Genomic DNA, 50957 nt, shown 5'->3' with positions numbered 1-50957 from the left:
TGCTGTTCCCGTTGCCATCATCAAAAGTCCAATTAATAACATGAGTTCCCTGAGTTGTATAACTTAAAGGATCAGTGGTTGTGCCTGTGATTGTTCCCGAACAATTATCACTTGTTGTTGGAGGAACTGCTGTTGCTGTGCATTCACCTGTTATATCAGATAGTGTTGGTTTTACAGGAAATTCATTATCTACTACAATAACAGTGATTGTATGATCCTCTATATTTCCAGAAAAATCCTCTGCTTGCCAAACAACTTTAGTTTCCCCAACTGGGAATTCCATTGTCACAGGTGCATTATTGGTAATTGATTTAACATGACAGTTATCTGCAACATCAGGCGTGCCCCAATTAACAGTACTGGAAACATTTCGTCCAGGATCGGTATAAGCCGTTATTTTATCCTCAGGAAGTGTCGGAAAAATAATGGTTGGTACAACATTATCAACCTTTGCTATAACATGAATATTGTCACTGGCTAAACAGCCAAACTCGTTTGTTACCTTTACATCAAAGTTTGCTCCTACCTGCTCTATTAATGTATGAGTAATCTTTTGACTTATTTGCCCTATTGCTTTCCCTCCCCAAGCATATGTCGCTCCTGAATTTCCAGCATCCAATTCGAAAGTTGTCCCCAAGCACATGGGTGAACTTTTATCTGAAATCTCAATAGTTGCAACTGGATTAGAATGCTCTTCTACATGTATTTCATCAGAACCACTACAGCCATTTTGATCGGTAACCGTTAATGTATAATCACCTGTTTTATCGGTTATTAAAACTGTTTGTCCGAATGCCGGAGCAGGAATTGTTACACCTGTTACAGAAGTGCTCCACTCATAATAAGGATTTGTTCCCCAAGCAGCATCAGGCACAAGTGTGAGATTTACAGAAGCTCCTCCCTCGCAAATATTCTTATCTTTTCCAAGATCGATTGCTAATTCATTGGTGATTTTTATGGTATCACTAGCAACACATCCTCTTACCGAAGTAACTTTCACACTAAAAGCACCTAAAGTATTCACTGATATTGTTTGGCTGGTTTCTCCTGTATTCCACAAATAAGTAGCTCCTGAATTTTCAGCATCTAAAGTGATTGTATTTCCTTTGCAATTAGCCTGGTTTTTGCCTAAGTCAATTACAGGTGCAAACGGAGCTTGCCCATTGTCGCTGATACTCCAACCATACTTATCATCTAAGATTTTTCTTCCAGAATTATCACAATACCAACTATTTCCCGCAAAAAAATATACATTATTCTTAACGGGCAGTTTGGCCCAGGCATTTAAGATGGAAGTGTAAGTGGCACGCGGAAGGGATATATTCTTTAAAAATAATCCCATAGTGGTAACATTTATAATATTCCATTTGTCAAGCCCCCTTCCCTTAAAAGAAGTTGCATCCCAAAACATTGCACCCATATTCTGAACATTGCTTACATCCCAACTACCCAAATCCACATCAAATTTATCTGCCTTAACAAACATTCCAGACATATCTTCTACACGGCTAACATCCCATTTGTCAATCCCCTTTCCTGTGAAAGAGGAAGCTCCTCCAAATAAACCGTACATATATACAACATTGCTTACATCCCATGCCCCAAGATCAGCATCCAAGCTAATAGCATTAGTGAAAATCATTTCCATACTTGTAACCTTACTAAGATTAGGAGGTGCAATGCCATCTTTTATCGTAAGATTGGAACAACCATAAAAGGCGCAATACATGGAACGCCACTCTATGTTTCCCCATTGCTCTATGATCTTTATTTTGTCCTTGTCGTTTCCATACCAAAAACATATTGCGGGGAATGTTCCTGAAATTTTTACGGTGTAAACTCCGGGGGCGGCATAGGTGTGCTCTGCATCTCCTGTTTGGTTAGTGCTGTTTGTTCCATCGCCCCAGTCAACCGTATAATTATAAGTGTAAGACTGCTTATCTGTCGGAATGGTAATATCTAAATCTCCCGCACTAACTTCCCATGTAGTTATGAATTCGTTTTGCAGGGAGTATGAATAGGTGGGGAATTCCAGAACATCTTTGCGTGTTCCTACTTCTAAGTCCCAGTCGCCATTTGCCCCGGTAATATCATCGGAAGCGGCAAGTGTAATGTTTAGTGATTTTTCGAGGTATGCTACTGCATTTTGGCCTTTTACACCTTTGCCAAATTCGCAGGCATAGATATTTAGGTGTGTGATTCCTTTTAGAAGTTTGCTTTTTTTTAACCATGTGGCTATTTGAGGTGCAGTAAACCATTCTCCATCAATCAGCAATTCACCTGCCCTGCCATGGCTAAACAGTTGAAATGATTCCAGAGTACTTGGTAGATTACTGAAACATTCTTTTGATTTCAGGTCCTTATCAATATATATGTTTGCGTTACTTTCAAAACAGGTAAGTGGGCTTATACTTACAAACATTATAAACAATAATAAAATCCTATTATTCATATTCGAAGAGAATTATGCAATCCTTACGTTCTTAACGTATAAAAAAATGCACTCAAACAAAAAACACAGATGGGAACTCAATGATTTCAATTTAATATTTAAAAAAATGCCCACAGAGATATTGATCAGATACATCATTCGAGAAATCTTTTCTAGAAGAAGATATAACTTTTACTGTTTCTCTTGTATCGGGAAGTTTTTGTTTTACTGAAATTTCGATCAGCAGCTCTTCTTTCTCTCAATCTACTCTCCCTCTTCATTTTATTTGGAATGTCGAAATTGATTCCTAATGTGATCTCATGAGTTCCATCACTGCTATCAGAAATTAAATTGTCTGTGTAATAATCGTATGAATACCCAATGTAATATTGATTGTAATTTACCCCTACCATTCCCACAATTTGATCGTTTGTCCTATACGATGCTGCAATCCAAAAATGATTGATAAACAACTTTGCTGACAGATCGTAATAAATATCAGAATCCATGGTTTTACGAACAATAACCGAAGGTTCGAGATCAACCAAATCTTTTAAATGAAAGGTATAACCGGCTGTAGCGTAAAAATGACGCTTCATAATATCATCACCAATTTTGTTATCGCCCATTTTAACAGAAGCTTCAAATAAATGTGCTGCTGATGCTCCAATAAAATAATCATCATTATATAAGTAAACACCAAAGTTTGCATCCGGTACATATGAGACTTCATCCGGCCCTGCTTTGGGATCATTAACCGGAATGTACCTTTTATCAAACTTAAACTGATAAAAAACGCCCCCAAGCCCAAATGAAAGCTTTGTTCCTGTTTGTCCCAATTTACTTTTGGATAATTGTAGGTGATAAGCATACGAAAACTCAATACCCGTTCTTGCTACTTCCCCCGCTTTATCATTAAAAAAATAGGCTCCCAAACCAACGCCCATTTGTTTATTTCGTCGTGATAATGGATTTCCTTTTACGTTACAAGTGGTACATTTATTACTCATATTTTTATTAAAACTCAATGCCTGTGTTTCAGGAGCCCCTTCTACTCCCGACCATTGCTGACGTAAACTTAAGCGCAGAGGTGAATACATCCGACTTCCGGCCATGGCCGGATTGAGTAAAAATCCGTTCTCCACGTATTGACTATAAAGTGGCAATTGTTGAGCTTTTCCTTGAGTGAATGCAAATAGTAACACTCCTAGAATTATCGTTATTCTCATTAGAATCTAAAGGTCAGGTTTAATAATATTACTTAACGGAGAATTGTAACAGTTCCCAGTATTGGTTTTTCATCATCAAGTTCTACAGCATAATAGTATGAACCTATTGGTAAATTAGTATTTCCATCAGCACCTGTCCATGGGGTACCGCGATACTGATTCCCAGTTCCACTAAATTTATAAACAGCTTTACCCCATCGATCGTAAATTACAATCTTAAGGTTCTGCACGAACTCAATTCTTTCAATATCCCAGAAATCATTATAACTATCATTGTTTGGCGTAAATGCTTTTGGTATTTTTATTCTGTTTTCATATAAATATTCCAGCACAATTGTTGAATCTAACTGACAATTATTTTTATCAATTACACTTACAATATAAGTACCTCTTCCTAAATCCTCAATACTTGTTCCATAATATGGTTTCAAATCCTGATCAGACCAATTAATGGTATAATCAAGAACCCCTCCTGTAACATCAATCCGAATGGAACCATCATTGGCATCAATTGTGGTTGGACGACTGGCTTCGGCTTCCAAATTCAAAGCCTCTGGCTGAACGAGCTCCACACTGGCTACATCTGAACAGCCATGATCATCAACAACCTTAACATCGTAAGTCCCAATAATTAAATCTGAAGCAATATCCGTTTCCTGTCCATCCGACCAATCTATTTTATAATCTGGTGTTCCTCCTGATATCTCTACTGTAGCACTTCCCGAATTTGTTCCATAACACAATACATCCTGATAATCATTAATTTCAGCGATCAATGTATCCGGCTGGTTCAATAACTTAGATCCCGAAGTTTCACATCCATTATTATCAACAACCACATAAGAATAATCCCCGGATTCAATATCGAAAATATCCTTAGTGATACTACCATAATTATCCCAGTTAATCAAATAGGGTTCGGTACCCTCCGAAATATCCAATTTAATCCAGCCATCTTCCAAACCATAACATGTTGGTTCTAAAAAACCTGAAACTGTAACAAAAACCTGCTTAGGCTCCACAATACTAATTGGTGTTATTTCTGATTTACATCCCTTGCTATCTGTTATCTGAACCGAATATGTTCCTTCCGAAAGTCCTTGCTGATCTTCATTTGTCCCGCTAACACCCGGTCCTCCCCACAAGTAGGTATAACCCGGAGTTCCTCCTTTAGGATGCAGGTTAATGTAACCGTCAGTCCTTCCAAAACAGGAAATATCTTTCTTCCAGAATTCAGCAACAAGCTTGTCTGGTTCATTAACCACAACCTGCAAACTCTGACTTTCATAGCCGGGATCACCTGCTGAATCGTATACTGTAACAGTATAAGTACCAGCTTTTAAACCGGAAACATCTTTATCTGTACTTCTAAAATAGTTATCTCCTGTCCATGAATAAGTTAAATTTGCAGGATCACTTTCGCCTAAAACATCCACGGTTACAGCACCATCATTTCCTCCCGGACAGGTAACATCTGTATTTGAAGTTACAAACAGCAGTAGTTTTTCAGGTTCGTGAACCTTTTTAGAATCTTCAATTCTACACTCATTTGCATCTAATACAACAACTTCATAAACGCCCATTTCCAACCCATTTACTGAAATATTTCCAGTGACATTTGCCGATTCCGCGTATGAATATCCGTTCGGTCCTGAAATTAAGAAAATATAAGGAGGGGTTCCTCCGGTAACGGCTGCCGAAATCTCTCCATCACGTAGGCCTACGGCAGAAATATCAAGCGGAGTTACGGTCAATGCAAGTGAAGTTGGTTCTGTGATTGCCTGACTCCCGGAAACAGAACATCCATATTCCGAAGTTATAGTATAATCATATGTTCCAGGTTCCAAGTCTAAAATATGTTTGGCAGATGATAAAAATCCTGCTCCATTAGTCCATGCTATTGTGTAATTTGCTGATCCAAAATTAACATCCAATTCAATCTCACCATCTGCAGCATTGTTACAACTTACATTTTTAACATTTGCTACACTTGCTAGTAAAGGATCCGGAGCAACTAATTCATATGTATTAGTTGCCGATTGACCAGCCGATGTTGCTGTAATATTATAAATACCTGTTGCCAATCCTGAGATTGTTTCTCCTGTTCCAGTGTATCCGGCAGGACCAGACCAAGCATAAGTAAATGTTCCATCACCTCCTGTGGCGTGAGCTCTCAATTCCCCAACCGGACTTCCTGCACATCCAACAGCTTGTCTTTCCTCTATATAAGTAAAAACCATTCCTGGTTCCTCAATTATTATCGATTTTTTCACTGTTGAACATCCCGAAGCGTCTGTTGCAGTAACGGTATAAACACCTCCTGCCAGATTCTCAATCAAGAAACTGTTGTCATCGTAATTATCAGGACTAACGGATGAATATCCTCCTGGTCCTGTAACGGTAAAACTATAAGGAATTGTACCTTCCAAAGTTTCAATAGAAAGAATACCATTTCTGGTTCCTGCAACTTTAATGTGTTGTTCTACAACTAAACCTAACTGGATGCTCAAACCTAAATTTAAGTCGACTCCGTTCTCCGAAGAGCAGTTATTCTTATCAGTAATCAGTAAACTATAATCACCGGCAACTACATTTTCAATATTTTGAGAATATGACCGATAATCGCTAGGTCCTGACCAACTGTACCTGTAGCCACTATTACCACCATAAGGTGTGATTCTAACAATACCATCATTGGTATTCTTGCAAGTTGGCAATACAATATCTTCAATATAGAATCCTATTTTCCCCGGCTCAGCAACAGTAACATTTTGTTCAAACACACATGAGTTTGCATCAACAATTCGAAGTGCATAATCTTTTGGAGCCAGCTTGGAAAAAATACCTGTTGCACTTTCAACTCCATCTAAATAATATTGATAGTTTGGAGTCCCCTGAGCTGCTTCAACAAAAATCTCACCTGAACTTTCTCCATTACAATTTGCAGCTTCAATTGTTAATTCGTTCGTAACTAATTCCTTTGGTTCAATCAATTCCTGACTCAAAACCGAAGGGCAATTAACTGCATCAGTAACGGTTAATTCATAAGTTCCTCCTGCCAAGCCTGAAATATTAGCTGTTGTTGCCGTGTATCCGGCCGGTCCCGTCCAAGCGTAAGTATAATCGGTAACACCACCTGTAACAATCGGATTAAACAATCCGTTATTATCGTTATAACAAAGCAAGTCTGTTCCATTCAGATCCATTACAATCTCAGGATTTGAATTTAAAGTAATATCCTGCTCTGGAGTCAAACACAAGTTTGCATCTGAAACATGAACTTTATAGTCTCCGGAATACAATCCTGTAATATTTTCACCTGTTTGAACAATGCTGTCCAGGAAATAGGATAAATTCCCGGTTCCTCCTGAGGCAGTAACCAAAATCTCTCCTTCAGGAATTGTAAAACAAGTCAAATCCCTTGTTGCAATACTATCGATTAACAATTCGTAAGCATCAAATATATTTACGATAGTATCAAATTCGCAATTCTTTCCATCGGCTACGGTAATATTGTACTTACCTGGGGTTAAGTTTAATGCTGTACTTTCCCAGGTTGTTTTGTTGGTTGAGGTTGACGCTGAAAAATCAGTTCCTGCCTCATCTTTCCAGAAAAATTTATATTCCGGGTACTGAATATTTGCAACTTTAGCAACAACTCGCCCATTTCCCTGCCCAAAACATTTTACATTATTGGCTGTAATCTCCAAAGAAACATTTGACTTAGTTCCTAGCTGAACCTCAATAACCGATTCGATTTTACACAAAGAACCATCTTTCGCTACAGTATTATAACCATAAATCACTTCAACTTTGTAAAATCCTGAAACAGTAACTTCAATTACAGCATTGGTTTCTCCTGGAAGATCTGTATAAGTTCCAACAGTTCCATCTGTGCTATAGTACCATTGGAATGTTGTATTGCTGTTAATAGGAAAACCCTTTACATGATCCAGAATAGCAACATCACTACACCACTCTTCACGAGGTTGATCGAAACTATCTTCAAAAGACGGTGGATCCTCATCTCCTCCGGGAGCACTCGGCACTAAAACGAAACCTGTAGTGTTATCATTATCAAAATGATAATTCACAGGATGATCGCCACCGGAACCTGATGATCCGGCAATATCTGTTAAAGCAGCATTGTAAATTTTACCGAACAATCCTGATGGTTTGTATATAAAAGCCTTAACTCCAGGAGTACTTGCTTTTAGGAAAGCATAAGAACAACGTACACCTTCCATTTTCAAATCATAAATAACGGTAATCGTTTTTCCTGATTCAATGGTATTGTTTTCGTATCCAAGCGTGAATTCCAAATTGGTAAAAGTATTATCACCATAAATCTGTCCTTGCTCGAAGAAAGTCACAGAACCAAAAGATCCTCGTCCTGCGCCTTTTATTCTTATAATCCCATTATTCATAAAATCAATAAAACCAAACGTCACTTCAGTATTGGTTTCACAATAAATTCCACCTCCATTGGCAAATGTAATTTTTGTATTTGCAGCAATAAAATTCAATCCTCCTGTAGTATTCATCTTCATGTTCCAGCCTGTTGGCTGATCGGAAATAACAGTCACGATAGAACCGCTCATATCAAACCTGCGTATTGCATCAGGATTCCCTAAAGACAAAGAGCTAAATCTACCAACAGTAAAATCATTACCTTTTGTTGTAACAGAACCACTCTCCAAATACAAATCACCGGAAGTGATCAGACTAGAATTCCAAACCCATGACTGTGCATCACCATCGAAGATCACATCGCCATCCATCGATTTATTCGCAAAATCGACTATTTTATCTCCTGCCAATCCATCTCCAATAAACTCGAAAACACCACGCATACTCATCGACATGTTTTCGGTTAAATCCATGAATCCACCAATTTGAAGATTTGCATCAACGATGAAGTTTGCATCAGGATCCACATCATCATACCAAGTCATGCTGTGACATTTTCCAGGTGCATTTAGCTCAACCAGTTTGCTTCCTAAAAATGAATTCGCAGTAAAAAAAACATCATCGTTTAAGGTAGGCACACAACCTTCTTCGCTGCCATCCTGAGCACGACTCCAGTTTTCATGATTGTCCCAACTATCGTCTGTTCCTTTTCCAACCCAGTATAAAGCGATTGGAGCAATTGCTCCATCAGTAATCCAACCTGTAACATTTCCTAAATCGAATGAATTTGTGGCAGTATAAGTTGCCCCTTTTGAACCATCGCCATTAATATCTTTCAGTTCAAGAAAATTACCTGTTACATTATTTGCCGCAAGTATTGTAGTTTGTTTAGTATCTTTATCAGAATGCAACGAGATTGGTGCAAAACAACTTCCTTCAGCAAGAAGGTAATCCATTTCATACGTTTTGCCATTCTGAAACTTGAATTCAAATCCCCGCCCCAATTCAACCGTTCCAAATTTGTCATTACCACTAACTTTGCCATTATTTTTAAATTGAAGATATTCAACATAAGGCACAAAACCAGGAACACTGTATGCTGAAAATTCACCCTCATCCTCAAAAACTATTTTATTAAAGTTAATATTATGAGACGCAGAACCTATAATTGATACTTTTGCATTATTTGTAAAGGTTATTGTACTATTATCCGACAATAACTCAAATCCAAGATCAGCATAGGCATCAGCAAGGTTAAAATAAACAGAACTACCAATTACATCTTCTCTTCCAGTAATTTTAACCTGTGAATTTCTTATGTCTAATCCTCTTGAATTAACACTATCAGTCGGATCAATAGAGGTGATACTTTTACATTCCAAATCGAAACCATCGGTTACTAATTTACCGTAGCGGATGAAACAATCACCTTCCATGATCATATCATCGAGTAATTTCCACTCTCCACCATTCCCATCAAACTCAACAATATTTGGAAACACATATCCAAATGTATTAATCTCCTGAAGTTCAGTTGCTCTAAAGTAAAAATTAACCACTGCAGATAGATTAATATCTACAGCCGAATTAAAAATAAGAGAACCATAAATATAAACGCCTGAAATATCAGTTGTGCCCATTTCAAAATTTGGTCTCGCGGCTTCAGATCCAGTCCAATCCATTGTTCTGCAACGAATATCACTGGCTCCAGTATATACTGTTTGTTCTGTATCAGTAAATGAGCCGTCATCAAAAAACACATTATCTTTTGCTGTTGGCACACAACCTCCCGATTTAATACCAGAAACCGTTGACCAATGATTTGGATCATCCCAATTTCCTGTTCCGCCAACCCAATACAAATTGGTTCCTGCAGGTTCATTTTCAAATTTCCAACCATCGGCACCACCCAAGTTTATTGAAGCATTTGCAACAAATGTATCTGCAGGCTTAGCATTTACATTTAAAATATTAACCGAATTTACTGTTATATTAGTTATACTAGTCTTCGCTTTAAAAATTGCAGGATCGGCACGCGAGCCTGTTATATCAATAGTTCCTTCGCAGGCTCCGTTAGCAATTACATTACCAAGCACAAAGGTCTGACTACTTTCAAACACATAGGTTTTCCCAACAGCCAATTGAATACTTTCGGCAACAAAACTTATTTCAGAAACATTCTTTTTTCTAAAATAAGTATTTCCATTCAACACAATATTATTAAATGAAATATCGTCTGAGTAAGTATCTATGTAGGCATTTCCATCAGTATCATCGAAAGCAACATTATAGAATACTACCGGCACAGCTCCTTTTGAAACAATTAAATCGCCTCCTGTGGTAAAAATTATCTCTGAAGTACCAGCATCAAAAGCAAATCCATCAGGTGAAATTTCAAATCGTTCCAATTTAAATATCGATGATCCTAATGTTAATGATCTCGTAGTAACAAAATTAGAAATAAAACGACCCGCCTCCATGTTATGGTTATTGGAAATCAAATCTCCATTTTGCAACAAAATTGTACCTGAAGTTTTTATCACACTATTCAAAGTCCAGCTTCCTGCAAGCCAAGAATCATCATCTTGTTTTGTTCCTTCAAAAACGAGATCGCTAAGTAATTCTACTGCACCCGCATTAATATTGGAAGGATTCTCTGATTTAAAATAAAAATCGCCTGAATATGAATAATTGGCATTTACCATACCCGAAAAATCCAGACTTCCAAAAATACATATTGGCTGATCTCCTGTGAAACTCATTAAATTGGCATTCGTCCAGATCATATCCAGACACTCTGCTGAACTCCCTTTTTTAGATATATTTACTTCATAACTGTTTAAGACTTTCGCATCTTCGAAAATAACCACATCTTTTCGGTTTGGCAAACATCCTCCCAGCCAGTTACCAGCCTTAAACCAATCATTATCAATATTTCCAGTCCAATAAATAGTACCTCCGGTTAAATCGTTGGGAAAAACCCATCCATCATATCCAGAAATACCTATCGATTCATTTGCTGTTAATGAACCAATTCCTCCAATAACATTTACATCCTCAATTCTTAGTCGAAAAAGATCAGATGACGACACATCACAATCAAAATAGGCAACACCATTTTCTCCTTTAAACGAAATGTATTCGGAACACGTACCATGAGCAATTAATCCATCCGCTTTTGTAATTTTCTGTCTACTGCCTACATTTAAAAAATAAGATTTACCCTTGGTGAAAATTAGCTGATCAAACTGATGATCACCTAATAATTTAGCATTCCCTTTAAACTCAAGAGACTCAAAAGTCGGCTGAGCAGAACCTTCATTCGTTAAAAACACCTGTCCATCAGGGTAATTGAACGTTACTTTTCCGTAAGAAATAAAATCAGAAGAATTATTATATAGTTCCGCACCATCCGACAACAATCGAATTTCAGAATTATTACTTAATAGAGAAAAATTACTGCCAGAAACATTCCATGCTTTGGAAACACCATCAACTACATCAATATCTGAATTTATCATATCCAACACTCTATTATAGGTGCTGTTTGAAATAAATTGCCCAACCGTTAATTTGTTTCCGTTAAGATGCAAGCTTCCTTTATACAACTCAAAATTATTCGTAACAGTAATGTTTGTTGTAAAAGTCCAATCACCATCACCAATAAAAGATACTGGGCCAACAAAATTATTATTGATTGTAATTGTATTGGTATCATCTCCATTAAACTGTGTTTCACCGGTAACATTCCATGTACAATTCCCTACTGCAAGAGATCCAAAAACCTCTATATTTTCAGCTCCCTGCAAAGTGGAATTATCATTAATTGAAAGGCCTTTACATTCTGCAGGAACATTAATAGTAACTACAAAGGTAGCTGGTATTATTACATTATTATTTCTGGATGGCACACAACCCGAATTCCAGTTGCCTGGTGTTCCCCACATTCCATCGCCTGCCCCACCTGTCCATGTATAATCTGCAGAAGATGGCGCAACAAAAGTCCAATTCGAATTATTACCTCCTAAGTTATAGGAATTATTTGCCAAAAAAGGAACCGCATTTCCACTTGCGTTGATATTTTTAACCTTTAAATAATTAAGGTTAACTAATTCAGCCGAAATATTTCCACCAAGAACATCTCCTATTATTGAAATATAGGCATAACATTCTCCCAGAGCCTCAAACTTAGTTTTTATATTTTGAGTACCATCGTAAATGGAATAACTGTGACCTGCAGTAAAAATCAAATTCTGAAAATCATTTTCACCTTTTATACTTCCATTCAACTCAAAATTTACATCATTAAATGAGGTAAGAATAACATTACTTTCTATAGCTCCATTATCTCCTTTGAATAAAACATCAAAAAAATCGACCCGTTTGGTACCGATTGTTTCAATAGTTGAATTTGTTGAGCTAACAATTATCTTTGAATCTCCCGGATACAGATTTAAATTATCTGTTTGAACAGAAAGAACCGATTCTCCGCTTTTTTGAAGATTAATTATTGAAGAATTTAAATAGAGCTCCCTGGATACCGGATTCTCAGAAACAAGACTTCCACAGGTTAATTCTGCTTCAATACTTAAGGTTCCTTGATTAAAATAAACCGTATTATCAAGCAGATTCATTTCACTGGTAATTCTCCAACCTCCATTGTTGTCAAAATAGAAATCCCCGTTGAATGAATTTCCTCCAAAATCAATAACATTACCAAGAGTATTTGCTCTAAAATAGAGAGGACGATCAAGATCTATGATCATCTGAGTATTAAATTTTACTCCTCCGTAAATTACCAAATAATGCGCAATATTATTATCGGTTTTCAGAACAGGCATGTTTTGTACATTGCCCCAATACATATTTAAACAACGTGCAACACTAGTGATTACAACTTCTGCTCCCGGATCAGGAAAAGAAAATTCATCAAAATACACATTATCATCTTTATCCGGCAACAGGGCACCTGGGTTTATCTTTCCACCTGGCTGATCGCTCCAATGCTGTATATCATTGAAATTACCCGAACCGCCAATCCAGTAGAAATCACTTGCTTCTGCGGATAAATATGCTAATTGTAAAAATAATATTAGTAGTAGACTTGCTCCATTTCTTTTCATAATAATCGGTTTTCCTATAAATCGACATGCTAATTGACCTAGGCAGAAACATATATTCCTTCGCGTTAAAGAATCTTTTGCTTTGACGAAAGAAAAATAAATAAGTTTCAAATTTGGTGAAAAATTTCAACATATTATTTATTACCCCAGAATATTTCTTTCAGTCAAAGTCTTATTTTAACACATTATATGCGTGAGAGTTTCGTTTAAATAATTTTAAACACTAATAAGCATAACTATATCAGTTAATTACAAAAAAATATCCCATTTTGAAAAAATCAAGATGGGACACCTATTCTAAATATGGCTATTTTCACATAAAATCGATACGTTCGATATCTTCCCATTTAAAATTTAGGTATTCATCTTCTTTTACAAAAATAATTACACCTGCATTTTTATTGGAAACATCTGTTTGATCACCAAGATACAACTTCATCCCATTTTTTAGTTCAACAAGACAATAGTTGTATGCCATTGGTTTAATACTTCCAATATTTCTGAAAGGGATAGCAAATTCCAATTTATCATTTAAACCATTTAAAATCTCCGAATCCATTGCCTCATCTAGATCGTAAACAATTACTCCTTTATACGATTTACCTTCCTTTGTAACTAATGTACCGAACAACCTTTGAGATACCCTAAATTCAGATAAACAATCTGTATTTTTGGAAAGAGGAAGAATCTCCAAAGAAAGAAAGTGACTCCATGGAAAATCTACTCTTCCAACATTTGGAATACTAACAATAATTCCTCTATTGTATTTATTAACATCATTCTCACCAGTCAATTCAAACTGTCGTTCGGAATGCAAAGTAATAAGACTTCCATTTTCTGTTTTTTCAATTTTTTTAATTTTATCAAAAGAGATGGACACGTCTCCATCACGACTTCTTCCATCCAATTTATCTCCTAAAAGACGCTCATCATGATCCCATTGAATAAAACCAGTAAACTCTCCTTTAGTTGTTGTAATCTTTCCATAAATTGGTTCTCCAAAAGTCTCCACATAATCAGTAGGTGTTGTTTCAAAATTGACTATATCAATACGATCCCAATCAATCTTCAACAAACCTAATTCCTGATCAATGATCCAAACTTTGGTTCCCACATCATTTGAACCGCCACTTAAGTTAATATACTTTCCATCTTTAAGTTCTAAACTTACCGATTCGCTTCCCGTTACAGATATTGATTTTATATCGCCAAACCGGCATTGAAATTTTCGATCGTAAACACTGGTTAAATTTCTCCTCTCATCATTAATTGTGACTTCGAAACGATCCCATGTTCTTTTTCTACTGTATCTTTCTTGATTATTTTTGATTTTGGATTCCGGAAGGTATTTCAGGTAAGGATTTTCTTCTTTTTCGGCATTAAACACATCAGTCAAAAATACTTCTTCATCATCCCAACGAATAGCACCTTTATACACATCGCCATCAATAGTAGTAATACTGCCATACAAATAACATGGATAGGTTTGACCAAAAACAGAGAATGAGCCAAAAAACAGTTGAGTTAAAAGAAAAAAGAATAAGAGATTTTTTGCTAAACGATCCATATTTCCTGATTTAAATTTATTGTTCTTTCCGCTCGTATGACGAATAGATACAACAAAAGTTACACAAGAAATAAATATATCTTCAGCTATTTTTTACGAAACAACACCTGAATGTTCTTTGATGACTCTGAAGGAGTAAAAATCTGTATCAATTCCCAATCTGAATCATAGTCGGCGATAAGCTTTTTTAAATTATAAATCTTGAGTAATTTCTCTGTTATATCATCTGATTTATCTGCCATTTCTTTGGATATATCCCACGAAAATGATTCCAATCTAAAAAACACAGATATTTTCTTATTCGCAAGTTTAACTTCCACTTCTGCAACTTCATTATCATCGCCAAGTGGTATCGGCACACATATTTCTCTCATGAGTAAAAAATTTAGAAGGTTTCTACCTTATTGAATTTATTCATATTTAATTGCCTTAATTGGGTCGGAACTTGCCGCCCGATAAGATTGCCATGCAACAGTAAACAATCCAATCACTAAAGAAACAATTAGGGTGACAACAAATATCCAAATGCCAATTGAAATGCGATAAGGAAAATCGTTCAACCAAGAACTTAAAGCCCAATAAGAGATTGGAACAGCTATGATATTGGCGATTAAAATTAACCTGATGAATTCGCGAGTCAGCAAATACACCAACTTACCTACCGATGCACCCAATACTTTCCGAATGCCCAGTTCTTTGGTTCGTTGTTCAGCCATAAAAGAGGACAATCCAAAAAGTCCCATGGATGCAATTAAAATACTTATTAAAGAAAAAATTGAAAAAATCCATGCCAGTCTTTCTTCCGGCTCATAATTTTCTTTCATTCTATCATCTAAAAAGGAATAACCAAACGACATATTGGGACAGAACTCATTCCATACTTTTTCAATATATTGTAGGGTCTCTTTTCTATTCTCAGAATTAATTTTCACGTGCAAATTCCTTCGGTAATCAGGATTTTCCGAAACAATAAGGTTCATCGGTTCAATTAAATCTTTAAGAGGCTGATAATTAAAATCCCGAATTACACCAATCACCTCTCCCAATTGAACGTCTCCTCCTTCTTCAACACCATCAATATCCACTCCTACCTGAAGCTTTTTCTCTAAGGCATTTTCGCCCCAGTTAAATTTAATTGCAGCCGACTCATTAACGATAAATGCATTAACGGTGTCCGACGGAATCTCCCGATTAAAATTTCTTCCTTTCAGAATATCCATTTCCATTAAATCGATATAATCGAAATCAATAACATTGAAATTTAATGCATACTGCTGCATCCCTTCATCACTCTCGTACAAATGCACCGTTTTCGATCCTCCAAAACCAATTAATGAACTCGAAGTTGCAACAGCCTTTATATTAGGGTTTTTCTTCAGCTCCATTTTCAACGCATCTATTCTAGTCCGCAATACTGAATCGCGAATAACCGAGACTACAATATCTTTTTTATTAAATCCCACATCCATACTATTCATATACAGGAACTGAGATGCAACAATGATAGTTCCGCTAATCATCATGGCTGAAACTGTGAACTGCGAGATCACAAGCAATTTTCGCAAAAACCCATTTGCCCCACCTCTGCCATTTCTTCCTTTTAGAATAAAAACCGGCTGAATTGAAGACAAATAAAAAGCAGGATAACTACCCGAGAAAAGACCTAAGAGGACGGCAAGAATTACATTAAACAGGATCACCTCCGGAGTATCCAAAACACTCAATGTAAGATCCTTATTTACCAACTGATTAAACAGAGGCAACAATAACTCAACGCATATTAAGGCTATAATAAGAGCAAACACTGTTAAAGATATACTCTCCATCATAAACTGACGAATGATATTCTCTTTTTGCGCACCAACAACTTTACGAATACCAACCTCCTTTGCTCGTTTAGAGGATCGTGCCGTCGCCATGTTCATGTAATTAATACTTGCTATGGACAAAATAAAGATGGCAATCGCTGTTAGAATATAAATGTATTTTATATTTCCGGTTGGAGCATCCCATTGCAATTGTGATCTTAAATGAATATCTCCAAGATGCTGAATTATTAATTTGTAGGAAACTCCCAGTTGATTTCCAAGCTCCTTCATGTATTTCTCATAGTAAGCCGGAAACTTTTCGAGAATAGCATCAGCTTCTGAATTTTCTTTTAAGAGTAGAAACGTGTAATTATTAAATGACCAAAATGAAATTGGTTGCTGACTGTTAAATTGCTCCGCTCCCCTTATGCTTTCCAATGTTTTCATGGAATAGAAAGCATTATATTTAAAGTGGCTGTTGGAAGGGAGATCTTTCATGACTCCACGAACTGTATAGGCTACATTTTCACCAACAAGCAATATCTTTCCTATTGGATCCTCGTCGTTAAAATACTTATCGGCCAGAGTTTCATTCAGCACTATTGAATAAGGTTGCGTAAGCGCTTTTTCGGGATCTCCTTTTAGCAAGGGAAAGCTAAAAATGGTAAACACAGAAGAATCAACAAAAGCGATATGCTCTTCATAAAACTCTTTATCATCATATTTAAACTGCTGTCTTCCTGAGCCTTGAAAACGCACAAATTGCTCCACCTCGGGAAATTCCTCAACAAAAGTTGGCCCGAATGGCAAAGGCGATGTCGCAACACGGTCTCTCTTTCCACTCAATGTAAAATCCGATCCCAAACGAATGATTCGTTCATGATTCACATTGTACTTATCGTATGATAATTCATCCTGAACAAACAGTAAAATCAAAATTGTACAAATTAACCCCACCGATAAACCAACAACATTGATTGTTGTATAGAATTTGTTTCTGGAAAAATTTCGAAAAAGTGTAATGAAGAAATTCTTAAACATACTTGCCTGATTAATATGTAGCTCAATTTTTCAGAATTTGAACCTAAGAATTGATTAATAACGATAATATTTTCTTTCTAAAGCTTTTGTCTCATATTCTCAGTTACAATATGTCCGTCAAACAACTGAATAATACGATGACTTCGATCTGCATCTGATGGCGAGTGAGTTACCATGATTATTGTAGTTCCTTCCTCATTAAGCTGAGTTAAAAGATTCATTACCTCTTCTCCGTTAGCAGAATCCAGATTACCCGTTGGCTCATCCGCTAAAATCAATTTGGGATTTGAAATAACTGCTCGCGCAATAGCAACCCTTTGTTGCTGTCCACCAGATAATTGCTGAGGAAAATGCTTAGCTCTATGAGCAATATTCATTCTTTCCAAAGCCTCATTCACTCTTCTTTTTCTCTCTGCTCCAGACACTTTCATATACAAAAGAGGCAATTCAACATTTTCAAAAACAGTCAATTCATCAATCAAATTAAAACTTTGAAAAACAAAACCAATGTTTTCTTTTCTCAAATTTGTTCTTTGCCTTTCAGTGTAGTTCTCTACCTGATAACCGTTAAAATGCAACTCTCCTTCACTTGGATTGTCAAGCAAACCAATAATATTCAATAAAGTTGACTTACCGCATCCCGACGGCCCCATTATTGCAACAAATTCGCCTTTATTAATTTCCAGATTGACATTATTTAATGCCGTAGTTTCCACCTCATCGGTTCTGAAAACTTTAATTAAATTTTTAGTATTAATCATAGCCATATCTATTTAAACAATCACTTATTCATACTTTAACACTCGTACAGGAGTTTTCAAAGCTAATTTCCATATTTGCTGATAAACTGTTATGAAGGTTATCAACAGAGACACAAACCCTGACAAGATAAAAATTCCAATTCCAATATCTATTCGATACGCAAATCCTTTTAACCACCACTCCATCACAAAAAATGAAAGTACCCAAGCAATGACATTGGAAAGCATTACCCATTTAAAAAATTCTTTCAACAACAACTGAAATACAGTATCCATATTAGCTCCAAACACCTTCCTTAGTGCCATCTCACGAGATTTCCGTTCTGTTACAAAGGAAACCAAACCAAACAAACCCAAACATGAAATAATAAAAGCTATTATTGTAAATGAAATAAATATTTTACTCATTCTTGATTCAGCCGTATAAAAATATTTAAAGTCCTCTTCCAAAAATCGATAAGTAAACGGAATATCCGGAACTGCTGAATCCCAAACCGTTCTTATTTTATTTAGAATTGGATCCACATCTTCTCCAATTCGAATACCTATATATTTAAAAGCATCCGGATTTCGCATCATAATTAAAGGTTCCACTCCAACCTGAAGACTATTAAAATTAAAATCCTTAACAATACCTATCACCTCGCCCGAATAGCCCCAAATCCGTAAAGGTTCACCAATGGTATGAACCATATTCATCTTTTCTGCAGCCGATTCATTAATAATAAATTTCAAGCTATCCCCGCCATGCAATTTGGAAAATCCCCTTCCTTGAATCACATCCATTTCAAAAGTCTCAATGAAATCATAATCCACAAAAGACAATTGAAACAAGATATCATCAGAATCTTTTATTTTTCCGGGCCAATCTACATCCCATGTTGAATTTGTAAAATTCACCGGCATCTGGTTTGCTGCAGTTACCCAATAAACTCCCTGGATTTTAATCAACTCATTTTTTAACTTCGGATAAATAGAATTAAAATCATCCACCATCTCAATGTAAATCAAATCGTTCTTATTGTAACCAACATCCGATTCCCTTAAAAATTTCAGTTGCTGATAAATAATCCCTGAACAAATAAACAGGGCTATCGACATGCTAAATTGAATAACCACCAACACCTTCCTGAGTAGAGCGGAATCTTTTCTTGAAACACCTTTAATTACATGAATTGGCAGAAAAGAAGACAGAAACAATGCCGGATAACTTCCTGACACAATTCCAGTAAGCAATACAATACCCGAAACACTAAATAAAAATTTTATATTATTTATCCCCAATGATAAGTCCCTTTCCGTTAAATCGCTAAAAACAGGCAGTAGTAATTCAACCAAAACAACAGCAATTCCTAAGGATATTAATGTGAAAAATATCGATTCGCCAAGAAACAAACCGATTAATCCTTTTCGCTGAGCTCCAACTACTTTTCTAATAGCAACTTCTTTTGCTCTTCTTTCCGATCTGGCTGTTGCCAAATTCATATAATTAAAACAAGCAATTAAAAGTATTAAAACAGCTACCAGAAGGAATACTCTCACATACCAAATTGAACCAACTTTATTCGTGTTAATCGCATACAAATGATACTTAACAAAAGCCTGAAGAGCAAGATCAACATTTGAATTCTTAATGCGATCTTTAATATATGCTTGTAACTGAACCTCCAAATTATCAGAATCAACCCCTTCCTCTACTTTAATAAATGTGTGAAAAGTATTTGCCTCCCAATCGTTTAAATCATAAGCCCACAACTTCCCAAAAAATTGAAAAGGAAGAATAAAGTCGAAAGTTATTGATGAATTAGCCGGCGGATTTTGAATCACAGCTGAAACGATATAATCAAATCTGGAATTTATCCCAATGTGTCTTCCAATTGGATCCAATTCACCGAACAATTTCTGAGCGAGCTTCTCTGTAAGTACAATTGAATTTTCCTCCTTAAAGGGATTCTCTTTTTCACCTTCTACGATAGGAAAAGTAAAAATCTGAAAGAAATCTGCGTCAACAATTTTCCCGCCATCTTCAACAAAACTTTTCCCGTCCACAGAAAGAATCAATTGTCCCCAGGTGGTAACCATTCTGGTAGAATACTTTATTTCAGGAAAAGTTTTTTTTATTGATTCTGCTAACGGTCCAGGCGTTGAATATACCGAAAAGACATCCCCATCTGCATAGTTTTGATTCTCATATACACTGTAAACCTGATCAATATCCTCATGAAACTTATCAAATCCCGTTTCATATTCTACCCATATTAAAATGAGTAATGTACATGTCACACCGGTTGCTAATCCTATAATATTCATCAAAGAATAGGCTTTTTGCCGATATAAACTTCGTAAAACGGTATTCAATAGAATTTTTAACATCCACTTACTTTAAAACCAATTTATCAACATCCCCGTAAGATTCATAGCTATTTGTTACAACCCTCTCTCCCGGTTTCAAGCCCTCAAGAACCTCATAATACATCGGATTCTGATTTCCCAATTTAATTGCTCGTTTCGTGGCAAAAGCACCACTGGGATCCACAACGAATATCCATTGTCCACCTGTACTTTGAAAGAAACCTCCTCTTTGAATCAAAACAGCCTCCCGAGGTTCTCCCAATTCTATTTTTGTTCTAAATGTTTGCCCGGTTCTTATTCCAGGAGGAAGCTCACCAACAAATTTCATATCAATTTCGAACTGACCACCACGTACTTCCGGATATACCTTATAAACCACTAAATTATAATCAACGCCACTAAAACTAAATTTAGCCTTTAATCCTTTATTTAACCGTGCAATGTAGAGTTCGTCAACCATCGCGTTTATTTTATAATTATCCAATACATTCACCTGTCCTAAACGCTGCCCTCTTGACTTCGACTCTCCCAATTCAACATTTAAAGATCCCAACTGACCATCAACAGGTGCTTTTACATTTAAATTCTGAAGTTTTGCACGAACCATTTCCAGATTGTTTTCCATGTTTTTCAAATTGGCATCCAATCGTTGAATTTGAATGGTACGTGCGAGAGAATCGGTTTTTTGTCTCTCCAAAAGCAACTCTCTGGTTTTTTTATAGTAATTGTAATTATCATTTGACTCGTCGAATTCTTCCCGGGAAATTAAATCCTTCTCAAAGAAAATTTTATTTCTCTGATAAGCTCTTTTACTCTTTGCCAAACTTAAATCTATATCCAACAAACTTCTTCTTACATTCAAACGATCCTGTTCCATGCTCAAACGGGTATCCCTTAATCTATTTACTTGCTCAGTAAAACCAGCTTCAGAATTTAGTATTTGCAAATTGAGCTCGGAATTGCTCAAACGAAGAATTACATCACCCTTTTTAACCATACTTCCTTCTTCCAGAAGTATCTCTTCCACACGTCCTCCTTCAATAGCATCTAAATAAACAGTGGTAATTGGATTAACCGTTCCCGTTCGCGCAATATATTCCTGAAAATAATCGGTTTTCACATCTCCAATTGAAATTTTCTCTGCATCAACACGCAGTCGGGATCCTGACTCTCCCAAAAATGCTGTATACAAGATAACAACGCCTAGAACGGCTCCCGCTAAATACCAATTTTTCCTTAGTAAATACCAAGCTTTCTTTTCAATAATTCTATCCATTATAATTTGACTTTTTTAATCCTTTTTCAAACACAACTGCAATATAGCCACTTTCATGCCAAAACACTTTTAACATTGATTAACAATTCCTTGAAAAACCAAAACCTATTGATTCCCACGCATCTGTGAACGAAAACAATACAAGAACTGTACGTATGCGAACATTTTTCTTTTATTTTCAAAATTTTAATGATAACTTGGATTCCTATTTATGTACTACAACCTGAAACGACAAATTAATTCAAATTATGGCAAATCAAAAAAACGGCAATATATTAGCTATTGATGATAACGAAGACATCCTGTTTTCTTTAAAGCTGCTTCTTAAACAACACGTAGAATTAATACACACAGAGTCTAATCCGGAAATGATTCCCAAGCTCATGAAACAAGATCATTATGATGTTGTGTTGCTTGACATGAATTTTACAAAAGACGCAATTAGTGGCCAGGAAGGATATCATTGGCTAAATAAAATACTTGAAATTGATCCACAGGCGGTTGTATTGTTTATTACTGCATATGGTGATATCGAAAAATCGGTAAAAGCTATAAAAGCTGGCGCTACAGACTTCATATTAAAACCATGGCAGAACGAAAAACTTCTTGCCACCATCTCATCAGCAATAAAACTACGCAGATCGAAAGATGAAGTCAAAGAACTAAAAACAAAACAAAAAGAATTAAATGCAGTTCTCGACCAACCGTTTAATGACTTTATTGGTACATCTCCTGAAATGCAGCAGGTATTCTCAACCATTACAAAAGTGGCGGTAACAGATGCCAACGTCTTGATTCTTGGCGAAAACGGAACTGGTAAAGAACTGGTTGCAAGAGCACTACATCGAAACTCATCAAGGAAAGATGAAGTTTTTATCAGCGTTGATCTTGGATCTATAAATGAAAACCTATTCGAAAGTGAACTGTTTGGGCATGTAAAAGGTGCATTTACAGATGCCCGTGCCGACCGTCCCGGCCGATTTGAGATTGCCTCCGGCGGAACCCTGTTCTTAGATGAAATTGGAAATTTAAGCCTGCCGATGCAAGCAAAACTATTAACAGTTTTAGAGAGAAGAGAAGTAATTCGAGTTGGATCAAACAAGCCAATTCCTATCGATATCCGTTTGATATGCGCAACCAATATGCCACTAAAACAAATGGCATCAGAAGACAGATATCGTCAGGATCTTCTATACAGAATCAACACTGTAGAAATAAGTCTTCCAGCTTTAAGAGAACGATACGAAGACATACCACTTTTGGCAAATCATTTTCTTGAAATATATTCTAAAAAGTATAAAAAAGGCATCAACCCTCTCTCAAAAGCTTGTTTAAACAAACTTTACGATTACAGTTGGCCTGGAAACGTGAGAGAACTTCAACATTTAATGGAGCGGGCAATCATTATGGCGGATGATCGAAATCTGGATCCGTCCGATTTCCAAGTCAGCATTGAACGAAATGGTCAGGATGATGTTGAATTTGACTCCTATAACCTTGAGGAAGTTGAAAAAAATATCATCCAGAAAGTATTGAAAACAAACAAAGGGAATATTTCCAAAGCGGCAGGAGAATTAGGTCTTACACGCACATCTCTTTATCGAAGACTAGAAAAATATGGTTTATAAAAGCTTCCGGATTAATTTTATAATAAGAATCATCGTGCTCTCAGCAACGATATTCTTATTATTTTACTTAATTGCAAAAAAGAGCCTCTACTTCACAGCAAGCCTTACCTTTATTGCGATTATTTATCAAATATATGAAATTATTAAGTACGTTGAAAAAACCAATCGCCTGCTAAAGAATTTTCTGGAATCCATACGATATTCTGACTTCACACGAAATTTCCAGGTTCAGGGTCTTGGAAGTTCATTTGATAAATTGCAGGAATCTTTCAATGCAGTAATTACTGATTTTCAAAAAATACGAGCTGAAAAAGAAGAGCATTATTTCTATTTGCAAACTGTAATTCAACACATTGGAATTAGTTTAATTGCATTTCACCGCGATGGCAAAGTAGAAATGATTAACAATGCCTCTAAGAAACTTTTTCAGGTAAGCAATCTTAAAAGAATACAAGACCTAAGCAATTTTAGCGAGGAGCTTGTAAATTGCCTGCTAAGCCTTAAGCATGGAGAAAATACTCTTGTTAAAGTTGTTGACAATGAAGATATCTTAAAGCTTGCTATTTACGCTACCGAGTTTAAAATTAACAACCGGCAAGTAATACTTGTATCAATTAAAAACATCCAATACGAATTGGAAGAACAGGAAATTGAATCCTGGCAAAAACTAATTCGGGTGCTTACTCATGAGATTATGAATTCAATTACGCCAATCTCTTCCCTTTCTACCACTCTAACAACAATTCTTGATGACTTTGGCGAAAACAACACCAACAAGTTTCAAGATGAGGATCTGGAGACACTGAACGAGGTTAAACTGGCTCTTGAAACAATCCATAAAAGAAGTTCCGGACTTTTGCATTTTGTAGATACTTATCGGAATCTTACAAAAATCCCAAAGCCAAATTTTGGCATTTTTCAGATAGAGAAGCTTTTTAGCAACATTCATCGTCTGATGGAGGAGGAAATTAAGAGAAAAGGCATCAAATGTGAGATTAGCATCAACCCTGAAAGTTTGGAACTGTCTGCCGACGAACAACTACTTGAACAGGTTTTAATCAATTTAATTAAAAACTCTATTCACGCACTAGAACACACTACCGATCCAAAAATTGAACTAAAAGCCTTTATGAACAAAAGAGGCAGAATATCAATTCAAATAAGCGATAACGGACAAGGCATTATAAAAGAAGTACTTGACAAAGTGTTCATTCCATTTTTCACAACAAAACCTAAAGGATCTGGTATTGGACTAAGTCTGTCAAAACAGATATTGCGATTACACGGTGGAACCATTACTGCACAGTCAATTCCAAACGAAAAAACCAGTTTTACGCTTACTTTTTAACATGATTTAACACCCCAATAATTTTAAATTAACAATTACTTTCGTTAAATTTAAGGAGCAAATCAATTTCCAACCTTTAATTAAAACTTAAGAGCATATGACTAAGACAATCACATTCAATAAGTTAAGAGAAATTAAAGATCGTTTGCCCGAAGGAAGTATGCAAAGGATTGCAGAAGATTTACAATTAGAAGTAGAAACCGTTAGAAATTATTTTGGTGGAACCAATTTTGACGAAGGCCAATGTACAGGAATCCATGTTGAACAAGGCCCTTATGGAGGAATTGTTGGACTAGATGATACAACTATTTTAGACCACGCCATTAGCATTCTAAAAGATTAAAATTGTAAACATCAATAATAAACAGGGCTGTTGAAAAATTTCAACAGCCCTGTTTTTATTTTATTACTAATTATCTTACTGAACTTCTTTTCTGTCGTTATGCAATTTATTAAAAATAATTGCCAGATTAGAATAGAGTGTTGTGTTTTGAACAATGATATCTTCCGGAACCTTAATTCTTGCCGGTGTAAAATTCCAAATCGCTTTAATACCCCATGCTACCATCAAATCAGCAACTGTTTGAGCATTTTCAGCCGGGACAGTAATAATTCCCATTACCACATTCATTTCCTGTGATAAATCCCGAAATTGATCTATATGAAATACTTCAATATCATTAAATTTTTTCCCAATGGTCGAAGAATTAACATCGAAAGCAGCAACGATATTTAAACCAAAATGTGATAATCCGCTATCATGCAATAATGCAGACCCCAAAGATCCAGCTCCTACAAGAAAAGCATTATCCATAATAGTAAATCCAAGAAACTCCGACAAAACATCTACCAACGCTTTAACTTCGTAGCCAACTCTTGTTTTTCCAACAATAGATGTATAGGATAAATCTTTTGTCACTTGTGTGGGGTCGATATTCATATAGTTTGCGATCTGAGTAGACGAAACAAACTGCTGCCCTTTCCTTAACAAGCCTTCTGCAAATGCTAAATATGAAGGCATCCGCCTAATCGTCGGCTCGGGAACCCCCTGAATTTTCTTAGAACTTTGAACCATAATTTCTTACTTACACCTTAAATGAGAACAAAAATAACCAAGTTTTCATTAAAGAAAAATTTCTTTAATGATTATTTTGTTATACAGATTTAATTTTAAATAAATGGCGCTGGGGACACTTCAAAGAATAATACAATAATCCTTTGTAAATGTGGGCGATATAGGATTCGAACCTATGACCCCTTGGGTGTAAACCAAGTGCTCTGAACCAACTGAGCTAATCGCCCTTAACGGCTGCAAATATAAGCAGAAAAAATTACCACAGCAATAAAAACCCTAGTTTTGTTTATACTACTTCAGCAACAACAAAAGTACTTCCTCCCACAAAAACCAAATCATTTTCATGAGCATTTGCCTTCGCTGCCCCTAGTGCTTCTTTCACAGACAGGTATGCATTTCCAAGCAATCCATAAGCTTTTGCCTTTACTGCAAGAACTTCCTGATCCAATGCTCTGGGAATATCTGCCCGACTAAAATAATAGCTCGCATTCTTCGGCATTAATTCCAAAATATCAGTAAGATCTTTATCATTTACAACACCAAAAACAATATGCAGTTTTCTGTAATCCATCGATTCAATTTGCTCTATTATTTCTTTAATCCCTCCAACATTATGCCCGGTATCACACACTACTCTTGGAGCATTGCCAATTGTCTGCCAGCGCCCTAGTAAGCCGGTACTTTTAACTACCTCAGAAACTCCCTGTTTTACAGTCTCTTTCGAGATCCCCCACCCCTTACTATTCAATTCATCAAATACACATAGAGCGGTTCTGATATTCTTAATCTGATAAAGACCCAATAAGTCACATGATAAATCGATTATTGAATTGTTCTCAAGAGACTGATAAACAAGATTTCTTTTGCTATCAATCAATTCTGATGACAGATTCTTATAGCTGTCTTCTGAAAATTTCAGATCAGATTTATTGTCAGCAGCAATTCTCAAAAAAACATCAATTACCTCTTCCTGTTTCTCACCAATAATAACAGGAACATTTTTCTTAATAATTCCTGCCTTTTCTCCTGCTATTTCTGCAAGCTCCGAACCTAACAAATTAGTATGATCCTTACTTATATTAGTTATCACAGAAAGTACAGGTGAAATAATATTAGTCGAATCCAATCTTCCACCTAAGCCTACTTCTACAACAGCAACATCTACCTTTTGAGCTGCAAAAAAATCAAAAGCCATCGCAACTGTCATCTCAAAAAAGGAAGGACATAATTCTTCAAATTTATTCTGATGCCTATGAATAAAATCAACTACATAATCCTCAGAAACAAGCTCGCCATCAACCTTAATCCTCTCTCTAAAATCTTTTAAATGCGGCGAAGTATATAGCCCAACTTTATAGCCCGCGGCTTGCAAAACAGAAGCAATAGTATGAGAAACTGATCCTTTTCCATTTGTTCCGGCAACATGAATCGATTTAAACTTCTTATGAGGATGATTAAAATATTCATCCAAAACCAATGTTGTATCCAAATTGGCTTTATAAGCAGCCTGCCCTGTGCGCTGGTACATAGGCAGTTTAGTAAACATATAATCTAAAGTTTCCTGGTAATTCATTTTTTATTCTCTACTAATTTTGATGATTTTACAAAGAAGAATAAAATTTCTTAAAATTTGTGTTAACAGGTTGAATTTCCTGCAAAAATTGCTAAATTAAAACTATTAAATGTTACTGTTCAGTTGAAAGCATCAAGCATGTTTCCTAAAATTAAACGATTTTAAATCGCTTTTAACACCCAACAATTTAAGCAACAGTAATTTACAATTATGATAAAGTAAAGCCCGGCACTAAACGCCTGTAGAAATTAACCTCTAACACCATTCATTATGGCAAAACTCAAAAAGGTTTTCGTTCTTGATACAAATGTTATTCTTCATGATTTTAATTCAATTTACAATTTTGAAGAAAATGATGTTGTTATTCCCATAACTGTTCTGGAGGAACTGGATAAATTTAAAAAAGGGAATGATCAGATTAATTACCACGCACGTGAATTCAGTAGAGAATTAGACCGTATATCCGGAGACCTGCTCTTTGCCGCCGGTGTTCCTCTAGGAAAAAATCTGGGTAAATTATCCGTTGAAACGGGAAAAGAATTTTCTCCTCAAATGAAAAGCTCGTTTCAAGAAAACATCCCTGACCACAGAATTCTGGCTATAGCAGAGTATCTACACAACCACCGCAGCAAAAAAAAAGTCATTCTGATTTCCAAGGATATCAACCTTAGAATGAAAGCAAAATCTTTAGGCATTCCTGCAGAAGATTATAAAAACGATCAGGTTAAGGATCTTGATGACGTAATTAGCCTGGGAATAACAACCCTTGAAGATTTTAATGATGAGAAGATCACTTCTCTATACAAATCAAACGAAGGAATTCCTGAAAAAGAATTTGGACTTGAAAAACCAATTAAAGGTCATGAATATTTTATTCTGAAAAATAATTCATCAAGTGCGCTTGCACATTTCGATCCGATTGAAAAAATAATATCCAGAGTTGAAAAACCAAATGCCTACGGAATTTATCCCAGAAATGCAGAACAGACTTTTTCCATGCATGCTCTCATGGATCCAAAAATATCCTTAGTTGCATTAACCGGACGAGCTGGAACCGGAAAAACATTAGTCGCTTTGGCTACTGCTCTTCAGCAAATCGACATGTACGATCAAATTTTCCTTGCCAGACCAATTGTTGCTCTGGCCAATAAAGACCTTGGCTATTTACCAGGCGATGCCAAAGAAAAAATAGGACCTTACATGCAACCTCTTTTCGACAACCTGAGTGTAATCAAGCATAAATTTAACGTCCATAGTAAAGAGTATCTCAGAATTGACGAACTTTTAAAGGATGAAAGATTACAGATTACTCCATTAGCATACATCAGAGGAAGAAGCCTTTCAAATACATTCTTCATTGTTGATGAAGCTCAAAACCTTACTCCTCATGAAATTAAAACAATAATTACACGTGCAGGAGAAGGTACTAAAATGATTTTCACAGGTGATATTGAACAAATAGATTCACCTTATCTGGATAAAAAATCAAATGGTTTAGCATACCTTTCAGACAGGATGCAGGGACAGGATATATTTGCTCATGTCAACTTAATAAAAGGAGAAAGAAGTCACCTTGCAGAACTGGCAAGTCACCTCCTATAAATCTATTTATTGCATTACTGGGAAATTTCATTTAAATTATATTCCTGAATATGTACATTTGACCGTAAATAAGGTGTTCCATGAAATTGAATCATATGACATATCTTCGCTCACTGAAAATCTAAATATACTCTTTATGAAAATAATGAAATTTGCCGCCATAGATATCGGATCAAATGCCATCCGGTTGTTATTTATGAATGTGCTTGAAGAAGGCGGTAATGCTCACTTTAAGAAATCATCATTAGTAAGGGTTCCAATTCGTTTGGGAACTGATACTTTTATAGATAAGATCATCTCTGCAGATAAAGCCGGGAAATTAATTAAAAGCATGAAAGCATTTCGCAACCTTATGGATGTTCATGAGGTTGTGAATTATCGCGCTTGCGCAACATCAGCAATGAGGGAGGCTGTTAATGGTGCTGAGATTATTCAAAGAATAGAGAATGAATCAGGGATAAAAATTGATGTTATCAATGGAAAAGAAGAAGCAAGCATTATTTTTGATAATAGAATTGCAGATACTCTCGATCCAAGCAAAGATTATTTATATGTTGATGTTGGTGGTGGCAGTACCGAATTAACTCTTTTTTCAAAAGGGATTTGTAAATTCTCCGCGTCATTTAATGTAGGAACTATTAAAATTCTTCGGGACTGTGTCCCTAAAGATGAATTTGTTCGTATAAAAGAATGTTTATTGGATGTATGTCCTAACTGCGAAAACATTGAAATTATCGGATCCGGTGGTAACATCAACAGATTAGTTAAACTCGCCTCACCAAAAAAGGAAAAATTTATTACATACCAAGAGTTTAAAAGCATTTACTACGACCTTAAACAATACAGCTATCAGGAATTAATGATTAACTTCGACATGAATCCTGACCGAGCTGATGTTATCATTCCTGCTGCAACAATTTTCCTAAGTATTATGGAATGGGCAAATGCAGACAAGATACATGTACCCAAAATTGGAGTTACCGATGGTATTGTTCATCAGTTGTATAAAGAATATATTTCCAACAGTCTTGTATTGGGGTAAAAAAGTAATTCTTTTTCCTAAATTTGCGCTTTAAATAATTTATATATTTTGAACTATTTCAAATTAAATTTGAGGTAGTTCATTTATTTTAGCTAGAAGCTGAATATCAGCAAGAAGGGAAAAACTATGTTACAAGGTAAAAAAGTAGCATTCTACACATTAGGATGCAAACTTAATTTTTCGGAAACCTCTACAATTGGCCGTTCATTTAAAGAAATGGGCTTCGAAACAATTAAGCATACAGAGAAAGCTGATATTTACATCATAAACACTTGTTCTGTAACAGATCATGCCGACAAAAAATGCAGACAAGCCATTAAAAAGGCAATAAAGACCAATGCTAATGCATTTATTGCCGTAATTGGATGCTACGCGCAGCTTAAACCTAATGAAATTATCGCGATTCCAGGAGTTGATCTCGTTTTAGGAGCTAATGAGAAATTCAACATCTGCAAATACATAGATCATCTTGAGAAAAAAGGCACCGGAGAACTGCACCCATGTGAAGTAGAGTCGGTTAAAGATTTTCATTCTTCCTATTCAATGGGAGACAGAACCCGTTGTTTTCTTAAAATTCAGGACGGATGCAACTATTACTGCACCTATTGTACCATCCCATTCGCCCGAGGCAACAGTCGAAACATGAGCATTAAAGAAACGGTACAACAAGCAGAGGACATTGCCAAGCAAGGCGCAAAAGAAATTATCCTAACAGGAGTAAATATCGGCGATTTTGGAAAAAGTACGAACGAAACATTTCTGGATTTAATTAAAGAGCTTGAAAAAGTGAAAGGAATCAGTCGTTTCCGGATCTCGTCCATTGAACCCAACCTTCTAAGCAACGAGATTATTGATTTTGTTGCCCAATCAGAAAAATTTGTCAATCATTTTCATCTTCCTCTTCAAGCTGGATCCAATAAAGTTTTAAAACTTATGAAGAGAAGATACGATAGAGAATTATTTGCTCAACGGATTGAAAAAATTAAATCTTTACTTCCTGATGCCTTCATTGGTGTTGATGTAATTGCCGGAAGTCGTGGTGAAAGTGATCAAGATTTCGAAGATGCATATTTATTCATCAAAGAATTACCCATTAGCCAACTACATGTATTTCCTTACTCGGAAAGACAAGGCACCAAAGCTCTTGAAATCAAAGAAGTTGTTCCTATTCCAGAAAGAAAAAGAAGAGCTAAAATGCTGCAAATCCTTTCTGAGAAAAAATTAAATGCATTTTATCAGGAAAATTTAGGCAAGACAGAAGAAGTCTTGTTCGAATCCTATAATGACAGTGGAAAAATGTATGGATTTACAAAAAATTATATAAAAGTTGAAATTCCGTATAACCAAAAGCTTAGCAACGAACTAACATTTGTTAACTTGCAGGAGGTAAATTCGAATGGCAATGTTTCAGGTTCTGTTATTGACAAAATACGATTCAACCTAAAGCCCATTTTGCAATAAATTATAAAAGCATGATCAATCTTAAAGAACTTTGTTTTAAAACAAATGACATAGCCCGAAAAGTTGGCCTTTTCATAAAAGAACAGCAAAGCAAAATAAAATCTGATGTTGTAGAAGTGAAAGGAATACACGATTTTGTAACCTATGTTGATAAAACGGCGGAAGAAAAAATTGTTGCCGAATTGAAACTGATTCTTTCCGATGCCGGATTTATTGCTGAAGAAGGAACAGAAACCTATCAGGCAGAACGTTACAACTGGATTATTGATCCTTTAGACGGAACAACAAATTACATTCATGGATTATCCCCTTTTGCTGTTAGTATCGCTCTACAGGAATACGACGAAATTATACTGGGAGTAATATATGAAATTAGCCTTGACGAGTGCTTTTATTCGTGGAAAGGAGCATCAGAAGCATTCTTAAATGGAAAAACAATTACCGTATCGAAGGCCAATTCGATTGACTCCAGCTTAATTGCAACAGGTTTTCCCTATTCCAATTACGACCAATTAAAAACATTTATGGCTTCTTTGGAATACTTCATAATTAATTCACACGGCGTTCGTCGCCCCGGTTCTGCAGCCACCGATTTAGCTTATGTTGCCTGTGGCAGATTTGAAGCTTTTTATGAATATAGTCTTCAGGCCTGGGATGTTGCTGCCGGCTCATTTTTGGTAAGCCAAGCTGGCGGGAAAGTCTGCGACTTTAAAGGAGGTAAGAATTTCATATTTGGAAAAGAAATTATTGCCAGTAATACAATGGTTCACGATGAGTTTAAAAGTGTTGTGATTAAACACATGATAAAATAACTTGCTGTATTTTCCTGCTTTCAGCAGATCATAAAAACATACTTCATTATAATGATAAAGCTTTTTTCCTATATGGTGTATGGTGTGGTAAGACTAATAAGTTACTTGCCATCTTCAATACTCTATTTCATTTCAGACATTCTTTTTCTTTTTGTTTACCACATTTTTAGATACCGAAGAAAAGTTGTTACCTCGAATCTTAAAAACTCATTTCCTGAAAAATCTGAAAACGAAGTCAAGGCAATACGAAAGGAATTTTACTGTCATTTCTGTGATACATTTATTGAGACCATAAAACTTTGGACAATTAGTGAAGAAGAAATTAGAAAGCGCTGCAAATTTATCGCCCCGGATATTCTCAACATATATAAAGCCTCTGGTAAAAGCATTGTAATTGTATTTGGACATTATGGGAATTGGGAGTGGCTGACATCCATTAATTTATGGATAGATGCATATTACCTTCCCATCTACAAACCTCTTCATAATAAGGTTTTTAATAAAATGTTTTTGCAAATAAGAAAACGATTTGGAGCCAGACCATTAGCTAAAAATGATACTTTGCGAACCATGATTTCCTATCGAAATCAAAATAAATTTACAACTACTATTTTTATCGGTGATCAAACACCAAACAAAAGCAACCTCAACTACTGGACCAAATTTCTCAATCAGGATACTCCTGTTTTGCTGGGCACTGAACGAATCGCAAAAAAACTTGATCAGCCAGTAATTTTTGTTCACATGAAGAAAATAAAAAGAGGGTATTACGAAGTACACTTTATTCCTCTTTTTGATAATCCTAAAGATACAGCTGAGTTTGAAATCACTGAAACACACACACGTGTGCTGGAAAATATTATCAAAGAGGAGCCTGCATACTGGTTATGGTCTCATAAACGATGGAAACACACAAAACAAAACTCACAATAAGTAATTATATTGTAATACATCAGTGAAAGAAAATGAATAGAATTGGAATTGTAATACTAAACTGGAACGGGAAAAAATTATTGGAAACATTCCTTCCTTCGGTCGTTGCTCACTCAAATCGGGAATGGGCTGATGTTATTGTTGCAGATAATGCATCCAGTGATGATTCCATAGCATTTTTAGAAAAAGAATATCCCAATCTTCAAGTTATTCAACTGGACAAGAATTATGGATTTGCTGATGGTTACAACAAAGCATTGGAGCAACTTTCACATACTTATTTCGTTCTTTTAAATTCGGATGTTGAGGTTACAGAAAATTGGCTTGACCCAATTTATAATCATCTGGAAAAAGATCCAGGCATTGCAGTTGCACAACCCAAGATTAAAGCTTATCACAATAAATCAGAATTTGAATACGCTGGCGCTTCTGGAGGTTTTATAGATTATTTAGGTTATCCATTTTGCCGGGGAAGAATACTGGATCAGATCGAAAGTGATCGCAATCAATACAACTCAGAGCTTGATATTTTCTGGGCTAGTGGTGCCTCTCTCTTCATTCGTGCCGACGTTTATAAAAAATCAGGAGGATTGGATGGTGACTTTTTTGCTCACATGGAAGAAATTGATTTGTGCTGGAGAATAAAAAATCAGGGACACCGGATAATCGTAGAACCAAAATCGACAGTCTATCATGTTGGCGGAGCGACTTTACCAAACCACAGTTCAAAGAAACTTTATCTAAATTTCCGCAACAATCTATTCATGTTGCATAAAAATCTGCCTAAAAATAAATTTTGTTACATTCTCCTGCAAAGGATGATATTGGATGGTATCGCAGCGATGAAATTTCTTTTGAATGGAGAATTTTCAAATTTTGCTGCTGTTTTTAAAGCTCATCTCTCCTACTATTCCATGTTCTCAAAAATGAGAGAAAAACGCAAAAAAATGATTCCTTTTGTCACAAAAACAGGTCACAAGGAAATGTATAAAAACAGTATTATTTTTGATTTCTACTTGAGAAAGAAAAAACACTTCTCAGATATTGCCTTCTAAAATTAAGAATTATTAATTAGTTCGCGGCAGTGAATTTAAGACCAATAATCGACACCAAAAGTAGAAGTAAAAAGAATATTCTTGAGAAGTGAATTGGCTCGCTGAATAAAACAACGCCCAAAATTGCCGTTGTAAATGCTCCTATTCCTGTCCAAACAGCATAAGCAGTTCCAACTGGTAATGTTTTTATTGCCAACGCAAGAAAATACAAACTTATCGCCATTGCAACAATCGTAATAACACTAGGCCAAAGCTTAGTAAACCCTTCGGCATATTTAAGCCCAATGGCCCAAACGGCTTCAAACAATCCTGCAATAATCAAATATACCCACGCAATAGCCATAGTTACAACTTATCAATTACCTGTTCCAAACGAATTCCTCTTGATCCTTTAATCAGAATATACTGGTTCAGCAGTTCTGTCTTATCAAGTTCCTTTATTAATTCGGAAGTATTTTTAAAGGTTTTGAACTGCTCATTAGAATTCACTTCTGTAAAAATATCACCAACTAAAAATACCGATTGCAATTGTCTATCCTGAATCAACTGCAATAAATCCAAATGTTCTTTGCGGGCATCAGAGCCCAATTCCAACATATCACCCAGGATAATAACCTTATTTTTCCTCGACATACCTGCAAAATTCTCAATTGCAGCCTTCATACTGGTAGGATTCGCATTATATGCATCCAAGAACAGTATGTTTTTCTCTGTTTTCTTCAATTGAGATCTATTGTTGCTGGGCACGTACTTTTCGAGCGCTTCCTTTATCTCAATCTCATCGATTTTAAAATATCGTCCTATAGTTACAGCCACTAAAGCATTTTCAAAATTATAGGCGCCGATCAGTTTTGTTTTAATATACAATTTGCCAATTGCTGATCTTATTTCTAAAACCAGATATGGTTCAGCCTGCAGAAATTTCGCCTTAGAAAATGCATTCTCCGAATTTCCATAGCTAATAAATTCCTGATCATTCAACATTTCAGTCAAGTAATCGTTATCAGCATTAACAAACACCTTTCCCCCATTCTTAAAAAGGAAGTCGTACAACTCTTTTTTTGTTTTTATAACACCCTCAAATGAACCAAATCCTTCCAGATGTGCTTTTCCAACATTCGTTATGATTCCATAATCAGGTTCAGCAATTTCGCATAACTTCTGAATCTCTCCAGGATGATTAGCTCCCATTTCGACAATCCCAAATTCAGTCTCTTTATTCATAGAAAGCAGAGTTAACGGAACACCAATATGATTATTGAGATTCCCAATTGTTGCTGCCGTTTGAAACTTTCGTTTCAAAACCTCATGAACCAATTCTTTTGTGGTGGTTTTCCCATTAGTTCCCGTAATGGCAAGAATCGGAATATTTAGTTGTCTTCTATGTTCTTTGGCTAAATCCTGAAGTGTCGACAAAACATCATCCACCAAAATAAAGCGATCGTCTATTGCATATTCATCTTCATCTATAATGGCATACTTACACCCCTTTTCTATTGCGACCAAAGCAAATTCATTCCCATTAAAATTATCGCCTTTCAAAGCAAAGAAAATTGAGTTGGGAACAATCTTTCTGGTATCTGTTACGACTATTGGATGCTCCTTAAAAAGAAGGTAAATATTTGACAATTGCATTGTGTTTTCAGATTTAGTTCGATAAACGAAATTAGCAATTTCCAACAAAAAACCCCATCTCTAAAGGATGGGGTTTAAAAATATTTAGAATTAACTACTTTGTTTTTTTATTTGCTGGGTGTCCTACATGAGTCATTGCACATCTAAATCCAACATCGTCACGTGCTTCTTTCTGATTTAAAAAGCGACGTGCACTTGGTGACATCCAGTAGGCACGATCTTTCCAGGAACCACCTTTATACACACGAGAATCATCAGTTACCATAGAACTAAAATCGCTTCCGTTCTGACCTCTGCCTTGAACATACATACGACTTGAACCTGTAGCCTGATGTTCTGGATTATTCCATGTATAATCTGAAACGATACTTGATTCAACATCACCATCCCGATAATTTCTATTATCCGCAGTTTTGTAGTTCTCACGCCCAACCAGCTCTTCATCTTTCTGATTTCTATAACGAATTCTGCCTAAACTATCCTTTTCTGCAATATTTCCTTCTTCATCTCTAACAGCAGTTTTAAAAACATTTCCTCTGTAAGGATTAAATTCCGAAATATCTTCAGGAGACATAGGACGATAAACATCAGCAACCCATTCGCTAACATTACCTGCCATACAGTACAATCCAAAATCGTTAGGCCAAAATGAATTTACAGGAACCGTAATATCACCGGCATCATTTAATGCACCAGCTGTTCCCATATAATCACCACGTCCACGTGCAAAGTTAGCCATCATCTGACCGCGAACATTTTTCTGATCATTTCTAACCCAATGCCCGTTCCAAGGGAAAATCTTGCGGTCTGTAATTCTTTCATCCTGAGAATTTCCAATTAAAGCAACCGCAGCATATTCCCACTCTGCTTCGGAAGGAAGGCGATATTTAGGAAGCAACATGCCATCACTCCATCGAACCGATCTTTCTTCATTATCCGGATTTAAATCCGTTAGATTCTTATTAACAGCACCTTCATACTGTCCAGCCAAATATGCTGCTGTATTAAAATTATTTTCATCGCGTTGAGTAGGATCATTATTTAAAATTCCTTTGTCAATAAGAATTCTTTCATTTACACGATCGGTACGCCATTCGCAAAAATCAACTGCCTGTTCCCAGCTTACACCAACTACAGGATATTCTCCATAAGCAGGATGACGAAGGTAATTATTTACGTAAGGCTCATTGTAAGCAAGTTCATCACGCCAAACCAAAGTATCGGGCAATGCTTTTCTATAAACCTCCGGGTAAGAAACAAATACTCTCTTAATCCAATGTAAGTACTCTAAATAATCAACATTTCGAACCTCTGTCTCATCAATATAAAAAGAAGGAACTGTAACTCTTCTTGGAACATTGTTCCAATCATACATCACGTCCTGTTGTGTTCTTCCCATAGTAAATGTACCTCCCTGAATAAATTTCAGACCAGGACCAGTTTCTTGCTGAAAACCGCTATGATATTCAAAACCCCCATTCTCAGGTTCGTTATAAGCCCAACCAGTGGTTTTAGATTTTTCTCCCTTTCCAACAAGATTTTTCACTTTCGAACAAGATGGTAAAATCATCAGTGAAATTGCAAAAACAAAGAGAATAATGCTCGATTTTAATTTCATAATAGATTGAATGTAGTTTATCTCAAAAATACTTAACTCAACAAATATAACTAAAAGAGTACAGAGTTTATTGTATTTAATTTTACTTTTTTACAAAATTATTTAACATTTCCAACGAATAATTCAGTTCAAAAAAATCACTGATTGCATGTTGCATGACTGCTTAAACATCTCTATCGCCCTAACTGTCTGATACAAAACAAATTTTAAAAAATATCCGGTTCAATCCCCAATAAAAGTCTTCCTTTTATCTTAATATCTTTTCTCGACTTTGTCTTAAGTTTTGCTTATTTTGCATACCTGCAATTCTCGCAAATTGCCAATTTGTTTAATTTAGATGTAAAATACCTGTAATTATTTATGCGTTATCTGGTAATATTATTATTCTCCATTATAAGTGTTAGTTCATTTTCACAAACTACAACTCCAATTAATTTGGATTGGACAGAAAGTTTAATTGTCCATCCTACAGGAGAAAAAATTAACACCCTAACTTTTACAGGAGCTTCTCTAAATGAGAACAACTTTTGGTTGCCGGAATATTCACACCTTCAATTAACAGGTTCAACCAACGAATTATTCACAGTTGAGTTATTTGATACGCAATTCAAATTGTTAAGTTCCACCGAAACGCAAATTTTACGAAATAAAACCATCCCCAATTCCATAAAACCTTCAATTAACACGGTTGTTATTCGAAAACAAAATTACCAACAAGTTAAATTTACGCCCATACGGAAGAATCCTTTAACAGGCCAACTCGAAAAATTGATTCAATTCTCTTTGAAATTTCAAAGAAAAAGTCAAACGAAATCAATAAAACAAAGCAAATCTTACGCAACCAGCTCTGTCCTTCAATCTGGAAAATGGGTGAAAATTGCTGTTGATACAACAGCTGTGCATAAAATTACTTATTCACAACTAATCGAAATGGGGATTTCCAATCCAGAAAATATCCGGATATATGGATCCGGGGGAGGAATGCTTGCCAAAATGAACTCTGAGGATAGTATGGATGATTTACCAAACAATTCCATTTACATGGATAATGGAAGTGATGGTATTTTTAATTCGGGCGACTTCATTCTATTTTATGCCAAAGGACCAAGATCATGGAAATTCAACAAAGCCTCCAATGAATTTGTCCACCAAAATCATTTATATTCTAAATTCTCGCACTATTTTATTAGTTCCGATATGGGAAGTCCGACACTCATTCAATCGGCAGCATCCTTATCTTCCTCTAATATAAATGTTACCGGATTTGATGATTATGCCGTATTTGATCAGGACGACACCAATCTTTTGGAGAGTGGCAGACTTTGGCTTGGGAATACTTTTGATGTTACAACAAATTACTCTTTCAATTTTTCATTCCCAAACCTAAAAACAGGAGCCCCCCTTTCAATTAGTACAAATTTAGTGGCTAGATCATCGTCCGCAACAAAATTCAGTCTGCTTTCCGGAACAAATTCAATTGGTGAAGTAGAAATTCCATCAGTAAATACAGGAAGCTATACGGCCGATTATGCTGCGAGTGTCGAAAAGAAATTCATTAATTTCATTCCTTCATCAGCTAATTTCAAATTGATTATTGACTATGAAAAAAGTTCCCCATCCTCAAAAGGATGGTTGAACTTTCTTCGGGTAAACGCCAGACGCAACTTGGTTTTTACCAGCAATCAGATGGCATTTCGAGATACAGAAACCATTGGTATTGGCAACAAGGCATCATTTACTCTTCAAAATACAAATGATAAAACTCAAATTTGGGATGTCACCACTCCTCAATCTGTAAAATTCATATCTGCAAATTACAGTAACAATACAACATCTTTTACTGCAGATGCAAGTTCTTTAAAAGAATATGTTGCGTGTAACCCAAATAGTGATTTTCCAACACCAACTATTATTGGATCGGTTCAAAACCAAAATTTACATGCTTTGGCTCAAACAGATATGATTATCATTAGTCCTTCCAAGTTTTTGTCTTACGCCAGTCAAATTGCAGATTTTCACAGAACCAAGGACAATTTAAAAGTTACTATTATTGATCCGGAGGAGATCTACAATGAGTTTTCATCCGGTTCTCCTGACGTGAGTGCCATTCGTAATTTTGTAAAAATGTTTTACGATCGATCGACAAATGAAAAGAATCTACCCAAATATCTTTTACTTTTTGGAGATGGCTCATTTGATAATAAATCTGACCGTGAAAACAACACAAACCAAATTCTAACTTATCAATCGGAAAATTCTATAAGTCCGACTCAATCTTTTGTAACTGATGATTTTTTCGGACTACTTGACGATAATGAAGGTGAGGCAACAGGCATGGTAGATATTGGCATTGGACGTTTTCCTGTGAATACTGCTGAAGAAGCACAAATCGTCACCAATAAAATTTTAAACTACAACAATTCAGAGTGGGGAGATTGGAGAAGCAAGATCTGTTTTATCGGAGACGATGAAGACAATAATACGCACATGAGGGATGCTAATAAGTTAGCCGTACAGGTAGAAACTGACTATCCTCAATTTAAAATACAAAGAATTTTCCTTGATGACTATGAACAAATAACAAGTTCTGCCGGACAGGAATATCCTGATGTCAATTTAGCAATCAGCGAAAGCATAAACAAAGGAAGCCTGCTTATGAACTACACAGGACATGGAAATGAGAACGGACTGGCACATGAACACATTCTAATGCTCAACGATATTTTAAGTTGGAAAAACCCAACAAAACTTCCTTTGTTCATGACTGCTACCTGCGAATTCAGCCGTTTCGATAATTACAAAAAACTCTCTTCTGGCGAGATGATTCTTCTTCGTAACAACGGTGGTGGCATCGGTCTGTTCACTACCACCCGGCTGGTTTTTTCATCTCCAAACTTCAGCTTAAACCAAAATTTTTATCATCATATTTTTGATAAAGATTCGGATGGAAATTTTCTTCGTTTGGGTGACATCATGAGAAAAACAAAGAATGAAACCGGATCGGGAATTAACAAAAGGAATTTTACCCTTTTGGGAGATCCGGCTCTTCGGCTGAATTATCCGACTCATTCGGCCAAAACACTTCAGATTAATAATGTAGATATCAGTCAACCTACAGATACTTTAAAAGCTTTGAGTAAGGTTCATATTTCCGGTGATATAATTGCAAACAGCGGTGAGATTTTGAATGATTTTTCGGGAACTGTTTATCCAACTATATACGATAAAGCAACAACTAAATCGACCCATGGAAATGATGGTGAACCATTTGAATACACGGTTCAAAACAGTGTCCTTTTTAAAGGAAAAGCCAGTGTTACCAATGGAAAGTTTAATTTTAACTTTTTCGTTCCTAAAGATATTAATTATCAATATGGAAATGGAAAAATCTCCTACTACGCAAACAGCATGAATGCTGATGCGGCCGGATACACCAATAGTATTGTTGTTGGAGGTACAAACCCAAATGCGGATAAAGATAAAATTGGTCCTGAAATTGAACTTTATATGGACGATGAGCAATTCACTCCAGGCGGTATGACAGGCACATCTCCTCTTCTGTTAGCAATCGTTCAGGATTCCAGTGGCATAAATACTGTTGGAAATTCCATTGGTCATGATATTATCGCCATATTGGATCAAAAAACAGATCAGCCATATGAACTTAACGATTCCTATGAATCGGATCTGGATAATTACCAAAAAGGAAAGATCAGCTACCGACTTTCCGATCTGGAAACAGGTGAACATGAAATTCAAGTTAAAGTTTGGGATAACGTGAATAATTCATCAGAAAATATACTTGAATTTATTGTTGCAGATAATGCCGATCTTATTCTTAAGCATGTATTAAATTATCCAAACCCATTTACAACCAATACTGGTTTTTATTTTGAGCACAATCAAGCCTCCAGAGAATTGGATATTTTAATTCAGATACTCACCATATCCGGAAAATTAATTAAGACCATTGAAACGACTGTAAATTCGTCGAGAAATCGAGTTGGTCCTATTCAATGGGATGGAAAAGACGATTTTGGCAATTCCATTGGTCGTGGAGTTTACTTCTATCGTGTAAAAGTTAGAGCCGATAATGGAAAAGTGGTGAATAAATTTCAAAAATTAGTAATCCTAAAATAATAAAAACCAAATTTAACAGTTTATTGAATATATTTGCAGACTATTATATTAAATCACTATGAACTACAAACTAACTCTAATCACAAGCCTTTTATCCATTTTGCTATTTACAAACATGGAAACAAGTTGGGCACAGACCTCAACATCGGGAGCTAATTACATTTCAACAGCCGTTCCCTTCCTAACAATTACTCCCGACTCCCGTGCAGGTGCGATGGGAGATATTGGTGTGGCTACATCGCCTGATGCGAATTCGATGCATTGGAATCCTGCTAAATTTGCCATGATTGATGGTAACTACGGAGTTGCGGCATCCTATACACCTTGGTTAAGAGACCTAGTTGATGACATGAGCCTTGCCTACTTAACCGGATATTATCGTTTGGATAAGAATCAAGTTCTTGCCTCGTCGCTTCGATATTTTACTTTGGGGGAAATCATATTTTTAGAAAGTGAAAATGCAACACCTGTTTCAAGAAACCCAAATGAGTGGGCTTTTGATATTGCCTATTCAAGAAGATTAACCGATAATCTATCCGGAGCCATTGCATTTCGATACATCCGCTCAGATCTTACCCAAGCTCAATATGTTGCAGGAGTAGAAACTCAGGCCGGAAATGCTTACTCCGCAGATATTTCTGTTTATTATCAGAAGGAATTTAAAAGAAACCGAAAAGAAATACTTTGGTCGTGGGGATTGAATATTTCAAATATCGGTTCCAAAATAAGCTATACAACCGATGATGAAAAGGAGTTTATTCCTACAAATCTTAGACTTGGTTCTGCACTCAAATTTGAATTGGATAATTACAATTCATTAACTATTGCTGCCGATTTTAACAAATTATTAGTTCCAACTCCTGCTAATGGTTCTCTTCAAGATGGTGAAGATAACGGAACCGTTATAGTTGGTGGACAAGCATCTAATAAATCAGTAATGAGTGGTATTTTCGGTTCTTTCTCTGATGCTCCCGGCGGGATGAGTGAGGAATTTAAAGAAATTACATGGTCGATTGGTCTTGAATATTGGTATCAAAAACAATTTGCATTACGCACAGGCTACTATTACGAACACGAAGAAAAAGGAAACAGAAAATATTTCACAGCAGGATTAGGTGTAAAACTAAACATGTTTGATTTGGATTTTTCGTACCTAATTCCTTCAACTCAAAATAATCCGTTAAAGAATACTTTGCGTTTTACACTTACTGCCAATATTGATAAAATTATAAAGTAAGATGAAGATTAGAGTAGGATTTGGTTACGATGTTCATCAATTAGCCGAAGGAGAAGAATTTTGGCTGGGAGGAATAAAATTAACCCATAGTAAAGGTTGCGTTGCCCATTCGGATGGTGATGTATTGATTCACGCTATTTGTGATGCTCTGCTTGGTGCAGCCAATATGCGTGATATTGGATATCATTTCCCGGATACTTCCAATGATTTTAAGAACATTGACAGTAAAATACTTTTGAAAGAAACAGTTAGGCTGATCGCCGAAAAGGGTTTTTCAATTGGAAATATTGATGCAACAATAGCACTACAACAACCAAAAATTAAACAGATAATTCCTGAAATGCAAAAAGTGCTTTCGGATGTAATGGAAATTGATTGGGAAGATTTAGCAATAAAAGCAACAACAACGGAAAAACTGGGTTTTGTGGGTACCGAAGATGGTATTGTCGCTTACGCCACAGTTTTAATCCAAAAATAAACACACTCAGTAGTTTTAATTGGTTAAAAACCTTCCATGAAGTAATTTCAGGAAGGTTTTTTTGCGTAAAATAAAATCCATCTTATCTCTTACTCCTCTTTGATAATTTCTCCATTTTACTATATTTGTTGTATATAGATATATAAATACTTAAACTACTCCACAATGAGAAAGACAGTTGTTATTGGTGCCAGTCTAAACGAGGAAAGATATTCAAATCAATGTGTGCGTTTGCTGCGTGAGCATGATATCGAAACCATTGCTGTTGGAAACAAAGAAGGCAAAATTTCCGACGTTGAAATTAATGTCGGTCGTCCATATGAAAGAAAAGTTGAAACGGTTGCTGTTTACCTTTCTCCAAAAAATCAAGAACCCTATTACGATTACATAATAGGTTTGAAACCTGAAAGAATTCTATTCCCTCCGGGAACCGAAAATCCGGAATTCTACCGAAAAGCAAATGCTTTGGGAATAGAAACAGAAGAGGCCTGTCCTCTGGTAATGCTTCGCACAGGAGTTTATTAGATAACGATATAGAGAGACGCTATGCTTTGGCGTCTCTAATCAAAAAGGAGCCCATAGGTACGTCTGATCTCCTCTTCGACTTGCGTTACACTAATTGCACGGCTTCTGCGTAAAAATTCTTTTCCATCCAAATAAACCAATAAACCTGGATTGGTATATAAGCCTAATTGTGCCGCAATTTCGGGTTGTTGCGAATTATCAACATGAAAAGCTTTCAAATTTGGAAACTGTTCCCTCATCATGCTCTTAAGTTTTGGTGATAACACCTCGCATACTGCACAAGAAGGCGCCGAAAAGTAAATATAAAATGATTCCCTTTTCTCTTTAAGAGCTTCCAATCCGGACAATGATAAGTTCATAACGCAAATTCCGTTTTAAGATAGATTCCAAAAATAATAAAAACACGGGGAAGATTTTTTAAGATGCAGACAATTCGTACAACTGCAACAAAATATTCACATCAAAAAAAGCTGTTTCAAAAAAATGAAACAGCTTTTTATATGATATTAAGAATTGTATTATTCTTTTTTACGAGTTCTTCTTTTTGGCTTTTCAGCTTGTTCAGCTTTTTCTGCTTCCTCCATGCTATTGTCATAATCAACAATAAAACGATCTACCAAAATTCGTCCGCAATATTCACAAACGATAATCTTTTTACGAGAACGAATATCCATCTGGCGCTGAGGTGGAATCTTATTGAAACAACCACCACATGCATCACGCTCAACAGTCACAACTGCAAGACCATTTCTTGCATTTGAACGAATTCGTGAATAAGCTGTTAACAATCTTGGCTCTATTTTTTTTCTATACGAAGCAGACGAAGCAACCAATTTTTCTTCTTCAATTTGAGTTTCTGATACAATTGCATCAAGCTCACCTTTTTTTCCTTCTAAATCAGCTTTTCTATCAGCAAAAACTTTATCTGAGTTTTCAATTACAGCTTTTTTAGTGGCGATTTCCGAAGTAAATTCTTTAATTCTCTTTTCGCACAATTCAATTTCTAAATTTTGAAATTCAATTTCTTTTGAAATAGAATCAAATTCACGATTGTTACGAACATTCATTTGTTGAGCTTCATACTTCTTAATAAGTAATCCCGCTTCTTTAATTTCTTGTTTTTTCTTCGCAACAGTTTCAACTAAATCTTTTACCTCATTATTTAGGTTGGCAATCCTAGTATCAAGACCTGCAATTTCATCTTCCAAATCCTGAACTTCTAATGGAAGCTCTCCCCTTAGCGTTCTAATTTGGTCTACTTCAGAATCAACACATTGCATTTCGTACATTGTGCGCAATTTATCTTCTACTGAAATATCCTTAAAATCTGAAGCCTTTGGATCTTGTGTAGTCATATGTTTTACAAATAATTTATTGGATTCGAATTTATCTCTGAAATATAAACCGCAAAGTTAGGGAATTTTTTTGTAACAATCTCATAAAAAATATCTCTTGTAAATTGTTCACTTTCGTAATGTCCGATATCGGCAATTATTATTCTGCCTTCGGCATCAAAAAACTCATGATATTTAAAATCTCCTGATACAAAAACATCAGCTTTCCGGCTGATAGCCTTACGCAGCAAGGAGCTTCCACTCCCACCACATACTGCAACGGTTTTAATTTTTCTCTTACTAATTTGGGTGTGTTTTACACATGCCGATCCGAATATTTCCTTTATCCTTCTTAAGAAGAAAAGTGGCTCTTCGGGTACTGCAAGTTCACCAATCATACCCAATCCTACCTGCTTGTTGTCATTTTCGAGTCGATAAATATCAAAAGCAACTTCCTCGTAAGGATGATTTTTTAGAAGTGCCGAGCATATTGCTCCCTTTAAATGCTTTGGGAAAATAGTTTCGATACGAACTTCAGGCTCTAAATGCAATTTCCCTTTTTCACCCACAAACGGATCTGTATTCTCTCCGCCTCTAAAGCTTCCTGTGCCTTCAACAGCATAACTGCAGGAATCGTAATTCCCTATGCTTCCGGCTCCTGCTTCAAACAAAGCATCTCTAACTTCTTGAGCAAACTTATTGGGTACAAATGTTACCAACTTATAAAGATCTTCGCTTACCGGAGATAAAATCCTCCTGTTTTGAAGTCCGATTAAATCGCAAATACGATCGCTCACTCCACCTTTTACTGAATCTAAATTGGTATGGGCGGCATAAATTGAAATATTATTTTGAATGGCAAGAATTACTGTTCTCTCAACATAATTACTCCCATTAAACCGCTTTAACCCTTTAAAAACAATAGGATGATGAGCAATAATTAAATTTACCCCTTTCTTAATGGCTTCCTCAACTACACTCTCTATAACATCCAAACAAATAAGAACACCGGCAACATCTGAATCGTAACTACCAACCAGTAAACCTGAATTGTCGTATGATTCCTGATAGGTCAAAGGAGCCATCTCCTCGATAGATGAAACAATATCTCTTACTTTCAATTTCAATAAAATTTACAAATTACAATTCTTCCTTAATTTCAAGAAGAAGGCCTTTAATTTCCTGTAAACGGGTAACAACAGCAAAATTATTCTCAGTATCTTCTTTATTTTCTTTCAACTTGAGCTGAGCTCCTTTAAGAGTCATCCCTCTTTCTTTCACTAAATGAAATATCAAATGAAAATTTTCAATATCCGCTTGTGTGAAAAACCGATTTCCCTTCTTATTCTTTTTAGGTTTTATAATATCAAATTCCTTTTCCCAAAATCGAATCAAAGAAGTATTTACCTGAAACATCTCAGCTACTTCGCCAATGGCATAATATAATTTTTCGATTTTTTTTTCTTTGTAAGGCACCGATGTTACGATTTAAATTTCACAAGCCAAATAAATTGTATAGAAATGAACCGATTAGGACAATTTATCATCTAAAGTAACAAATAAAATGGCACGAAATAATATTTCCCGTGCCACTTTTTTATGCTTTCCTATTTTCTTTCGATAGAACTAATCCATTGTTTGACCAGTGTTAGCAGCGTAAGCAACCATACTGTCATACTCGTCGGCTGTTAAATCGTTAAAAAAATAGTTGATAGGATCAATCGTCTTATTATTCTTCCTTACTTCATAATGGATATGAGGTCCCGTTGATGAACCTGTATTCCCAAGGAAAGCAATAACTTCTCCCCGTCTTACTTTCTGTCCGGCTTTCACGTTGTAGCCATCAAGGTGAGCATATACGGTTTTATATCCAAAACCGTGGTCAATTACAATTTTTTTGCCGTATCCCCTCTCCGTATTCTTATAGCTAACCACACCATCACCAGTTGCATATATTGGCGTTCCAATGGTTCCGTTAAAATCCATTCCATCATGAAATTTACGGGTTTTATAAATTGGATGAATTCTCCATCCGTAACCTGATGAAATTCTTCCAAAATCTTTTATTGCAATAGGCATAATAGCAGGAATAGATGCAAGCATTTTAAACTTGTTCTTTACCATTACTTCAACGTCATCGTAAGATTTGGTCTGAACGTACATCGACTTGGCAATACGATCAATCTTTTTATTGGTTGAAATAACCAATTCTGAATTTTCCAGATTCTCCAAATTACTATATCGGTTTACACCTCCATAACCAGCTTTTCGAATATTGGAATGAATCGGTTCCGCCTCAAAAATTACCCGATAAATATTATCATCCCGTTGCTCAAGATCCGTTAAAACGTTTTGAAGTTTTGCCAACTCTGAATTAAGGCGGGTATATTGTGCAATTAATTGCTGATTTTCACGAATGAGAGATCTCTCTTTTGGAGATCCGAAAAAATAGAACAATACCACAACCATTACAATGGCGAGTACTGAACTTGAAGCCATGTGTTTAAGAACGTTTATTATTTTCGTCTTAAAATTGGCCTCTACTTTTTCGTAACTAATAGACTCTGGGTTAAACCGATACTTAGTCTTCGCCATGTAATATTTTTAGATTTTTTTTACAGAAAAAAGCCTAAACTTTTTCCCTCCACAGCTAACAAAATTAAGGAAATAATCTAACTTTGCAAGCTAAGTCTACAAATCAGATTGATATAAAACATAGTAACACATGAATTCTAACGAAATCAGACAGGCATTTTTGGATTTCTTTGCCTCAAAAAAACATAAGACTGTTTCTTCGGCGCCAATGGTTATTAAAGATGATCCAACTTTAATGTTCACCAATGCGGGAATGAATCAATTTAAGGATATTTTTTTGGGTAACACACCCATTAAATACAAACGAATTGCCAACTCACAAAAGTGCCTGCGCGTTTCAGGAAAACACAACGATTTAGAGGAGGTTGGTCACGACACCTACCATCATACCATGTTTGAAATGTTGGGTAACTGGTCGTTTGGTGATTACTTTAAAGAAGATGCCATCAATTGGGCGTGGGAACTTCTAACCGAAGTATTCAAATTGCCGCAAGATAGATTGTACGCTTCTGTTTTTGAAGGAAGTGCTGATGATAAATTAGGCCGTGATGATGAAGCGGCTGAATTATGGGCTAAATTTCTTCCTGCCGAACAAATTATAAACGGAAATAAAAAAGATAATTTTTGGGAAATGGGTGATACAGGGCCATGTGGACCTTGTTCCGAAATTCATGTTGATTTACGTAGTGATGAAGAACGAAAATTAGTTGCCGGACGTGATTTGGTAAATAAAGATCACCCGCAGGTAATTGAGATTTGGAATCTTGTATTTATGCAATACAATCGCAAAGCAGATAGTTCTCTGGAAGCTTTGCCTCATCAGCATGTTGATACCGGGATGGGATTTGAGCGTTTGTGCATGGCTATGCAGGGAAAAACATCAAACTATGATACTGATGTATTCCAGCCAATTATTCAGACAATTGCAAAAATGAGTGCAAAGGAATATGGAAAAAATGAGGAAATTGATATTGCCCTTAGAGTAATTGCCGACCACATTAGAACCATTGCTTTTGCAATTACCGACGGACAATTGCCTTCAAACAATAAAGCTGGTTATGTAATCCGAAGAATTTTGAGAAGAGCTGTTCGTTACGGCTATACTTTTCTTGGTTTTAAAGAGCCATTTATGTATCGTTTAATTCCGGTACTAATTGAAGTGATGGGAAAACATTTCCCTGAACTGATTAAGCAACAAAACTTAATCGAAAAGGTAGTAATGGAAGAGGAAAACTCTTTCTTAAGAACACTCGAAAACGGAATTCGCCTATTGGATCAAATTATTGATAAAACAAAATCGGAAGACTACAAAGTTGTATCAGGCAAGGTGGCTTTTGAATTGTACGACACCTATGGTTTTCCATTGGATTTAACTGAATTGATTTTGAAAGAAAATGATTTGGTTATTAACCGCAGAGAATTCAATGAAGAAATGGAAGCTCAAAAAAATCGTTCACGTTCCGCAACATCTGTTGATACCGGCGATTGGATTGAGATTTTAAAAGATGACGTAGAAGAATTTGTTGGTTACGATTACCTGACTACTGATGTAAGAATTACCCGTTACCGTAAAATTTCTTCGAAAGATAAAGACCAATATCAAATGGTTTTCAATATCACACCTTTTTATGGTGAAAGTGGCGGACAAATTGGAGATACCGGATACATTGAAGCGAATGAAGAAAAAATCTCTATTATCGACACGAAAAAGGAAAATGGATTAATTGTTCATTTTGCAAAAGAATTACCAAAAGATCCGACTGTTATATTTAAGGCTGTAGTCAGCGAAAGCAAAAGAACTTTAATTGCAAATAACCATACGGCAACTCACCTAATGCACCATGCACTTCGCGAAATATTGGGCGAGCATGTTGAACAAAAGGGATCTCTTGTTAATGCTGATCATTTGCGTTTCGATTTCTCGCATTTTCAGAAACTTACTGAAGAAGAAATTGCCAAGGTAGAAGAAATTGTGAATGTTAAAATTCGTGAGAATATCTCTATCGAAATAAAGAATAACATACCAATGGCTGAGGCTGTAAACCTTGGTGCAATGGCTTTATTTGGTGAAAAATACGGCGATTTGGTTCGTGTTATTAGATTTAATGATTCAGTTGAGCTTTGCGGTGGCACGCACGTAGAGGCCACTGGTCAAATCGGGTATTTCAAAATCACATCGGAAAGTGCGATTGCTGCCGGAGTGAGAAGAATTGAAGCAATTACTGCTGTTAAAGCCGAACAATTTATCAACGATAAGTTGAATACCTTAAAAGAGATTGAACGCATTTTTAAATCAAATCAGAATCTGATTAAGAACATTACTGATTTAATGAATGAGAATTCAGGTTTGAAAAAGGATTTGGATGGGTTCGTAAAAGATCGTTTGAAAATCGTTAAGAATGATTTGAAAGGAAATATCTCGGTAACGAATGATGTTAATATTATTGCTGAATCAATTGCCGTTGCCAGCGCAGGTGATATTAAAGATATCGCATTCCAACTAAAAGGAGAAGTAGACAATCTTGTATTTATTTCGGGCGCCGATTTGGATGGAAAAGCAAACATTACCATCATGTTCTCGGATAATCTGGTAAAAGAATACGATTTAAATGCCGGAGCTATTATTCGTGAAGCTGCCAAAGAAATTAAAGGCGGCGGTGGCGGACAACCATTCTTTGCATCTGCTGGTGGTAAAGATCCTCAGGGACTTGAAAAAGCAATTGAAGTTGCCAAAAAAATGGTTCTTCATAAGATTGAAGCTTAATTACGGACAATTAGCAGTTAGCAGTTAGCAGTTAGCAGTTAGCAGTTAGCAGTTAGCAGTTAGCAGTTAGCAGTTAGCAGTTAGCAGTTAGCAGTTAGCAGTTA

General features: G+C 35.9%; 33 protein-coding genes and 1 tRNA gene. 14 read left to right on the top strand and 20 right to left on the bottom strand.

Going from position 1 to position 50957, the window contains the following annotated elements:
- The 9 genes from QUH73_RS19260 to QUH73_RS19220 form a co-directional block, all read right to left on the bottom strand.
- Positions 1–2452, bottom strand: a 2452-nt coding sequence (locus QUH73_RS19260; RefSeq protein ID WP_289532073.1) for a BspA family leucine-rich repeat surface protein, incomplete at its 3' end; no start/stop codon positions are given.
- 152 nt (positions 2453–2604) lie between these two features.
- Positions 2605–3660 carry a PorP/SprF family type IX secretion system membrane protein gene (locus QUH73_RS19255; RefSeq protein WP_289532072.1) on the bottom strand — a complete coding sequence of 352 codons (1056 nt, stop codon included), beginning with the start codon at positions 3658–3660 and terminating at the stop codon, positions 2605–2607.
- A gap of 32 nt (positions 3661–3692) precedes the next feature.
- Positions 3693–13193: a gliding motility-associated C-terminal domain-containing protein gene (locus QUH73_RS19250; protein WP_289532071.1), complete on the bottom strand. Its 9501-nt coding sequence runs from the start codon at positions 13191–13193 to the stop codon at positions 3693–3695.
- Between the two features lie 313 nt (positions 13194–13506).
- On the bottom strand, positions 13507–14760 hold the full coding sequence (locus tag QUH73_RS19245) for a hypothetical protein (RefSeq protein WP_289532070.1): 1254 nt from the start codon (positions 14758–14760) through the stop codon (positions 13507–13509).
- Positions 14761–14846: 86 nt separating this feature from the next.
- On the bottom strand, positions 14847–15134 hold the full coding sequence (locus QUH73_RS19240) for a hypothetical protein (protein ID WP_289532069.1): 288 nt from the start codon (positions 15132–15134) through the stop codon (positions 14847–14849).
- Positions 15135–15170: 36 nt separating this feature from the next.
- Positions 15171–17609 carry an ABC transporter permease gene (locus tag QUH73_RS19235; RefSeq protein WP_289532068.1) on the bottom strand — a complete coding sequence of 813 codons (2439 nt, stop codon included), beginning with the start codon at positions 17607–17609 and terminating at the stop codon, positions 15171–15173.
- 77 nt (positions 17610–17686) lie between these two features.
- Positions 17687–18370, bottom strand: coding sequence for an ABC transporter ATP-binding protein (locus tag QUH73_RS19230; RefSeq protein ID WP_101308872.1), 684 nt, complete (start codon positions 18368–18370; stop codon positions 17687–17689).
- 24 nt (positions 18371–18394) lie between these two features.
- On the bottom strand, positions 18395–20743 hold the full coding sequence (locus tag QUH73_RS19225; protein WP_289532067.1) for an ABC transporter permease: 2349 nt from the start codon (positions 20741–20743) through the stop codon (positions 18395–18397).
- A gap of 4 nt (positions 20744–20747) precedes the next feature.
- Positions 20748–21998, bottom strand: coding sequence for an efflux RND transporter periplasmic adaptor subunit (locus QUH73_RS19220; protein WP_289532066.1), 1251 nt, complete (start codon positions 21996–21998; stop codon positions 20748–20750).
- A gap of 248 nt (positions 21999–22246) precedes the next feature.
- On the opposite strand from QUH73_RS19220, the gene QUH73_RS19215 reads away from it, so the two are divergent.
- The 3 genes from QUH73_RS19215 to QUH73_RS19205 all read left to right on the top strand — a co-directional run bounded on the left by QUH73_RS19215 (position 22247) and on the right by QUH73_RS19205 (position 25317).
- Entirely contained in the window at positions 22247–23626 is a 1380-nt protein-coding gene (locus QUH73_RS19215) for a sigma-54-dependent transcriptional regulator (RefSeq protein WP_289532065.1), read from the top strand.
- A gap of 34 nt (positions 23627–23660) precedes the next feature.
- Positions 23661–24974: a sensor histidine kinase gene (locus QUH73_RS19210; protein WP_289532063.1), complete on the top strand. Its 1314-nt coding sequence runs from the start codon at positions 23661–23663 to the stop codon at positions 24972–24974.
- Positions 24975–25071: 97 nt separating this feature from the next.
- On the top strand, positions 25072–25317 hold the full coding sequence (locus QUH73_RS19205; protein ID WP_289532062.1) for a DNA-binding protein: 246 nt from the start codon (positions 25072–25074) through the stop codon (positions 25315–25317).
- A 75-nt stretch (positions 25318–25392) separates the two neighbouring features.
- Here the strand turns inward: QUH73_RS19205 and QUH73_RS19200 are convergent, their stop codons facing one another.
- From QUH73_RS19200 to QUH73_RS19190, 3 genes are all read right to left on the bottom strand, one after another.
- A complete protein-coding gene (locus QUH73_RS19200; protein WP_289532061.1) occupies positions 25393–26049 on the bottom strand; it encodes a redox-sensing transcriptional repressor Rex in 657 nt (218 codons plus the stop codon).
- Between the two features lie 152 nt (positions 26050–26201).
- A tRNA-Val gene (locus tag QUH73_RS19195) sits at positions 26202–26276 on the bottom strand.
- 59 nt (positions 26277–26335) lie between these two features.
- Entirely contained in the window at positions 26336–27595 is a 1260-nt protein-coding gene (locus QUH73_RS19190; RefSeq protein WP_289532060.1) for a bifunctional folylpolyglutamate synthase/dihydrofolate synthase, read from the bottom strand.
- A 297-nt stretch (positions 27596–27892) separates the two neighbouring features.
- On the opposite strand from QUH73_RS19190, the gene QUH73_RS19185 reads away from it, so the two are divergent.
- From QUH73_RS19185 to QUH73_RS19160, 6 genes are all read left to right on the top strand, one after another.
- Positions 27893–29224: a PhoH family protein gene (locus tag QUH73_RS19185; RefSeq protein WP_289532059.1), complete on the top strand. Its 1332-nt coding sequence runs from the start codon at positions 27893–27895 to the stop codon at positions 29222–29224.
- A 136-nt stretch (positions 29225–29360) separates the two neighbouring features.
- Entirely contained in the window at positions 29361–30266 is a 906-nt protein-coding gene (locus QUH73_RS19180) for a Ppx/GppA phosphatase family protein (RefSeq protein ID WP_289532058.1), read from the top strand.
- 126 nt (positions 30267–30392) lie between these two features.
- A complete protein-coding gene (gene mtaB, locus QUH73_RS19175; RefSeq protein WP_289532057.1) occupies positions 30393–31727 on the top strand; it encodes a tRNA (N(6)-L-threonylcarbamoyladenosine(37)-C(2))-methylthiotransferase MtaB in 1335 nt (444 codons plus the stop codon).
- A gap of 11 nt (positions 31728–31738) precedes the next feature.
- Positions 31739–32539 carry an inositol monophosphatase family protein gene (locus QUH73_RS19170; RefSeq protein WP_289532056.1) on the top strand — a complete coding sequence of 267 codons (801 nt, stop codon included), beginning with the start codon at positions 31739–31741 and terminating at the stop codon, positions 32537–32539.
- A gap of 51 nt (positions 32540–32590) precedes the next feature.
- Positions 32591–33472: a lysophospholipid acyltransferase family protein gene (locus tag QUH73_RS19165; RefSeq protein WP_289532055.1), complete on the top strand. Its 882-nt coding sequence runs from the start codon at positions 32591–32593 to the stop codon at positions 33470–33472.
- 32 nt (positions 33473–33504) lie between these two features.
- On the top strand, positions 33505–34527 hold the full coding sequence (locus tag QUH73_RS19160) for a glycosyltransferase family 2 protein (RefSeq protein ID WP_289532054.1): 1023 nt from the start codon (positions 33505–33507) through the stop codon (positions 34525–34527).
- 16 nt (positions 34528–34543) lie between these two features.
- Here QUH73_RS19160 and sugE read toward each other — a convergent pair whose 3' ends face one another.
- The 3 genes from sugE to gldJ form a co-directional block, all read right to left on the bottom strand.
- Complete coding sequence (sugE, locus tag QUH73_RS19155) at positions 34544–34870, bottom strand: quaternary ammonium compound efflux SMR transporter SugE (protein WP_289532053.1); 327 nt, start codon at positions 34868–34870, stop codon at positions 34544–34546.
- Between the two features lie 2 nt (positions 34871–34872).
- Entirely contained in the window at positions 34873–36162 is a 1290-nt protein-coding gene (locus QUH73_RS19150; RefSeq protein WP_289532052.1) for a UDP-N-acetylmuramoyl-tripeptide--D-alanyl-D-alanine ligase, read from the bottom strand.
- 94 nt (positions 36163–36256) lie between these two features.
- Positions 36257–37780: a gliding motility lipoprotein GldJ gene (gene gldJ / locus QUH73_RS19145; RefSeq protein ID WP_289532051.1), complete on the bottom strand. Its 1524-nt coding sequence runs from the start codon at positions 37778–37780 to the stop codon at positions 36257–36259.
- Between the two features lie 360 nt (positions 37781–38140).
- On the opposite strand from gldJ, the gene porU reads away from it, so the two are divergent.
- From porU to QUH73_RS19125, 4 genes are all read left to right on the top strand, one after another.
- Positions 38141–41920: a type IX secretion system sortase PorU gene (gene porU / locus QUH73_RS19140; RefSeq protein WP_289532050.1), complete on the top strand. Its 3780-nt coding sequence runs from the start codon at positions 38141–38143 to the stop codon at positions 41918–41920.
- Positions 41921–41978: 58 nt separating this feature from the next.
- Positions 41979–43157 (top strand): type IX secretion system outer membrane channel protein PorV, encoded by a 1179-nt coding sequence (porV, locus tag QUH73_RS19135; RefSeq protein ID WP_289532049.1) that lies wholly within the window; start codon positions 41979–41981, stop codon positions 43155–43157.
- 1 nt (position 43158) lies between these two features.
- Positions 43159–43635: a 2-C-methyl-D-erythritol 2,4-cyclodiphosphate synthase gene (gene ispF, locus QUH73_RS19130; protein ID WP_289532048.1), complete on the top strand. Its 477-nt coding sequence runs from the start codon at positions 43159–43161 to the stop codon at positions 43633–43635.
- A 165-nt stretch (positions 43636–43800) separates the two neighbouring features.
- A complete protein-coding gene (locus tag QUH73_RS19125) occupies positions 43801–44160 on the top strand; it encodes a CoA-binding protein (protein ID WP_289532047.1) in 360 nt (119 codons plus the stop codon).
- Between the two features lie 35 nt (positions 44161–44195).
- Here QUH73_RS19125 and QUH73_RS19120 read toward each other — a convergent pair whose 3' ends face one another.
- The 5 genes from QUH73_RS19120 to QUH73_RS19100 form a co-directional block, all read right to left on the bottom strand.
- Positions 44196–44519, bottom strand: a complete 324-nt coding sequence (locus QUH73_RS19120) for a thioredoxin family protein (RefSeq protein ID WP_289532046.1) — start codon at positions 44517–44519, stop codon at positions 44196–44198.
- A 159-nt stretch (positions 44520–44678) separates the two neighbouring features.
- On the bottom strand, positions 44679–45515 hold the full coding sequence (locus tag QUH73_RS19115; RefSeq protein WP_289532045.1) for a zinc ribbon domain-containing protein: 837 nt from the start codon (positions 45513–45515) through the stop codon (positions 44679–44681).
- A 5-nt stretch (positions 45516–45520) separates the two neighbouring features.
- The gene (locus QUH73_RS19110; RefSeq protein WP_289532044.1) at positions 45521–46615 is read right to left on the bottom strand and encodes a Nif3-like dinuclear metal center hexameric protein; all 1095 of its coding nucleotides are present in this window, start codon (positions 46613–46615) and stop codon (positions 45521–45523) included.
- A 19-nt stretch (positions 46616–46634) separates the two neighbouring features.
- On the bottom strand, positions 46635–46970 hold the full coding sequence (locus QUH73_RS19105; protein WP_289532043.1) for a MerR family transcriptional regulator: 336 nt from the start codon (positions 46968–46970) through the stop codon (positions 46635–46637).
- A 150-nt stretch (positions 46971–47120) separates the two neighbouring features.
- A complete protein-coding gene (locus QUH73_RS19100; protein WP_289532042.1) occupies positions 47121–48089 on the bottom strand; it encodes a M23 family metallopeptidase in 969 nt (322 codons plus the stop codon).
- 130 nt (positions 48090–48219) lie between these two features.
- Here QUH73_RS19100 and alaS point away from each other — a divergent pair, with 130 nt between their 5' ends.
- Positions 48220–50853 (top strand): alanine--tRNA ligase, encoded by a 2634-nt coding sequence (gene alaS, locus QUH73_RS19095; protein ID WP_289532041.1) that lies wholly within the window; start codon positions 48220–48222, stop codon positions 50851–50853.
- Positions 50854–50957 lie beyond the last annotated feature (104 nt).

The sequence above is a fragment of the Labilibaculum sp. K2S genome, from assembly GCF_030372765.1.
In the GTDB taxonomy this organism is placed as follows: Bacteria; Bacteroidota; Bacteroidia; order Bacteroidales; family Marinifilaceae; genus Labilibaculum.
Note: the sequence above shows the minus strand (reverse complement) of the source record. Positions and strands in the feature narration are given on the sequence as shown.

What these genes read in the sequence shown, in the direction of transcription:
- QUH73_RS19255 (WP_289532072.1), bottom strand. Translation starts at nt 3,660, where the DNA reads ATGAGAATAACGATAATTCTAGGAGTGTTACTATTTGCATTCACTCAA.
- QUH73_RS19250 (WP_289532071.1), bottom strand. Translation starts at nt 13,193, where the DNA reads ATGAAAAGAAATGGAGCAAGTCTACTACTAATATTATTTTTACAATTA.
- QUH73_RS19245 (WP_289532070.1), bottom strand. Translation starts at nt 14,760, where the DNA reads ATGGATCGTTTAGCAAAAAATCTCTTATTCTTTTTTCTTTTAACTCAA.
- QUH73_RS19240 (WP_289532069.1), bottom strand. Translation starts at nt 15,134, where the DNA reads ATGAGAGAAATATGTGTGCCGATACCACTTGGCGATGATAATGAAGTT.
- QUH73_RS19235 (WP_289532068.1), bottom strand. Translation starts at nt 17,609, where the DNA reads ATGTTTAAGAATTTCTTCATTACACTTTTTCGAAATTTTTCCAGAAAC.
- QUH73_RS19230 (WP_101308872.1), bottom strand. Translation starts at nt 18,370, where the DNA reads ATGATTAATACTAAAAATTTAATTAAAGTTTTCAGAACCGATGAGGTG.
- QUH73_RS19225 (WP_289532067.1), bottom strand. Translation starts at nt 20,743, where the DNA reads ATGTTAAAAATTCTATTGAATACCGTTTTACGAAGTTTATATCGGCAA.
- QUH73_RS19220 (WP_289532066.1), bottom strand. Translation starts at nt 21,998, where the DNA reads ATGGATAGAATTATTGAAAAGAAAGCTTGGTATTTACTAAGGAAAAAT.
- QUH73_RS19215 (WP_289532065.1), top strand. Translation starts at nt 22,247, where the DNA reads ATGGCAAATCAAAAAAACGGCAATATATTAGCTATTGATGATAACGAA.
- QUH73_RS19205 (WP_289532062.1), top strand. Translation starts at nt 25,072, where the DNA reads ATGACTAAGACAATCACATTCAATAAGTTAAGAGAAATTAAAGATCGT.
- QUH73_RS19200 (WP_289532061.1), bottom strand. Translation starts at nt 26,049, where the DNA reads ATGGTTCAAAGTTCTAAGAAAATTCAGGGGGTTCCCGAGCCGACGATT.
- QUH73_RS19190 (WP_289532060.1), bottom strand. Translation starts at nt 27,595, where the DNA reads ATGTTTACTAAACTGCCTATGTACCAGCGCACAGGGCAGGCTGCTTAT.
- QUH73_RS19185 (WP_289532059.1), top strand. Translation starts at nt 27,893, where the DNA reads ATGGCAAAACTCAAAAAGGTTTTCGTTCTTGATACAAATGTTATTCTT.
- QUH73_RS19180 (WP_289532058.1), top strand. Translation starts at nt 29,361, where the DNA reads ATGAAAATAATGAAATTTGCCGCCATAGATATCGGATCAAATGCCATC.
- mtaB (WP_289532057.1), top strand. Translation starts at nt 30,393, where the DNA reads ATGTTACAAGGTAAAAAAGTAGCATTCTACACATTAGGATGCAAACTT.
- QUH73_RS19170 (WP_289532056.1), top strand. Translation starts at nt 31,739, where the DNA reads ATGATCAATCTTAAAGAACTTTGTTTTAAAACAAATGACATAGCCCGA.
- QUH73_RS19165 (WP_289532055.1), top strand. Translation starts at nt 32,591, where the DNA reads ATGATAAAGCTTTTTTCCTATATGGTGTATGGTGTGGTAAGACTAATA.
- QUH73_RS19160 (WP_289532054.1), top strand. Translation starts at nt 33,505, where the DNA reads ATGAATAGAATTGGAATTGTAATACTAAACTGGAACGGGAAAAAATTA.
- sugE (WP_289532053.1), bottom strand. Translation starts at nt 34,870, where the DNA reads ATGGCTATTGCGTGGGTATATTTGATTATTGCAGGATTGTTTGAAGCC.
- QUH73_RS19150 (WP_289532052.1), bottom strand. Translation starts at nt 36,162, where the DNA reads ATGCAATTGTCAAATATTTACCTTCTTTTTAAGGAGCATCCAATAGTC.
- gldJ (WP_289532051.1), bottom strand. Translation starts at nt 37,780, where the DNA reads ATGAAATTAAAATCGAGCATTATTCTCTTTGTTTTTGCAATTTCACTG.
- porU (WP_289532050.1), top strand. Translation starts at nt 38,141, where the DNA reads ATGCGTTATCTGGTAATATTATTATTCTCCATTATAAGTGTTAGTTCA.
- porV (WP_289532049.1), top strand. Translation starts at nt 41,979, where the DNA reads ATGAACTACAAACTAACTCTAATCACAAGCCTTTTATCCATTTTGCTA.
- ispF (WP_289532048.1), top strand. Translation starts at nt 43,159, where the DNA reads ATGAAGATTAGAGTAGGATTTGGTTACGATGTTCATCAATTAGCCGAA.
- QUH73_RS19125 (WP_289532047.1), top strand. Translation starts at nt 43,801, where the DNA reads ATGAGAAAGACAGTTGTTATTGGTGCCAGTCTAAACGAGGAAAGATAT.
- QUH73_RS19120 (WP_289532046.1), bottom strand. Translation starts at nt 44,519, where the DNA reads ATGAACTTATCATTGTCCGGATTGGAAGCTCTTAAAGAGAAAAGGGAA.
- QUH73_RS19115 (WP_289532045.1), bottom strand. Translation starts at nt 45,515, where the DNA reads ATGACTACACAAGATCCAAAGGCTTCAGATTTTAAGGATATTTCAGTA.
- QUH73_RS19100 (WP_289532042.1), bottom strand. Translation starts at nt 48,089, where the DNA reads ATGGCGAAGACTAAGTATCGGTTTAACCCAGAGTCTATTAGTTACGAA.
- alaS (WP_289532041.1), top strand. Translation starts at nt 48,220, where the DNA reads ATGAATTCTAACGAAATCAGACAGGCATTTTTGGATTTCTTTGCCTCA.